The 56,748-nt window shown below is 69.6% G+C and carries 51 protein-coding genes, 1 pseudogene and 2 CRISPR repeat arrays (1 of these 54 cut by a window edge); of the genes and pseudogenes, 25 read left to right on the forward strand and 27 right to left on the reverse strand.

Annotated elements, in window-relative coordinates; all coding sequences use genetic code 11:
* Positions 1–165 precede the first annotated feature (165 nt).
* Both O7619_RS06270 and O7619_RS06275 read left to right on the forward strand, forming a co-directional pair.
* Positions 166–438 (forward strand): winged helix-turn-helix transcriptional regulator, encoded by a 273-nt coding sequence (locus tag O7619_RS06270; RefSeq protein WP_282288697.1) that lies wholly within the window; start codon positions 166–168, stop codon positions 436–438.
* Positions 439–443: 5 nt separating this feature from the next.
* Positions 444–1,118, forward strand: coding sequence for a prepilin peptidase (locus O7619_RS06275; RefSeq protein ID WP_282286291.1), 675 nt, complete (start codon positions 444–446; stop codon positions 1,116–1,118).
* A 364-nt stretch (positions 1,119–1,482) separates the two neighbouring features.
* Here O7619_RS06275 and O7619_RS06280 read toward each other — a convergent pair whose 3' ends face one another.
* The 8 genes from O7619_RS06280 to O7619_RS06315 form a co-directional block, all read right to left on the reverse strand.
* On the reverse strand, positions 1,483–2,211 hold the full coding sequence (locus O7619_RS06280; RefSeq protein ID WP_282286292.1) for a helix-turn-helix domain-containing protein: 729 nt from the start codon (positions 2,209–2,211) through the stop codon (positions 1,483–1,485).
* Positions 2,208–2,627 (reverse strand): helix-turn-helix transcriptional regulator, encoded by a 420-nt coding sequence (locus O7619_RS06285; RefSeq protein WP_282286293.1) that lies wholly within the window; start codon positions 2,625–2,627, stop codon positions 2,208–2,210. Before O7619_RS06285 ends, O7619_RS06280 begins: the two co-directional genes overlap by 4 nt.
* A gap of 790 nt (positions 2,628–3,417) precedes the next feature.
* Entirely contained in the window at positions 3,418–4,512 is a 1,095-nt protein-coding gene (locus tag O7619_RS06290; protein WP_282286294.1) for a hypothetical protein, read from the reverse strand.
* Between the two features lie 130 nt (positions 4,513–4,642).
* On the reverse strand, positions 4,643–6,727 hold the full coding sequence (gene fxlM, locus O7619_RS06295) for a methyltransferase, FxLD system (protein WP_282286295.1): 2,085 nt from the start codon (positions 6,725–6,727) through the stop codon (positions 4,643–4,645).
* Positions 6,728–6,741: 14 nt separating this feature from the next.
* Positions 6,742–7,956 (reverse strand): lanthionine synthetase C family protein, encoded by a 1,215-nt coding sequence (locus O7619_RS06300; RefSeq protein WP_348774370.1) that lies wholly within the window; start codon positions 7,954–7,956, stop codon positions 6,742–6,744.
* A 47-nt stretch (positions 7,957–8,003) separates the two neighbouring features.
* The gene (locus O7619_RS06305) at positions 8,004–11,030 is read right to left on the reverse strand and encodes a lantibiotic dehydratase (protein ID WP_282286297.1); all 3,027 of its coding nucleotides are present in this window, start codon (positions 11,028–11,030) and stop codon (positions 8,004–8,006) included.
* 111 nt (positions 11,031–11,141) lie between these two features.
* Entirely contained in the window at positions 11,142–11,276 is a 135-nt protein-coding gene (locus tag O7619_RS06310; protein ID WP_016815038.1) for an FxLD family lanthipeptide, read from the reverse strand.
* Positions 11,277–11,446: 170 nt separating this feature from the next.
* A complete protein-coding gene (locus tag O7619_RS06315; RefSeq protein WP_282286301.1) occupies positions 11,447–12,007 on the reverse strand; it encodes a hypothetical protein in 561 nt (186 codons plus the stop codon).
* A 308-nt stretch (positions 12,008–12,315) separates the two neighbouring features.
* On the opposite strand from O7619_RS06315, the gene O7619_RS06320 reads away from it, so the two are divergent.
* Positions 12,316–13,191 (forward strand): helix-turn-helix transcriptional regulator, encoded by an 876-nt coding sequence (locus tag O7619_RS06320; protein ID WP_282288698.1) that lies wholly within the window; start codon positions 12,316–12,318, stop codon positions 13,189–13,191.
* The gene (locus O7619_RS06325; protein ID WP_282286302.1) at positions 13,188–13,400 is read left to right on the forward strand and encodes a DUF397 domain-containing protein; all 213 of its coding nucleotides are present in this window, start codon (positions 13,188–13,190) and stop codon (positions 13,398–13,400) included. Before O7619_RS06320 ends, O7619_RS06325 begins: the two co-directional genes overlap by 4 nt.
* A gap of 191 nt (positions 13,401–13,591) precedes the next feature.
* Here the strand turns inward: O7619_RS06325 and O7619_RS06330 are convergent, their stop codons facing one another.
* A complete protein-coding gene (locus tag O7619_RS06330; RefSeq protein ID WP_348774371.1) occupies positions 13,592–13,942 on the reverse strand; it encodes a hypothetical protein in 351 nt (116 codons plus the stop codon).
* 46 nt (positions 13,943–13,988) lie between these two features.
* Positions 13,989–15,323, reverse strand: coding sequence for a transcriptional regulator (locus tag O7619_RS06335; protein ID WP_282286304.1), 1,335 nt, complete (start codon positions 15,321–15,323; stop codon positions 13,989–13,991).
* Between the two features lie 658 nt (positions 15,324–15,981).
* Here O7619_RS06335 and O7619_RS06340 point away from each other — a divergent pair.
* The 3 genes from O7619_RS06340 to O7619_RS06350 are packed head-to-tail and all read left to right on the forward strand — an operon-like array spanning position 15,982 to position 21,853.
* Complete coding sequence (locus O7619_RS06340; protein ID WP_282286305.1) at positions 15,982–17,559, forward strand: class I SAM-dependent DNA methyltransferase; 1,578 nt, start codon at positions 15,982–15,984, stop codon at positions 17,557–17,559.
* Positions 17,552–18,775, forward strand: a complete 1,224-nt coding sequence (locus tag O7619_RS06345; RefSeq protein WP_282286307.1) for a hypothetical protein — start codon at positions 17,552–17,554, stop codon at positions 18,773–18,775. Before O7619_RS06340 ends, O7619_RS06345 begins: the two co-directional genes overlap by 8 nt.
* A 3-nt stretch (positions 18,776–18,778) precedes the next feature.
* Positions 18,779–21,853, forward strand: a complete 3,075-nt coding sequence (locus O7619_RS06350) for an HsdR family type I site-specific deoxyribonuclease (RefSeq protein ID WP_282286308.1) — start codon at positions 18,779–18,781, stop codon at positions 21,851–21,853.
* 36 nt (positions 21,854–21,889) lie between these two features.
* Here O7619_RS06350 and O7619_RS06355 read toward each other — a convergent pair whose 3' ends face one another.
* From O7619_RS06355 to cas6, 4 genes are all read right to left on the reverse strand, one after another.
* Positions 21,890–22,402, reverse strand: coding sequence for a hypothetical protein (locus O7619_RS06355; RefSeq protein ID WP_282286309.1), 513 nt, complete (start codon positions 22,400–22,402; stop codon positions 21,890–21,892).
* Between the two features lie 187 nt (positions 22,403–22,589).
* Positions 22,590–22,854: direct repeats of the CRISPR family, unit length 37 nt; unit sequence GTTTCCATACGCCCTTCGGCGTGACGTGGTTCAGGAC.
* A gap of 201 nt (positions 22,855–23,055) precedes the next feature.
* Positions 23,056–23,337, reverse strand: coding sequence for a CRISPR-associated endonuclease Cas2 (gene cas2, locus O7619_RS06360; protein ID WP_282286311.1), 282 nt, complete (start codon positions 23,335–23,337; stop codon positions 23,056–23,058).
* Positions 23,338–23,343: 6 nt separating this feature from the next.
* Entirely contained in the window at positions 23,344–25,218 is a 1,875-nt protein-coding gene (gene cas1 / locus O7619_RS06365) for a CRISPR-associated endonuclease Cas1 (RefSeq protein ID WP_282286312.1), read from the reverse strand.
* A complete protein-coding gene (gene cas6 / locus O7619_RS06370) occupies positions 25,215–25,958 on the reverse strand; it encodes a CRISPR system precrRNA processing endoribonuclease RAMP protein Cas6 (RefSeq protein ID WP_282286314.1) in 744 nt (247 codons plus the stop codon). Before cas6 ends, cas1 begins: the two co-directional genes overlap by 4 nt.
* A 292-nt stretch (positions 25,959–26,250) precedes the next feature.
* Here cas6 and O7619_RS06375 point away from each other — a divergent pair, with 292 nt between their 5' ends.
* The 7 genes from O7619_RS06375 to O7619_RS06405 all read left to right on the forward strand — a co-directional run bounded on the left by O7619_RS06375 (position 26,251) and on the right by O7619_RS06405 (position 34,860).
* The gene (locus O7619_RS06375; RefSeq protein ID WP_282286316.1) at positions 26,251–28,656 is read left to right on the forward strand and encodes a TIGR03986 family CRISPR-associated RAMP protein; all 2,406 of its coding nucleotides are present in this window, start codon (positions 26,251–26,253) and stop codon (positions 28,654–28,656) included.
* A gap of 8 nt (positions 28,657–28,664) precedes the next feature.
* The gene (locus O7619_RS06380; RefSeq protein ID WP_282286317.1) at positions 28,665–30,083 is read left to right on the forward strand and encodes a hypothetical protein; all 1,419 of its coding nucleotides are present in this window, start codon (positions 28,665–28,667) and stop codon (positions 30,081–30,083) included.
* The gene (locus tag O7619_RS06385) at positions 30,080–30,694 is read left to right on the forward strand and encodes an RAMP superfamily CRISPR-associated protein (protein ID WP_282286318.1); all 615 of its coding nucleotides are present in this window, start codon (positions 30,080–30,082) and stop codon (positions 30,692–30,694) included. Before O7619_RS06380 ends, O7619_RS06385 begins: the two co-directional genes overlap by 4 nt.
* The gene (locus O7619_RS06390; protein WP_282286319.1) at positions 30,691–32,013 is read left to right on the forward strand and encodes a type III-B CRISPR module-associated Cmr3 family protein; all 1,323 of its coding nucleotides are present in this window, start codon (positions 30,691–30,693) and stop codon (positions 32,011–32,013) included. The genes O7619_RS06385 and O7619_RS06390 overlap by 4 nt, the downstream gene beginning before the upstream one ends.
* Entirely contained in the window at positions 32,010–33,269 is a 1,260-nt protein-coding gene (locus O7619_RS06395) for an RAMP superfamily CRISPR-associated protein (protein WP_282286320.1), read from the forward strand. Before O7619_RS06390 ends, O7619_RS06395 begins: the two co-directional genes overlap by 4 nt.
* A complete protein-coding gene (locus O7619_RS06400; protein ID WP_282286322.1) occupies positions 33,266–33,712 on the forward strand; it encodes a hypothetical protein in 447 nt (148 codons plus the stop codon). The genes O7619_RS06395 and O7619_RS06400 overlap by 4 nt, the downstream gene beginning before the upstream one ends.
* An 83-nt stretch (positions 33,713–33,795) precedes the next feature.
* Complete coding sequence (locus O7619_RS06405) at positions 33,796–34,860, forward strand: hypothetical protein (protein WP_282286323.1); 1,065 nt, start codon at positions 33,796–33,798, stop codon at positions 34,858–34,860.
* Positions 34,861–35,012: 152 nt separating this feature from the next.
* Positions 35,013–35,639: direct repeats of the CRISPR family, unit length 37 nt; unit sequence GTCCCCAACCACGTCACGCCCAAGGGCGTATGGAAAC.
* Between the two features lie 624 nt (positions 35,640–36,263).
* On the opposite strand, the gene O7619_RS06410 is transcribed toward O7619_RS06405, so the two are convergent.
* Positions 36,264–36,836 (reverse strand): hypothetical protein, encoded by a 573-nt coding sequence (locus tag O7619_RS06410; protein ID WP_282286324.1) that lies wholly within the window; start codon positions 36,834–36,836, stop codon positions 36,264–36,266.
* A 160-nt stretch (positions 36,837–36,996) separates the two neighbouring features.
* Between O7619_RS06410 and O7619_RS06415 the strand changes: the two genes are divergently transcribed.
* Entirely contained in the window at positions 36,997–37,173 is a 177-nt protein-coding gene (locus tag O7619_RS06415; RefSeq protein WP_282286325.1) for a hypothetical protein, read from the forward strand.
* Here O7619_RS06415 and O7619_RS06420 read toward each other — a convergent pair.
* Entirely contained in the window at positions 37,136–37,606 is a 471-nt protein-coding gene (locus O7619_RS06420) for a hypothetical protein (protein ID WP_282286326.1), read from the reverse strand. The two genes, O7619_RS06415 and O7619_RS06420, sit on opposite strands and share 38 nt — an antisense overlap.
* On the reverse strand, positions 37,603–38,139 hold the full coding sequence (locus O7619_RS06425; RefSeq protein WP_282286327.1) for an RNA polymerase sigma factor: 537 nt from the start codon (positions 38,137–38,139) through the stop codon (positions 37,603–37,605). Before O7619_RS06425 ends, O7619_RS06420 begins: the two co-directional genes overlap by 4 nt.
* Before the next feature lie 93 nt (positions 38,140–38,232).
* On the opposite strand from O7619_RS06425, the gene O7619_RS06430 reads away from it, so the two are divergent.
* Positions 38,233–38,670 (forward strand): hypothetical protein, encoded by a 438-nt coding sequence (locus O7619_RS06430; protein WP_282286328.1) that lies wholly within the window; start codon positions 38,233–38,235, stop codon positions 38,668–38,670.
* A 220-nt stretch (positions 38,671–38,890) separates the two neighbouring features.
* Here the strand turns inward: O7619_RS06430 and O7619_RS06435 are convergent.
* Positions 38,891–39,337, reverse strand: a pseudogene (locus tag O7619_RS06435) (SRPBCC family protein); the annotation flags it as partial.
* A 71-nt stretch (positions 39,338–39,408) separates the two neighbouring features.
* Positions 39,409–40,029 (reverse strand): pyridoxamine 5'-phosphate oxidase family protein, encoded by a 621-nt coding sequence (locus O7619_RS06440; RefSeq protein ID WP_282286329.1) that lies wholly within the window; start codon positions 40,027–40,029, stop codon positions 39,409–39,411.
* A gap of 165 nt (positions 40,030–40,194) precedes the next feature.
* Between O7619_RS06440 and O7619_RS06445 the strand changes: the two genes are divergently transcribed.
* The 3 genes from O7619_RS06445 to O7619_RS06455 are packed head-to-tail and all read left to right on the forward strand — an operon-like array spanning position 40,195 to position 42,389.
* Positions 40,195–40,695, forward strand: coding sequence for a DUF2231 domain-containing protein (locus O7619_RS06445; protein WP_281590543.1), 501 nt, complete (start codon positions 40,195–40,197; stop codon positions 40,693–40,695).
* Positions 40,692–41,219 (forward strand): Hsp20/alpha crystallin family protein, encoded by a 528-nt coding sequence (locus O7619_RS06450; RefSeq protein ID WP_282286331.1) that lies wholly within the window; start codon positions 40,692–40,694, stop codon positions 41,217–41,219. Before O7619_RS06445 ends, O7619_RS06450 begins: the two co-directional genes overlap by 4 nt.
* 6 nt (positions 41,220–41,225) lie before the next feature.
* Positions 41,226–42,389 (forward strand): glycosyltransferase family 9 protein, encoded by a 1,164-nt coding sequence (locus O7619_RS06455; RefSeq protein WP_282286332.1) that lies wholly within the window; start codon positions 41,226–41,228, stop codon positions 42,387–42,389.
* Here O7619_RS06455 and O7619_RS06460 read toward each other — a convergent pair.
* Positions 42,364–43,236 (reverse strand): glycosyltransferase family A protein, encoded by an 873-nt coding sequence (locus tag O7619_RS06460; RefSeq protein WP_282286333.1) that lies wholly within the window; start codon positions 43,234–43,236, stop codon positions 42,364–42,366. The two genes, O7619_RS06455 and O7619_RS06460, sit on opposite strands and share 26 nt — an antisense overlap.
* Positions 43,233–45,089 (reverse strand): D-glycero-beta-D-manno-heptose 1-phosphate adenylyltransferase, encoded by a 1,857-nt coding sequence (rfaE2, locus tag O7619_RS06465; RefSeq protein ID WP_282286334.1) that lies wholly within the window; start codon positions 45,087–45,089, stop codon positions 43,233–43,235. The genes O7619_RS06460 and rfaE2 overlap by 4 nt, the downstream gene beginning before the upstream one ends.
* A 140-nt stretch (positions 45,090–45,229) precedes the next feature.
* Between rfaE2 and O7619_RS06470 the strand changes: the two genes are divergently transcribed.
* Both O7619_RS06470 and O7619_RS06475 read left to right on the forward strand, forming a co-directional pair.
* Complete coding sequence (locus O7619_RS06470) at positions 45,230–45,787, forward strand: type 1 glutamine amidotransferase domain-containing protein (protein ID WP_282286335.1); 558 nt, start codon at positions 45,230–45,232, stop codon at positions 45,785–45,787.
* A gap of 54 nt (positions 45,788–45,841) precedes the next feature.
* Complete coding sequence (locus tag O7619_RS06475; RefSeq protein ID WP_282286336.1) at positions 45,842–47,515, forward strand: MDR family MFS transporter; 1,674 nt, start codon at positions 45,842–45,844, stop codon at positions 47,513–47,515.
* Positions 47,516–47,522: 7 nt separating this feature from the next.
* Here O7619_RS06475 and O7619_RS06480 read toward each other — a convergent pair whose 3' ends face one another.
* On the reverse strand, positions 47,523–48,014 hold the full coding sequence (locus O7619_RS06480) for an NUDIX domain-containing protein (protein ID WP_282286337.1): 492 nt from the start codon (positions 48,012–48,014) through the stop codon (positions 47,523–47,525).
* Positions 48,015–48,098: 84 nt separating this feature from the next.
* On the opposite strand from O7619_RS06480, the gene O7619_RS06485 reads away from it, so the two are divergent.
* Positions 48,099–49,748 carry a fatty acid--CoA ligase gene (locus O7619_RS06485; RefSeq protein ID WP_282286338.1) on the forward strand — a complete coding sequence of 550 codons (1,650 nt, stop codon included), beginning with the start codon at positions 48,099–48,101 and terminating at the stop codon, positions 49,746–49,748.
* A gap of 177 nt (positions 49,749–49,925) precedes the next feature.
* Here the strand turns inward: O7619_RS06485 and O7619_RS06490 are convergent, their stop codons facing one another.
* Positions 49,926–50,939 (reverse strand): NADPH:quinone reductase, encoded by a 1,014-nt coding sequence (locus tag O7619_RS06490; RefSeq protein WP_282286339.1) that lies wholly within the window; start codon positions 50,937–50,939, stop codon positions 49,926–49,928.
* 190 nt (positions 50,940–51,129) lie between these two features.
* Between O7619_RS06490 and O7619_RS06495 the strand changes: the two genes are divergently transcribed.
* A complete protein-coding gene (locus tag O7619_RS06495) occupies positions 51,130–51,855 on the forward strand; it encodes a DUF981 domain-containing protein (protein ID WP_282286340.1) in 726 nt (241 codons plus the stop codon).
* Positions 51,856–51,865: 10 nt separating this feature from the next.
* Here O7619_RS06495 and O7619_RS06500 read toward each other — a convergent pair whose 3' ends face one another.
* The 4 genes from O7619_RS06500 to O7619_RS06515 form a co-directional block, all read right to left on the reverse strand.
* Positions 51,866–52,519, reverse strand: a complete 654-nt coding sequence (locus tag O7619_RS06500) for an HAD family phosphatase (protein WP_282288699.1) — start codon at positions 52,517–52,519, stop codon at positions 51,866–51,868.
* A 32-nt stretch (positions 52,520–52,551) separates the two neighbouring features.
* The gene (locus O7619_RS06505) at positions 52,552–53,400 is read right to left on the reverse strand and encodes a hypothetical protein (protein ID WP_282288701.1); all 849 of its coding nucleotides are present in this window, start codon (positions 53,398–53,400) and stop codon (positions 52,552–52,554) included.
* A 138-nt stretch (positions 53,401–53,538) separates the two neighbouring features.
* On the reverse strand, positions 53,539–54,207 hold the full coding sequence (locus tag O7619_RS06510) for an FKBP-type peptidyl-prolyl cis-trans isomerase (protein ID WP_282286341.1): 669 nt from the start codon (positions 54,205–54,207) through the stop codon (positions 53,539–53,541).
* A gap of 135 nt (positions 54,208–54,342) precedes the next feature.
* Entirely contained in the window at positions 54,343–55,356 is a 1,014-nt protein-coding gene (locus O7619_RS06515; RefSeq protein ID WP_282286342.1) for a Ku protein, read from the reverse strand.
* Between the two features lie 87 nt (positions 55,357–55,443).
* Between O7619_RS06515 and ligD (O7619_RS06520) the strand changes: the two genes are divergently transcribed.
* Entirely contained in the window at positions 55,444–56,382 is a 939-nt protein-coding gene (gene ligD, locus O7619_RS06520) for a non-homologous end-joining DNA ligase (protein ID WP_282286343.1), read from the forward strand.
* Positions 56,372–56,748, forward strand: partial view of a non-homologous end-joining DNA ligase gene (gene ligD / locus O7619_RS06525; protein WP_282286344.1) — the 5' portion only. It continues 538 nt past the right edge of the window; the window shows 377 of its 915 coding nt (coding positions 1–377); it begins with the start codon at positions 56,372–56,374; its stop codon lies off the right edge, out of view. Before ligD (O7619_RS06520) ends, ligD (O7619_RS06525) begins: the two co-directional genes overlap by 11 nt.

Below are 56,748 nucleotides of genomic sequence, written 5' to 3' on the forward strand. Positions count from 1 at the left end.
CCGGAAGTAGTTCCATAGTGGACGGAACTTTCCTCACGTTAATCCCTCGCCGAACAGTTGTGCGGCCTCATAGACTGTCGTCTTGAGCCGGCGCGCTCGATTCGGGGGAGGTGAGTTGCGCTGACGAACGATCTCGAACACCTACTCAATCTGGCTAGGCGGAAGCTGTCGGTTGCGGTACTGACCGCCCTCCATGAAGGCCCGCTGCGCTACTCGAAGCTTCACCACGCGGTGTCTCAGGCCAGTCCCGATGTCGTGCACGCCCGCACGCTGACCGACACCCTGGCCTACCTCCGCGCCCACGACCTCGTTGAGCACCACCAGGGCGACGACGGTGCCGACTACCGGCTGACTCATGGCGGTGTCGAGCTGGTCGACCTCCTCGGCGAGATCGATCGGTGGAGTCGGGAGCACCGCGCAAGCGGCGAGCGGACCTGACACCTATGACCAACGGCGTAACCGCGATCGGCCTCGGCCTCGCGGGCGCGATGGCCGGCGTGCCGATCGCTGCCGTCGCGTATGGAACGGGCGAGTCCGGGCCGGTACGTCTACCCGCAGGCTGGTGGACCGGCAGTCCCGCTCGCCCCACAGAGGTGATCGTTACCGCCCTTCTTGCCGCCACCGCCGCCGCCGTCACCGGGGTAGTCATACCTCTCGGTGTCACACTGCCGGCCTACTGGCTCTTCGCGGTGGTGGGCGTATGTCTGGCAATCATCGACGTGCGGTGCCGGCGGCTGCCCCATCGCCTCACCGGCTCGCTGTGGGTGTCGTCTGGCCTGCTCTTCATCATTGCCTCCCTCGTCCGAAGCGATGTCGGGCCGCTTCTTCGAGCTGCGTGCGCGGGTATCGCCGCAGCGGCGATCATGCTTACCATCGCCTTGGCGTTGCCCGGTCAGCTCGGCCTCGGTGATGTCGTGTTCGTCGGCGTCATCGCGTTCAACCTCGGCTGGCTGGGCTGGCATACAGCGACGCTCGGTTTCCTTGCTGGGCTGCTCCTGCACGGCACCATCGCTTCCGTCGTCAGAATCCGACGATCGAACGACGTGAAGAACCCGTCGATCCCTATGGGGCCAGCCCTCGCGGCTGGTTGGGTTCTGGCCGTGGTACTTGCCGCATAGCGATACCGATCAGTTGGCGCGGGCGGGGCAGGGATGCTGCCGTGACGCGTGACGACGGGATCAGTCGCCATCACGCTCGTACATGAGGGCATCGTCATCGATGGGACGGCCGCGACCGCCGACTCGGAAGCCGGTGTGTCCCGGCGGTGGAACGTCCTCGAATCGCTGCGGATCAGGGCCTGCGGTCGCTATGACGAGTTCGGCGTGAAGCCGAACCGGACACGGTGCCGCCCGCCCACACGCCTTGCAGACCCTGGGCTGGCCTTCGACGACATGCCGTCGGTAGAGGGTCACCGCCACGTCGAACATGACCGACTGGCGCAGTCCCGGGATGACTGTCAACGGCCTGCCCATCGTTGTCCCTTCACCGCACGGCCTGTGGTTCTGCGCTCCGGTGAAGCGGGGTCACCGTCGCAGGACGACCGGTTCGAGGCGCACCAGCATGGTCGGTGGACCTCATCGGCGGCATCTGAAGAATCCGTGCGAAGCGGGTCCGGGCGTCCTGGTCGGCGAGTTTGAGAAGGTCATCGAGGGCTGCCTGCATCGCCAGACTCGGCGGTTCAGGCTGTCCGCGGTCCTCCCACGTGGCGACGATCGAGGGAGCGACGCGAAGCCGTTCGGCGAACGCCCCAAGGCTGAGCCGCAGTGCCTCCCGCAACGCAAGGACTTCCCGCTCCCTCCAACGAGCGATCGCGACCGTGCATCCGCAGCCGGGAGTCGCGATCTTGAGGTTGGGTGGTGGCTTCGGCGGTACGGCTGCCTGATGGCGTAGCAGTCGTTCGTGTTCGGCTACCCACGCTCGATGCCTCCGGAGCATGGTGATCAGTTCCTGGAGCGTGTCGAACGCGTCCACCAGCGATCCTTGCGCCCGGAGTTCGCGGTCGGCGCGCTCCCAGAAGCCACGGGTGATGGTGTTTCGCCCGATCTCCACGTTCGCGACCGAACTGCGGGAGTAGGCCGTCCGTTTGGCGAGGGCGGCCTGGGTCATGCCGGCTGCCTTGCGCCAGTGGGCCAACTGCCGTCCCAGCGCCTTCTGCAGGTCGCGAATCTGTTCCGACGTGACGGGACCCGGGACGCTATCCATTCCGATCATCTGCCCTGTCCGCCGTGAAGTGCGTACAAACGAGACCGGCCGCCGCTGTTCACGAGGGGAGCGGCGTCGGAGTCGACTGGCCCGACAGGCAGGATCTCCATGATCACCATGAACCGTGTCGGCATCATCGCCGAGGCATCCGTTCGTGGCTGCACTGCCGCTTGCTGGTCCACGAATCGCCGCAAGCGGGCCAGCGCTCCGCCCGTCTCCAACGCCTGGTCACAGCGACTCATGACATCCAGGCTGGCCGTACGCTCGGCTTTCTCGATCTTGCCGAGCAGGTCCGGGCTCACGTACACCAGTGCCGCGAGCCGTGCCAGCGACAGCCCGCGCTGCTGCCGCCAACAGCGCAGCTCCGCGCCGAGAAAGTGGCGGGCGGACGCGTGGGGCCTCAACTCGGCCGGCTGCTGCCCCATCAGGCTCGCCTGCGCCGATCGGCGAGTGAGTACACCCGTGCCCCACCGCTGGCAGCCAGCGGTAGCGCCGAGAGTTCGGAACAGTCCTCGGGCATCGCGGTCAGTACGACGCGGACCGGCCCGCCGGGCCCACTGTCGACCGTGACCACGACCGCCGTGCCCGCCGCGACGCCGAGATGAACAGTGGGCGTCACATCCGCATGGTCGTTCCGCGACGTGAGCGGTGTGGGCTCAGGCTCCCTCTCCCATGCCGGAGCTGGCACGTCATCTACGGCCCCGGCTGGCCGTCCGGAGCCGTAGATGACGTGCAGCCCGATCGAGGCATCGTTGTCCACGCCGAAGACCCCGCGTAGCCCCGCCCGGATGGGCGATCCCGGCCAGCGGGACTCACCGCGCTCCAGCTTGCCGACGTACCTGCTGTCAAGGCACGTACGTCGTCTCTGGTGCTCCCAGATCCACGCGTTGACCGCCTCGGCAACCTCCTGCCGCGACATCACTCGACCTGACCCCGTCGGCGACCGCCTCGCCAGCCGTGCGCGCCGCAGCAAGTCGTTAGGACTGCGTGGAGCCCTCGTTCGAGCGCCCGGTACGCCGTTCACTATCAATGCCCTCTCAAATTAGGCCACCGCGAAGGATAAAGGTCTGCTGGCGGACTTCAGCTTCCGTAGTCGCGGAGCTCCGTCACCCCTGCCTCCACGACGACTTCTGTGCTAGCTACAGCTTCCGACGAATAGGTCGGCTCGTTTTATCGCAGCATCGACCGGGGTTGTCGTGCCCTGGATCGGTGCCGCTAGCAGGGGCGGATGCCGTGATCTATTGCGGTTCCAGCCATATCAAGCGCTGAGGAAAGCTGATCAACCGCTGCTGCTGGGAGGTGACCCTGGCCTAAACCGCTTGCCTTCATCAAAGCCCGCAGCGTTCCTTGGCTTTCGGAGGTGACGGCCGGATGATTGATGAGGTCGCGCGCCGCGTTGGCGTCCTCGTCGTGGATAGCATCTGCGACCAACTGTTTGGTCAGGCTGTCTACGACATCGGTTGGCAAGCTCACCGCGAGGTCCAGGGCCGTCAGTCCGAGGCGAACGCGGAATACGGTGAGCCCGGGGGTTCGTGGTATGGCTGTCACTCGATCGATGAGGTCAGCGTGGTCGACGGGGGTGCGACCCGCAGCCAGTTCCAGCCAGGTCGTGAGGAGTCCATGCACCGCTTGCTCCCACGGCGTTTCGATCTTGGTGGCCGTGAGGAGAGCCGCTGCTGACGGCCCTTCATCCTGCAGTAGATGGGTAACGACCGCGACCTGTCGTCCATCAAGGAGGGTAGGTCCGATCTCGTCGTATCGGCGCACATGGGTCACAACGTCGTCCCACCGCCCGGCAAGGGTGAGGGCGCGGATTCCGTCCGAGAGCAGTGTGCCGCGCAGCCAACTGATGATCTGGTGGAGTTCTTCGGGATCAGCGGGAAGTTGTCGAGGGTGTATCTCCAGGTCCTCCAGAAGAGCGGGACTGCCGCCGACGATTGCCGCGTAGAGGTGGGTGAGTAGGCGGTACGCGCCGTCGCCGTCGCCTTCACGAATGCGCAGGCGAGCGAGGTTGACGACTGGCTCGAGAGCGAAGCGGGCCGTGTAGCCGTTCAGCGGGGCTTGGTTGAGGTAGAGGCTTGCGTGGCGGCGGCACCAGGCGCGGGCAAGGTTGGGGTCTCCGCAGTCGGAGGCGATGAGGGCGGCCCCGTTGAACACCATGGACGCCTTGTCCGGGTCGCATTCGCGGTGTGCGGTTTCGGCGAGCCTGACGAGCCGGTCTACTCGAGCATCCAGTGGTTTGGCGGGTGGTCGTTTGCGGGCGACGAGAGGGAAGCGGGCGGCGATGGTGGCGGCACGAGACGGAGTCATGGTGTCCTCATCTGCTGCGGAAGGGCCGCATGGTGGCAACGAGGTGCGTCCAGGTCGTACGTGACGTCTCAGCTGCGCTCGTCCCTGGGGCGCCGGGGCGGGACAGGGCACCGCCCCGGCGTGGATGCGGTCAGAAGGAGATCGTGAGGATGGTGTCGGATCGGCTGATGTCGCCGCGTTCGGTGGTTCGGGTTCCTGCGCGGTAGGCGGTGACGGTGGGCTGGTTGGGGCGGCCTGCCTCGTCCCATTGGTCGAGCAGGTTGGTCAGGTCGGTGACGAGCGCGTTGGCGTTCGGTCCGTGGGCGATCGCGCCGAGTTCGTGGTGGCCGTCGCCGGTCTCTTGGAAGGCGAGGTAGGCGATGGTGCCGCCGTGGTAGATGGCGGCACCGGCCCATCGGTAGGCGGGGGTGACCAGTCCGCTGGTGCGGGCGGTGTCGCCGACGCCGAGGCGGCCGAAAGGCTTGTTGGCGTGGATGAGGAGCCACAGGTCGAGGTGGCCGATGGGGTCGGCGTCGTTGACCTGGATGCCGGTCCAGCGTTCGAGCCGGGGGTGACTGAGGGCGTTGGCGAGGGCGGCGCGGTCGGGCTGGTCGGTGGCGTCGAGTTTGAGGACCACGTCGGTGTCGAGGCGTACGTGGTGGTCGGTGTGTTCGGTGCTGCCGCGCATGGGGACGAATCCGCAGACCAGCGGCGTCGTGGTGCTCACCAACTGGTGGGGGCCGGTGCGGTCGAAGGCGAAGCATCGGGTCAGGCCGCTCTCGTGCACGCGCAGGGGCACGACGATGCGGCCGTGGTCGGCGAGTTGTTCCCACCAGGCGGCGGAGATGTCCCAGGCTCCGGCGGTGACGATGATCCGGTCGTAGGGCGCGTGATCGGGGTCGCCGAGGGCTCCGTCGCCGCAGATCACTGCGACGGTGTCGTAGCCGGCGCGGTCGAGGCCGGCGCGGGCGCCGTCGGCGAGGTCCTGGTCGAGTTCGATGGTGATGACCGTGCCGCCGGGGCTGGTCAGCTCGGCGAGCAGGGCGGCGTTGATGCCGGTGGCCGCGCCGATCTCCAGGACGCGGTGGCCGGGTTGTGGGGCGAGTTGTTCGAGCATGTCCGCGACGAGGCTGGGGCTCGACGCTGACGACAACGCGGCACCGCTGGGGTCCCGTTTGGTGACGATCTGGCGGCGGGTGTAGACGGTTTCCAAGTCGACACCGGGAAGGAACTGCTCGCGGGGGACCGTACGGAATGCGTGCGCGACGGGGGCGGAGCGGATGTGGCCGCGCTGTTCGAGCGTGCTGACGAGTTGTTCGCGCAGCGTCGCGGCACTCGACGTTCCCGGTGCGGTGGGGGAAGTGTTCACTGCGTTGACCTTACTGTCGATCTTGGTGGCGGGTTGATAGCCGGATGGGGTGTCGAACGGGTGGTGGAAGGTGACGTTCACGGCCGCCGTCGCTAGCAGCCAGGTGTCGGCGGCGGAGATGCCGAGCCGGTTGAACAGGAACAGAAGGTGGTGGGTCAGCACCTCGCGTAGGTCGCGGGTCAGCGCGCCGTGCCGGTCGAGGAAGCCGAGGTCCGCGCCCGCCAGCTCGTGGGCTTGTGGCCATCGCGGCGTGATGGCCAGAGGGCTTTCGGCCGTGTCGTCTGCTGCGGTGAGTAGGCGCTGCACGGCCGCGATGAGCCTGGGGCTCGGCGCGGGGGCGTTCGGCTGGTGCCGGCGCGAGGCGAGAAGCCGCCAGACGTCGCCCTGCTCGGAGAACTCCAGTCCGGCGGCGCGCATGAGGCGAGTGGCGAGCAGAACGCCGAGTTCACGCCGATGGGTGCCGCCGGCGGTGGCGAGATGGCCGAGGATGTGGCGGCTGTCCGCGTGGAAGAGGGTGTGGGCGATCGTCATTGCCTGGTCCCCGCCGAAGGCGTACGCCTCGGGCCGGTAGACGGGCTCGGTGACACCGCGGATGCGGTCGTCGTCAGTGATGGCGGCGAGGAGCGCGTAGACCTGGGCGAGCCGGTCGCCGGGCAGGAGCCGCAGCCGCCACGTCTCGCCCTTGCGGACGAACCAGAAGGCGGTGATCGCCCGGTGGTCTTCCGCAGCGGTAAGTTCAGGGGCGAGCCGCGTTGCGGCGAAGTCCTCAGCGGTCTGCCAGTCCGAGAACGTCAGGTTGATCTGGCGCCATCGGCTTACCGGTGCCACGCCTGGTGGCTCGGTGTCGGGTTCGGAATCGAGATTCACGACGCTCTCCTCGTCTAGTTGATCAGCAGGCTGGTGGCCCAGAGGACGTCGGTGCCGGTCGCGACGGTGTGCAGGGTGAGGGCGATTCCGGCGGGGCCTGTGATCAAGCCGGATCGTGCCGGGGTGGTGTCCGTCGCGTGCTGGATCAGCAGGCGCACGATCTGGGGTAGCTGGTTCTGGAGTCTGGTGGTGCGGGCGTCGGCGGCGGCGTACCAGGCCGTAGCGGCAAGTCCTGCCCAGCCGTGACACAGCGACGGATCGACGATCCGGCTGAGTTGGAGAGGACCGGCCAGGCAGAAGGCTAGGGCCTCTTCTGCCGCCTCTTGCCGGGCGGCGTCATCGAGGGCGATCCCGGCCAGCTGCTGGGCGCGGGCGACTCCAGGGGTGCCGTAGCACCAGGACGGCCGCGCCGGTCCGCCCATGGAGGGCTTACCGGTGCGCAACTCCGCGACGGTGATCTTCTCCGGCCACCACGGTCCCGCAGGGCTTGCCTGCTGCCAGCAGTCGAGCCACGTGCAGATCCGGCGGATCGCCTCCGCGTGCCCCGGCACGCGGATGTTCTGCCGCATGGCCAGGGCCAGGAGAGCCAACGGGCCGGCGATGCCGTGCGCCATGCCGACGTTGGCATGTCCGCCATGCTCCGGACCTTCGCGGTCGGCGGGGTCTGCGCTCCACCAACCCGGCGCGAGTCGACCTGCGGCGTCGTTGGTGTGTACCGGCTCGGTGAGCTGGACCAGGTACACCAGCACCCGCCGGAGCAGAGGTCCGTGCGGGGCGCGGCGCAGCAGGTGGGCTCCCAGGCCGGTCAGCCCACGTACGAGGTCGAACTCCGACAGCGAGGGCCGGGCACGCGCCGCGAGGCGTGCCGTGGCAGCGGCCAGGCGGCGTTCCACCAGGTCATCGAGGGCATGATCAAGCGCGTCCAGCGCTGCCGGGCGGGAGTGCGGCATGGCCATGGTCAGCGCGTGGGTGACAGCGGGTGCGCCGAACCAGAGTCCGGCTCCGCTGCCGCTGTTCAGCGTGTCAGCGGTCGCGCGTCGCAGCCAGGCATGGACCGGTTCCCACCCGCCGTGTCCTGTCTGCGCTCGCACCCCGTGCAGGAGTGCCACCCCGGCGGCACCCCGGGACAGCGACTGGGCGTACCAGCGGGTACTGCGTGGCCCGTAGTCGTCCGCTGCGAAATCCGGGGGTGGCGGCTCGGTCAGGGTGTCGGTGATGCATGCGGCCATCGCCTCGGCCGCCCGTAGCAACGGTGTACTCAGCGGTGTTTCGGTCATCAGGATGCTCCTACGGCGCGAACCCGGCGACGCACCGCCGCCAGCGCGACATGGCGTGCCAACCGATACGTGAGCTGCTCGGCGCCTTCGTCGGGGCCGAGAGCGCGAACGACGTGCAGGTGTATCAGCGACGCGAGCACCGAGGCGGGGGTGAGCGGGCCGGCGACGGCGGACAGTTCGGCGGCGTAGTGGGTTGCGGCCCTGGAGCGTTCCTGCCATGCCTGCTGGATGGGCTCAGGAAGTCCGCTCGGGTCGAGGGCGACCGCTTGACGCAGCACGTCCCGCTGGACCGGTGCCTGCCCGGTCTGCTCGGGGCGCGCCACCAGCCACTCGCACCCGGCGGTGCGGCTGCCGAGAATCGAGGCGGCCAGATCGACCATGCTCAGGGCGGTCAGTGCCCGCTGATCGATTCCAGAGTCGGGCTGCGCTACCAGCTGTGCCAGAGCTGCGCTGGAGTCGGCGGCGAAGAGTTCCTCGGCTGCTGCCAGCGCGGGGCCGGAGCCGTACCGGCCGGACTCGGGATGGTAGGTGTCCAGGCTCCAATCGCCGGCAAGGCGCTGCTGTCGGAGCCCGGCGACCCACCGTCCGACCCGTACCGCCACGTCGCCGTAGTCTTCGGTGTGCAGTCGTAGTCGAAGATGCGGGGTGGGGTGTCGCATGCGCACGAACCACCACAGCGGCGGCTCGGGCCAGTCGGCGAACAGCGTGGGCAGCCCTCGCGCCAAGACCAGCTCCACGGTCGAAGGGTCGACGGTCACCGAAGCGGACAACAGGCCACTGGCACCCGGTATGACCGGCTCGGGGGGAGCAGGTGGCGGCCAGTCGCCTCGCGCGGTAACCGCAGCCGGCGTGGCAGCGGGCGCAACCGTCGAGGCGACGGGCACGACGATCTCGTGAGCGCGGCCGGAGAGCCAACCGAAGTCCTCTGGGCTCGCCGCGTCCACCACGGTTACCGGTCCGGCGCTGGCGTCCAGGTGGGCACGGAGTAGGGCACGGTCCATGGACTGATCGAGGTGGAGCCGAAGCCTCTGGTCACCGTTGCCGACCTGTACCCATGCCGGCAGCCGCAGCCGCGTCCGCAGCGCCTCCCAGGCCGACGACCATTCGCCGTCGCCTCCGTCTGCGCCGGGCAGGGCCGCCGGATCGACGCGCCACCGGGCCGCCGTCAGGAGGACGCGGCCGTACTTCAGCGCGGGTCGAAACGGCAAGCAGGAAGCCGCACCCCAGTCGAACGGTCTCAGCCGAGCATCCGTGGCTCGCGGCAACTCCAGGAGAAGCCGGCCGAGCAGCGGCATCGTGTGTACGGCGGCGGCGTGCGCCACTGTCGGCTCCACCACCCGCTGCCGCGACATCGACACCAGCACCAGCCGATCACGGCCGGCGGTCACACCGAGGTCGTCGAGGCCAATCACGTTCTCGGCCACGGGCCGGTGCTCGGCCAGGCTGACCAGCCACGGGAGTACCTGCCGGGAGTTGAGCACGTTCTGGGTGTGCAGCTTCGGCGGTGGGAAGCTCAGCTGCGCCGGCATGGCCCCGGCCACGGCGACAGGAAGGCGGGCGAACTCCCGGCACATCAGCTCCCGGTCGGCGTAGGGCAGCCCGTCGAGGAAGCGCCCGCTCGTCGCCATCGCCGAGCGGCCCATGCCGGTCAGCGCGACAGTGAACCGTCCCTGTGTCAGCGCCTCCAGCGAGACCGCGCGGACCTCTGCCGAGACGTCAACGTGAGGGCTGACAGACCCGGTGACCCGGCTAGTGCCGGCGAGCCATTCGACGACCGCGTCGTCGAGAACCACCTCACGAGCACCGTCGATCAACGCCTGCTGAGCCAGCGCGAGCAGACGCTCGTCACGGCCGGACAATGGTGCTGTGGGCGCGACGGCCACAGCGCCGAAGTGCTCGGGGAAGCCCAACCCGACGAGCGGATCTACCAGCCGATCCAGCGGCACCACCGCCGTCATCCCGTAGCGGTCGACAAACCGGGCACGGTACGTACGCCACTCGGGCCGCCCCGCCGGATCTGGCGTCAGCCGTCGCAGCACCTCCACCGAAGCGGCGATTTCGGTGGCGACCTGCTCCGACAGGGTGATCTGATCCGCGAGCTGAAGATCCACCGCGAGCGGCTGGGTGGCCGGTGCCACGTTGCGCATGCGGTCGGCGAGCCCACGAAGGTACGTCGCGCTCCCTGCGCTGGTTCCACCGAGACGACCATGCAGCGAGCGCAGCTCGGCTCGAACGGCTCGCTGTCCCTCAGGATCATTGTCGAACACCGCATCGAGGGTGTCCAGGACATGCCTGATGGGGTCTGTGCATGTCGATGGTGGTCGGAGAGCGGAGATCAACACGCCGTGGTCCACCAGGCCGGCGACCATCGCGTCAGCGGACGCGCGTGGGAAGCCGGGGAACGCCGCAGCGACCGCGTCGACCAGCTCAGCCCACGGGACGGGGGCACGGGCGAGCGACACCGCCAGCCGTACCGCTGCGGTGCTCCTGACCGAGGTCGACTCCGTACGTGCAGAGGCGTGCGGCCGGCGGGCCACGACGATCCGAGGCCCGTTCACCAGCGCCAGATTGTTCGCCTGCAAGGGCAGATGGCGGCGCACGTCGGGCTCAGCTTCAAGGCGCGCGATCAGGGACGCGAGCCAAGTCGCGTCCGGCCGTACCCGGATCGCTGGCTGCCCTGCCGGCACCACCGCAGCCACCGTGTCGAACCGAAGAGCCGCCACCCCCGAGAACAACCCGAAGGGCGTCGCACGCCGCTGCGCACGGACCAGGTACCGCGCCAGCGCCAGCGCCATCCGCCACCCTCGGTCCGGAGCAGCGCTCCCGGTGGCGAGTACCGCTTCTACGCGAGCAGCGAACTCGGGGCTGGCGGCCCAGACAGCTTCGGCCAGGCCGGCCTTCCGCCAGGTCGCTTGCAACCAGTCGGCGATACCGGAGGCGTCGCTCGGGTCCGGAAAAGGCGCTGGGCCGTCGGGCCATGAGTGAGCGGCAATGCGGATGGTCGCGGCATCGATCGACCGAAACATGAGGCGTCCTCCTTCCGTCACGAAGCGCCTCTCGGGGACATGGCTGGTTGTGGGGGTGCCGGTTCCGGCAGGCATCGGGGATCGCCTGCCGGAACCAGCGGGGGTGTTCGGTCAGCAGTCGCTGCCCTTCACGGTGTCGCAGCCGTCGTCCGTGTCGGCCAGCAGAGCGGCGGCGACCGGACCCTCCGTGACGATCTGCACGTCGAGCTCGAACGGGTCGTTGCTGACGGCGAGCAGGCTGTTCATGGAAGCCTCCAATGGGACTGGGATGTTGGGTGGGCAGGTAGCCCCCGCAGCTACCGGCACGTTGGCTGGCGGATCGATCCGCCTTTTCTGGAACGGCGTCCAAGGAGAACCCGCTACGTTCGGCCTGCCCGCCGCCACGCCCTCCCCGGCAGTGACAGCGGGCAGGAGCCTCAGGTACGCCGGATGAGCACCAGATCTTCCGGCGCAGCGCCGACACGGACGTAGGCCAACTCTCGGGCGAAGAGCGCACCCCACGCGGACTCGGGAACCCCTTCGGTGGGAGCGAGACCGCGACTGCCGAGGGCCTCATAGGTCAGGCGCTCAGCGGTAGCTGCCTCGACCAGATTCATCCGGCATCCGCACGGTGAGCGGTAGCAGCGCCGTCCATCGGCGGATTCGAGCGGGCACAGCGGCAGGCCGCACCCCTTACAGACCAGCAATCCCCACAATGGGTAGAGATGGTCGGGTAGATTCGTGCCCCCCACCATCGCGGCGAAGATCTTCATGGCGTGTAGCCGGGATCGACATTTCGGTCGGCCGCACCCGCACCCTTGCGGCACTGCCGGATGCGTCCGGTAGACATCGGTAGCAAGGCTGACCAGGCGCGAGCTATGCAGACTCGATACGAGCACGCCCGCCGTGGCACCTGCGCTTTGACCATGCACCCCTTCGATACCGCCGCAGGCCCCAGTAGCGTTGATGGCGATCAGCGTTGCGCTCGTGGCGTCCATGCCGCTCCTCCCGCATCTCGGACGTGAGAGTCCGCCGCGAACCTGTCGCCGCATGACCCCACGCAAGCCGTAGACACATCGCTTGTGGTGGTTCCACGATCGCGGTTCTTGCATAGCCCCGGGAACACCGGCCAATGGGGAAATTTACGGGGAGACTCACCGGTCGCCGCGCGCTTGACCAGGGGTTTCCTTGCGGAAAGCATGATCGGCGCTGGCGGTGATCGGCAAAACAGGCGTTACGCTCTCGTCGCCGGGGTCCAGGCGGGATGGATCGCCGGGGCCATTCGCGTCTCTCGCCGGGGGTGTCGTTGATCAGTCCATATGTGCGTCGTCGTCGGCTCGCTACCGAACTCGTGCGGATACGGGAGGAACACGGCTACTCCGCTGAGCGGCTTTGCAAAGAGACAAAGATCGCCAAGCAGAAGCTGAGCCGTTTGGAGAACGCGAGAGTCCGACCAGATCAAGACGAGATCATGCGAATCCTCGACCACTTTCGGGTTGACGAGCAGCGGTGGGAAAAGATCATGGCCATTGCTCGCGAGTCCCAGGAGAACGGCTGGTGGGAGAAGTTCCGCGTCGAGATGGGACCACGCCAGGCCCTCTACGCGGACCTGGAAGCCGGTGCAGAGCACATCGCCGAGTACCACATCACCCTGCTGCCAGGCTTGTTGCAGATCCCGGCGTACACCGAGGTCCGCGCGGTGGCAGATCGTGCTGCCTACCCCCGGAGATTCACGGTGGAGCGAGCACTGGAAGCCCGCGCTGCCCGGCAACGGGTCCTTGAGAGACCCGGCGGACCCACCTACGAGGTGATTATCGATGAGCTCGCGATCCGTCGGCACGCCGCACCGCCGGAGGTCGTCCGCGCGCAGCTTGACCACTTGATCAACGTCGGTCACGAGAAGAAGAAGTCCACGATCCGGGTACTGCGGCTGACCGCGCGAATCGCTGGCAACGCGGTACCCCGGTCGTCGTACTTCAGCTACCGATACCCCGACCCGAGCGATCCGGTGGTCGTCGCGGTCGACACCATCACTAGCGACCTCGTCCTCACCGACCCGGACGAGGTTGCCAACTACGCCTCCCTGTACGAGCGCCTGCGTTCCGCGGCCCTCAGCCCCGCTGACAGCCTCGACTTCCTCGCCACCGTGGCGGAGGAACTGCCCGACTACACCAGGAGATGACCATGCACCCCGAGAAGTTCACCAACTGGCGGAAGTCCAGCCGCTCCGGCGGTGGCGACAACTGCATCGAGGTCGCCTTCGCGCTCGACGGCACCGTGGGCATGCGGGATTCGAAGGACCGGACGGGACCAGTGCTGAGGTTCACCCGGGGTGAGTGGACGGCGTTCACTGATGGCATCCGCGACGGTGAGTTTGACGACGCACACTGAGCTGCTGTCTCGTCGGCGCGCCCGGGAAGCCGGGCGCGCCGCGCTGACCTCGGAGTGTCACCGCTTGCAGGCGCAGTTCATGCTGGCCGGCGTAGTGCCCTGTCCGCCAATCTCGCGCCGGCTCGGAAGAAGCCGGACCCCGATGCGAGCATGAAGTGGGGGTTGTGTGCTCCTGTCGATTGGTTCTCAGCTCAGCGCATCGAGACCAACGTCTGCTCGATGTGTTCGAAGATGTCCGAGTCCGTCTCCCGCTGCCACTCCGGCATGTCTGACCAGTCGGCCACGTAGGAAGCCTTCGGGCTGGGAAAGTGTTTGAAGATCTGCGCAATCCAGCACAGGGCGACGAAGCGTCCTTTCTGTTCACGGGTCAGCTTCGCGGTTGCGCCGTCGGCTGCCTCGATGAACTGGCGGACTTGCTCATACACTGCGGCGGCACTTTCCCGTTCCCATTCGGGCGTATCCGCCCAGGGCGTGACGTAGCCCGGTTTCGGTTCGCCGCGATAGTGCTTACGGACTCCCGCGATCCATGCCTCCCGGAACATGCGCCCCGGTTCTTCGACCTGCACGCTGGTCCTCCCTCTGGTCGTGTCAGTTCCCTGCCCTGATAAGGGAATTGATCTGGCTGTTGAGATGCCGCACGTGAGTGTCGGCAAGGAACGGCTGCAAGTGGTGGTGTAGCTGGTTAAGTTTGGAGCCGACCACGCCCGAGCCGCTTTGGCGGGCAGTATCGAGGGCGGCGCTGCCGTAGAGCACGATCTGGTGTACGTCGCTACGGTGAACTCCGACCAAGGCGAGGTCCGTCAGGACGGTTCCGCGTCGTCGCGTGGAGAGGCTTTGCGACAGAGCGCCGGACAACACCGGCTCGGCCAGGTCTGGGCGCCTCAACTCGACGTAGCAGGCTCCGCGTTCCTCGGCGAGCCGGGAGCCGTCGAAGCGCAACCATCCGCCGTTATGCACCCGGCCGGGCAGGTGGTTGACCTCTTCGGCTTGGTCGAGCGCCCGCCGGCATCCGCTGAGGTCGCCGAGGCCCGCGAGAGCCTGTGCCCGCACCGTGTGTGCCCAGTGCCGGGTCGACAGCGCGCTGTCCCCGTGCTGAGCCAGGCCGGCGGCAACGTCCAGCATCGGTGCGGCGTGCCGGAAGTCGCGCTCGTAGACGCTGATGAAGGCGTGACGGATCATCGCGCACGCCCAGAGGTCGTAGGCAGCAGCTTCTCGGGCGGCGGTCGCTGCCAGCGTGTAGCAGTGCGCGGCCTCGCTGTACTCGTTCGCGTCGAAGGCGACCTCGCCGGCGAGCTGGAGCAGGTCGGCGGTGACCTCGCAGAGCCGACGGTGCACGGGTGTCGTGTGGGAGCGACGTAGGTTCGCCGTGAGTGTCGTCAGCTGACGGTTGACCAGCGGTGATACTGCTGCCTTGGACTCGGCTGCGCCGAAGGCCGCCCACAGCTGGGCGTTCAGGCCCTCGTACTCGTCGAGGGTCGCTGGGTCTAGTCGCCTGTCCCCGTCGCTGGAGGACTCGATGCGCGCCCAGTCGAGCTGGCTGCCCGGGACGGGCGCGGCCAACAGCGCACCTGTCAGGCTCAGCAGGCGTAGCAACTCGCGGCGGTTCATGTCGCCAGTGTCCGTGATCTCGCTGCCGGTCAGCGACTCGCCAGCGTGATCATCGCCATTGGTGAGCATCTCGCCCGGGGGCATCTGGTGCGCAACGGGATCAGAATGGCGTTGGCCACGGGTGATGTAGAAGCCTAGGTCAGGGTCCCGTGTTGCCTTCAGCACCGCACGGAATGCCTCCCGGGTCGTGGGCTTGGGCCAGCGGTGTTCTCCTCGCTCAAGCTTCCCGACGTGGTTGGCGTCCATACTGGTTCTCGTACCGTAGGTAGCCCACAGGTAGTTGTTGACCGCCTCGGCGACCTCCTGCCGAGACATCCGTCGACCTGAGCCGCTCGGGGACAGAAGTCGACGGCGGGCGTCGCTGAGCAGGGTGTTGGGGCCATCTGGCGCACCCGACCTCGGGGCCAACCCATCACCACCCGTCGAAACTTGCTGGTAGTCCTGTCGGGCGGCCCTGCAAGATCGTTGCCACCCGCATCCCTGGTCTGCTGGACCTCGGCTTCGTCCTGCCCAACAAGGCGGCCCGGCGGTCCGCTTTGCCGGAATGCCACGCCAGCATGCCAGCGTAACTACCTGATCACAAGACAGAATACCGACGGATCGTCAGGCTGGTCTCGAACGGTGGCTGGTGGGGCGGAAGATGGCTTCACAAGACGTGCGCGAACGAGCCTTCCCTGATGTGTGCCTGCGGGTCACGGCCGATCTGGAGCGAGCTGACGAGCTGCGCGCGCGTTCGACTTCACCTACGCGCTGGAGACCTACCTGGTCTATCGGTGGGTCCGCGCCGCGCCGCGCCTCTGCACCAGCAGGGCCGCGCCGCGCCTCTGCACCAGCAGGGCAGTGCTGTTCCCGGCGGCATGCACCGCCACATCACGCCCGGCGTGTACATCCCCGGCAGGCCGAAATAGGGTGACCGGCAGGAACACTGCGGCCTTCGAGTCGCCCCCTTTGACGAGCAAGGACACCCCGACTGATGGCAGTGACACAGCAGGAGATCGAGAACCGTTTGTGGGACGCCGCCGACGAGCTGCGCGTGGCGATACCCGAAGCGCAATACTCCTCGGTTGTCTTCCCGCTGATGTTCTGGAAGTACCTGTCGGACACCTGGGAACACCGCCACCAGGAGTTCCTGGACGACAACGAGGGACTGGACGGCCTCTCCGCCGAGGAAGCCCACGAGATTGAGTACCGCGACTACCAGTCGTTCGAGATTCCGTTCATCTACCCCGGTACCGTCCAGCAGCGTCGCGCCTCTTGGCCGTCCATCCTTGCCACCATTATCCAGCCCGGCCTCGGCAAGCGGGTCCGCGCCTCCCTGCAGGCCATCGAGACGGCCAACCCCGACAAGTTCTCGCGCCTGTTCGGGTCTATGACTTGGACCTCAGAAGAGGTGTTGTCGGGTGAGGTGTTGGCGGCGGTCATGCAGGCGATGGACCGCACGCCGAAGATGCACGAGGGCAACATGTCCCACGACGTGCTCGGTGGGGCGTACGAGTACCTGCTGAAGCGGTTCTCCGACGGGTCTGGCACCCGCGCCGGCCAGTTCTTCACCCCACGCGAGGTCGTCGAACTGATCGTTGAAGTCCTGGCCCCCAAGAGCTACGAGTCGGTGTATGACCCGACCTGCGGGTCGGGCGGCATGCTCATCGCCTCCGCGAACCTGCTGAAGGCTCATGGCGGGCGTGGCTACACGCTCCGCCTGTACGGGCAGGAGGCGGTCGCGGACACGGCGGGTGTGGCACGCATGAACCTCTTCATGCACAACCTCACCCAGTTCCAGGTCGAGGTCGGGGACACCCTGAAGGACCCGCGCTTCAAGAAGCCGGACGGGTCCATCGCGCAGTTCGATGTGATCGTCGCCAACCCGCCCTACAGCCTGAAGTGGAAGCCTTGGTCCCCCAAGGACCCCCGCGCCATCGGCGGTGTCGCTCCGCAGTCATCGGCGGACTGGGCGTTCGTGCAGCACATGATCGCCAGCATGGACCCAAAAAAGGGGCGCGCTGGCGTCGTCTTGCCCAACGGCGTCCTCTTCCGCAGCGGCCAGGAGGGTTCGATTCGTCAGCGCGTCCTTGATGACGACCTGCTTGAAGCTGTGATCGGGTTGCCGGCAAACCTCTTCTACAACACGACGATCCCGACCTGCATTCTCGTCTTCCGCGCTCGCGGCACCAAGTCTGGAGAGCGTAAGAACGGGGTGCTTTTCATCGACGCCTCTAAGCGCTTTATCAAGGCCAAGAATCGCAACGTCCTGACCGATGCTGACATTTTTGACACGGTGGCCGCCTATCACGTGAGCATTGACGCCGACGGCACCACGATCGACCCAGACGGAGAAGGTGGACTGGCCGCGCGGTTCGTATCTTTGACCGAGATTGCGGCGAACGGCTATGACCTCAACATCAGTCGCTACATTAAACAGGCCGCGGCCGATAAGGCGGACCTACCCACCCTGATCGAGGCCTACAACCTCGCCCGAGCCAAACGTCAGAAGACCGAGCAGCACATGCTTGCCGTTCTTGCGGACGCTGGGATTAAGGGATTCGATGAGTGACCCGACGGACAATGACTGGGCAGGTGACAGGCATGAGGGGTGGGTTCAGGAGCCTCTTTCGCGGTTCCTCACAGCGAATGTTGAGATCGTCGATGTGGAACCGGATCGGCTCTATCCGATCGTAGGAATCCTGAATAGGGGGAGAGGGCTTCTCTATCGCGATCCCGTCGCAGGAAGCTCTACAGCCTACAAAAAGCTCAACCGGATCGGCCCCGGCGTGCTCGTCTACAGCCGGCTCAAGGCATTCGAAGGCGCGATCACGGTAACCCCAAGCGACCTGCCGGAATCGTTCGCGTCTCAAGAGTTCCCTACCTTCACCTTCGTATGTGACGCGGACCCCGACTTTTTCCGCATCCTCACCACGACGCAGAACATGTGGGACGCGCTCCAAGGTGTGTCAAAGGGGATGGGTGGCAGACGCGAGCGGGTGAAGCCCGCAGACTTCCTCAATATCGTCATGGACCTCCCGCCGCTGCCAGTGCAGGAGCGGATAGTCGAGATCATCAGCGTGGTAGACGAACAGGTCGCGGCACTCGATATTGAGGCAGAAAGTCTCATTCGAGTCCGTAACGCTGCTCTGGAAGACGCACTCTCCCGCGGCGGTGAAGGATGGTCGTCTGTTCCGTTGTCAAAAGCCGGGACGCTCAGCCGTGGCCGACGGTTCGTGAAGAGCGACTACGTGCAGTCCGGCCTGGGATGCATCCACTACGGTCAGATCTACACGGACTACGGAGCGTCCGCTACGCGCACGGTGACCTATCTGCCCGAGAGTTTCCGCAGCTCGATGCGCCTGGCGCGACCTGGCGATGTGGTAATCGCCGGGACGAGCGAGAACGTCGAGGACGTCGGCAAGGCTACTGCTTGGTTGGGTGATGATGAAGTGGCTGTTCACGACGACTGTTTCATCTTTCGGCATGATCTTGACCCGAAGTTTGTATCTTACTTCTTTGCCTCACCCCTGTTTCAGCACCAGAAGCGTAGGTTCACGAGCGAGACTAAGGTGGTTCGCGTCTCCGCCGCGAACCTCCATAAGATCGTTATGCCCGTGCCGCCTCGTGACGACCAGGAGCGCATCTCAGGGATGGCTGACGCGGTGGATAGACAGGTCGCCGCCCTCCGTGCTGAGGCGGAACGTCTTCGTCAGATGCGGGCGGGACTGCTCTCGGGTTTGCTAGACCGCACCATCGACATCGAGTCCGCCGAGCTGAAGGTCTGAGCCATGGCGAAGGGCATTCGGGAGCGCGAGTTTCAGAACCTGGTGATCCAGTGGTCCCTCCCGATGGGCTGGCGTTTCACAGCGGGGAGGTCGCTTCCGCGTGAGATGACGCAGACGGTGATCGCCGACGACCTCCGGGATGCCATCGTCCGACTCAACCCGGGGATGATCGACGGGTTCGATGTGGACGCGGTGGTCGAGGAGATCATCGGCACGGTCAACGCTGTTGAGGGCGGGCTGGTACGGGCCAACGAGCAGGTGCTACGCCTGCTGCGCGGGCATAAGGAGTTCCGGGACGCCGACGGCGTGTGGCACGCCCTGAGGGTCATCGACGTCGAGCACCCGACCGCCAACACGCTGATCGTTTCGGACGAGGTGACCATCACCGTCCCCGGGAAGACCCCCCGCCGGTTCGACCTCGTGTACTGGGTCAACGGGCTGCCGCTGGTCGTGGTCGAGGTGAAGTCGCCGACTGCGAAGTCTGGGTGGGCTAAGGCTGCGCGCGAGATCAACGATGTGTACGCCACCGAGTACCCGTGGTTCTTCACTCCGAACGTTTTCGCCGTTGCTTCCGATGGGCTGAAGCTGCGATTCGGCGCCGTTGGTGCGCCCCTGAACCTGTGGCAGCCGTTCCGGTCCACCGCCGATGACGAGAGCCTGTCCGGGCAGGCTGACGTGCAGCGTTCCGTGGAGCTGCTGCTCAACCCGGCGACCGTCTTGGACATGCTCGCCAACTTTGCTCTGTTCGACACCGCGGGGGCTGGGGTGGACAAGAAGTACCTGCCCCGCTACCCGCAGCGGGAAGCCGCCCACCTGATCCACCAGAGAGTCCTGGCCGGCGGCCAGAAGGGCCTTATCTGGCACCACCAAGGCAGCGGCAAGACGCTGCTAATGGTGTTCGCCGCCTCGCTGTTACTGGCCGACTCCCGTACCGACTCACCCACGATCATCTTGCTCTCGGACCGGACCGATCTCGTGCGGCAGACCTCCGGGGTGTTCACCTCCGCGATGGGGGACGCCTACTTCCACCAGCCGAAGACCAGTCAAGACTTGCGGTCCCTGCTTGCCGACGACGTGCGCGGGGTCATCTCCACGACCGTGCACAAGTTCGCCGAAGCCGGCAGTAATCTGTCGAAGCGGGACAACATCATCGTGCTGGTCGACGAGGCGCACCGGACCCAGTCCGCCAAGTCGAAGTCCCTGGCCGGGCACATGCGCGCCGCGATCCCTCAGGCGAAGTTCTTCGGCATGACCGGCACCCCTCTGCGGAACCTCGCCACCGACACCTTCGCCCTCTTCGGTGACGAGGCCGACCCGGGGCGAGTGCTACACCGGTATTCGGTGTCCCGGTCGCTGCGGGACGAGGCGACCGTCCCGGTCATGCTGGACCCGCACCCGGTGTCCTTCGAGATGAACGACCAGGAGTTGCAGGCCGAGTTCGACCAGTTCGCCGACGACTTCGACCTCGACGACCCCGACCGTGAGGCACTGTCTCGCAAGTTCGGGCGCCTGACCTCGGTGTTCGCCAACCCAAACCGTATCCACGCGGTCTGCCAGGACATCGTGGACCACTACCTCACTGGTGCCTACCGCAACGGCCTGAAGGCTCAAGTCGTGGCCTACAACCGTGAGCTGGCCGTGGCATACACGGACAAGATCAACGAGCTGCTGGCCGGCTTCGAGGCGTCACAGGTACTCGCCGAAGTGGGGAATTACGACCGAATCACGGCCGAGGTGAACATCTCCGTCTCGGACTCCAAGGACGAAGACCCGGCCATGCGGCCGTACCGGCTCTCGGAGGCCGAGGAAGAGAGCCAAAAGCGGCGGTTCCTCACCCCGGACGATCCGCTGTGCTTCCTGGTGGTGACCGCGAAGCTGATGACGGGATTCGACGCCCCCAACGAGGGTGTCCTCTACCTGGACAAGCCGCTGAAAGCCCACACCCTGTTCCAGACGATCACTCGCCCGAACCGCACCTGGGTGTCCCCGACCGGGTTCGTGAAGACCTCCGGGGTGGTCGTGGATTACATTGGGCTGGCCGAAGAGGTCCAGCGGGCCGTCGTCGACCCCACCCCGGAAGGGTCCGGCAAGGGCGGCGGATTCGTCACCGACGTGTCCGAGCTGGTCGCCGAGTTCCGCACCACCTTCGCCCGCATCGAAGACCTCCTCGCCGACGTGGACGACCTAGACCTCACGGTCCACGGATATGAGTCCGTGCGAGCCATCAACGTCTTCCTGGACGCTAACCCCGGCTCCGCCGAGGTGTTCAGCAGGGACTACCGGCTGCTGGCCCGCCTGTACTCCCTCATCAGCACCGACAAGCGGATCGCCAAGTACCGGGACGGCTTCGGGCTGTTCGGGTCCGTGTACACGACCCTGTTCAAGAGGTCCTCTGACGAGGAGCGAAAGGAACGGCTGGCCGAGCTGGGGCCGATGGTCCTGGAGATCATCAACGGTCACGTCCACTCCTTCGCCGTGGTCGCCTCCCAGGAGGAACCCCTTGTCCTTGACGCCCAGGGCATCGCCATCCTCAAGGAACTGATGGCCCTCGTCCGCTCCACGCCTGGCAAGGACGACGGCGAGGACGAGAAGCCGCCGTCCGCAGCGGAGATCCTGGACCGGATCAAGGCCGCCCTCGACAAGGGAGTTGAACCCGGGTCTGCAAAGTACGCCGCGCTCGCGGAACGCATCAGGCTGCTGCGGGACCGGATCATCCAGACCGCCCAGGACGCCCTGGACTTTCTCTCGGAAGCACTCCGGATCGCCCGCGCCATCGTGAACGCCGGGAAGCATCCTGAGGAAGCTGTCGTACTGGACGACGACCACGTGGGCGTCCTGTCACGGATCATCCACGAGCACGCACCCGCCGGCCTCACCATCACGGAGAGGAACCTGGCCGAGGAGATCGACCAAGTGGTCACCCGCACCCTCGCCCAGTCGTGGGACAACGCAGACGCCCGCAACCGAGGCGTCCGCCGCGCCACCGCCGCCGTCTTCCGGCGGTACATGTTGAAGCCGGTCGGGGAGCCGTACGACTCCACCGTCGCGTACATCGAAGCCCACTACCTCGTTGACTGACGACTGTATTCGTCTCGACAGCCACTTCCGGCGCAATTAGCCTCGCCATTGTCGATAAGCAAAGTAGGCGCCAATGATAGCGACGATCACGCCGATGACCGTCCAGATGGTTTGAGCTCTAGTCCAGCCGGATTCAGTTCGCTCCTCGGCTGGTTCACTGTGTGCGATGCCGCCATCGCCTGCCTGTGCCGTCGTGACCGTCACCTGATTGCGTCTACCTCCATGCAACACGACATTGACCGCCTGGGCTGCCTGCTCTGAAGTCGGAATCGACGCATCATCGCTCATTGTCGCGCGGATCTCGCTAACTAGACGGACAAGCGTTGTCCGGATTTGATCCAGAATGCCCTCAACTCTCGCGGTGCTTACACTCCAGTAGAGTCTACTGACGACCGCGCCTTGGTCGCTCCGTTCATAATTCATCAGCTTTACTGCCTCGGCGCTGCCAGGCGGGGCGAGCTTGACACTCGTCTCGCCAGAGCGCTCAGCATTCCGCAGCAGCGCTTGAAGGTCGCCGACGCCGCACGCACCGGGGGTCGGTGCCGGCATGGCCGCAACACTGCCTGTCGTTGCCGACGGCAATCTTGGCTGGCGTCGCCGGCGTCCCTCGTTGCTCTGTGTGGCAGCGGCCCAGGGCTGGGGGATGTGGGGGCCAGCAGGGGCACCGCCGGCTCGGCCTTGGCGGACATCATCGGGCACGTGTATCTGGCCGCCGCCGACTGGTCGTAGGTGGTCCTGGATGCATACGTCCTTTGGCATGACGTGGTTCAGGACGAGGTGGCGAGATCACCTTCCCTGCGGAGATGCGTCCGCTGTTTCCATACGCCCTTCGGCGTGACGTGGTTCAGGACAGGCAGCGTGCCTCCGGCACAAGACCACCTCGAAGTGTTTCCATGCGCCCTTCGGCGTGACGTGGTTCAGGACTAGGTGAATTCGCGCTCAGGGGCAAGTACTACCCATTCACGTTTCCATACGCCCTTCGGCGTGACGTGGTTCAGGACCCTGGCCTTTGTGCGGGGGGTGTGACCAGGTTGTTTGCCGCGCCGCTGCATACCACCTGGCGTGCGGCGGCAGTTGGACCGACGAAGGTCAATGCATCTCGTGCGTTTGTGCTGGTAGGGATGGCTGCATAGGGGGCGATGTGGAGACTTGATCGGCTACCCAGGTCCGGATCGCCTGTTGCCTAGTGCTTTTGGCGGTTTCTATGGGACTGCCCAGTAGAGGGTATCGGGTTGGACGGTGGCTTGGCCGATCGTGGTGATGCCGTTCCAGCAGGTTCCGCAGAGGGGGACGATGTGGATGGAGTCGGTGCGGGGGTTGACGAGTTGGCGGAGTTGTTTGGTGAGGTCGTGGAGGTCGTTGGCGTCGAGGGTGCAGACGAAGACGCTGCGTTGGATGCGGTCGCCCCAGGTTTGGATGGTGGCGGCGGCGCGGGCGCGGGTGGTGTCGGTGGAGATGTCATAGGTGATGAGGACGGTGGGCATGGTGGATCACCGCCATGATAGGCCGGTCCACGGGGTGCCGTGGTCGATGTGGGCGGCGAGGCGTTGGGCTTGGCGGTGGAGGTGGCGGCGGAGGCTGCCGGTGAAGCCGGGGAGCGCTCCTCGGGTGGTGTGGAGCATGCGGCGTTCGTAGGCGTCGATGAGGGCGGCGCGGCCGGCTTCGGTGAGCAGGATGCCGGCGCGGCCTTCTTCGGTGCGGGCGTGTTCGGGGCGGAGTTGGTTGGCGCGGGCGAGGGTGGTGACGGCTTGGTCGACGACGAGGGGGCGGAATTCCTCGATGAGGTCGAGGGCGAGGCTGGGGCGGCGGTCGGTGTCGGTGTGGAGGAGTCCGATGGCGGGGTCGAGGCCGGCGGCGGTCAGGGCGGCGACGGCTTCGCCGGTCAGCAGGGTGTAGCCGTAGGAGAGGGCGGCGTTGACGAGGTCCAGGGGTGGGCGTCGGCTTCGGCCGGTGAATCGGAGGGGTTCGGGGACGGCGAGGCTCAGCGCGGTGAAGTAGGCGCGGGCGGCGGCGCCTTCTACGCCCATGATTTCGTCTCGGGTGGCGGCGTCGGGTAGTAGGGCCAGCATGCGGCGCATCGCGTCGACGTTGGCGGCGAGGTCTTCGTGGTTGTCGCGGCGGGTGATCCGCTGGATGAGGACGATCTGTTTGCGGATCTTCGCGTCGATGGCGGCGCGGCCGAAGGGGATGGCCCGGTCCGGGTCGTCGGCGCAGGCGAGTTGGGCGCGGAGTCGGGTGACCCGTCGGGTGGAGCCTGAGCTGAGTTGCCCGAGGTAGTGGCCACGGCGGGACGCGATGATGACCTCGATGTCGCTGGCCAGGGCCCAGGAGCGGGCGCCGGCGCTGAGCCCGACCGGGCCGAACAGGACGAGTCGTTCGACGTGTCCGGTGGGTACGTTGAGCAGTTCGACGTCGTCGGTGGTTTCGACGATGAGTCGGCCGGCTTCGGTGCGTACGGAGGCGCCGGGTTTGGCGACGTAGACGGTGCGGGTGGTGGGTTCGACGATGCGGTGGTCGTCGAGGACGGGTGGGTAGCGGGGGCCGAAGTCCTCGCCGAGGAAGCAGAACCCGTCGGTGAAGGACATCACGCTGCTGTCGGTGCCCAGGCGCATGCCGATCTCGGCGGCGGCGTGTTCCACGAGGTGGAGTCCTTCCTGTGCGTCGGTGCGGGTGGCGGCCAGGACGCAGAAGTCGTCGCCGTAGCGGACCATGGGGAATCCGGCGGCGGTGACCCGGTCGTCGATGTGTCGTAGGGCGAGGTTGGCCAGCAGGGGGGACAGCGGTGCGCCTTGCGGCAGGCCCTGGGTGGGGCGTGGTCCGGTGTCGCCGCCGATGGGGCGGCGGAGTAGGAGATCGATCAGGGCGAGGACGTCGGCGTCGGTGAGCGTGGTGGACAGCAGGCGTCGTAGGCGGGGCACGTCGATTGAGGGGAAGCAGTCGTCGATGTCGGCGTGTGCGACCCAGCCGAGGCCTTCGGCGCGGAGCCGGGCGACCTGCTGGACGGCGTCGGTGACGCCGAGGCCGGGGCGGTAGGCGTAGGCGGCGGGGCCGAGTAGCGGGTCGATGATCGGGGAGAGGGCTGCGGCGAGGGCTTTCTCCACGATGCGGTCGGTGACTGGCGGGATCGCCAGGTGCCGGGTGTCGCCGTCGTCCTTCGGGATGGTCACCGGGGCCAGTGGTTGTGGCTGGTAGGTGCCGGTGGCGAGTTGGTCGGCGAGGTCGGTGAGGCGGGCGTGCGGGTTGGTGGCGAACCGGCGGGTGCCGGTGGAGAGCGTGCCGTCGTCGTGGTCGTCGGCGAGCAGGTCCTCCCATGCGCGGGTGAGGGCGGCCAGGCTGGTCGCGGTCGTGTACAGCGGGCTGGTCATGGGCGGCCGGGTTGTCGCCAGGTCGGTTCGGGGCGGACCTGGCCGAGTCCTCGGGTGGTGTGGGCGCCGATTCCGGCGTAGGGGGCCAGGCGGATGAGCCGGTCCACGGCGGCGCGGATGTCGGGGTTGTCGCAGGTGTAGCGGATGCGGCCGACGAACCCGGAGACGGTGAGGTTGTTGATTCGCAGGATCTCGTTGGTGCCGTCGACGTCGGTCACCCAGATCGGGTCTGCGGCGAGGTCGAGGGTGATCTCGGGTAGGTCGGGTGGGGCGAAGCGGCGCCAGGTGGCGCGCAGGCTGCCGAGGACCGGGTTGGGTGCCGGCCAGGGGGTGAAGGCGTTGCCGCGGCGGAACGTGGTGGGGGTGACGAAGCGTAGGCACCATGCGTTCGCGCCGCTGTCGCTGTCGGCCAGGTGGGTCCATGCGGTGGTGGCGAGTTGTTCGGCGCCGAGGGTGAGGCGGGTGTGCTGGGCGCCGAGCCGAAGCCGGATGCCGGGTGCGGCCCGGGTCAGGAGGCGGTTGGTGAGGGTGTCGTCGAGCAGGGTCACCTCGAACCCGGGGGCGTCGGTCTGCCGGGTGGGCGGACTGACCGTGTACGGCTTGGCCTGTGCGTGGTGCGCACCGTCGGTGTCGAACCAGCCGGAGACGACGGCGTGCAGGTGTTCCACGCGTACTCGGGTGGGGTCGATGCCGGGGGTGGTGATGCGCCAGCGGCTGGGCATGTCGGCGGCGGCCTCCATCCGGATCGGATTGGTTGTCGCGGCGATGGACGGCTCACGGTAGGTGACGGTCGTGGGGGCGGCAAGTGGTGCAAGTGTCGTGGTGTGGACAGCGGACGGATCGCCCTGGACGGTCTGCGGTGGCTTGTGGTGACCAGGGCTGATGCCTCGATCTGGTGACGGTGGGTGCCGTCGTGGTCGCTGTTGTTGTCCGGGTGTGGTCTTGTGGCCGTGTTGGCGGGACGGTACGTATGGGAGTCATGACTTTCGGCGGTGGCCGGCGGGGCGCGTTCCTGGGTTGCGGTGACGTGTGATGGTGTCGGTGGTGGTCACCGGGTGGGACGCGGATGCGCGGCTGCTGCGGTACGTGCCGGTCGACGGCGGCGGGGGCGGCGGCGAGAGCAGGGTGGAGGTGCCGGCCGGGGATGCCGCAGAGGTGTCCGCCGAGTGCGGGCGGGGCCCGCTGCCGAGGGCCGGTGAGTTAGTCATCGAGGACGATGGTTGCCTGCTCGACCTGAGCGGCCCGCCGGCCCGCTGGTGTACGGCGCAGCGGGACGGCGCGGCGGTGCGGCTGACCGAGCGGGACACCAAGGACCGGGTGGTCACGTTTCCTGCGGCGTCGCTCGGGTTGCCCGGCGACGAGGCGACCCTGGAGCGGGTCCGGCAGATCGGCGACTTCCTCCTGTTCGATCCGCCGGGGCCGGTGTCTGGCTGCTGGGTTCGTCCGGGTGGGCTGCCCGGATGGCTGGCCGAGGAAGCGCTCCGTCGGGAGCGGGCGGTGGCCGAGGCTGCCAAGGCTCGGAGGCAGCGTCGGGACCGGTTCGTCAACCCGTACACGTTCGTGCCGTTCCCCGCTCGGGTGATGCGGCGGGAGCCGGCGGGGCACGAGCGGTTGGCGCCGGGCCGCCTGTCCGGGCGGCTGGTGGTGCGGTGGGAGTTCACCGGGCCGGTCCAGGCACCCGACGGGTCGACCGACGGTGCCGTGTTGCGGTTTCCCGGCTCGTCGGTGAAGGGCGTGGTGCGGTCGGTGCACGAGACGATGGCCGGCGGTTGCCTGCGGATCGTCGATGAGGAGTTCGTCCCGTCCTACCGGGACACCGCTTCGGCGTTGTCGGACGACTGGGCCCTCGCCGTCGTTACAACGAACTTCAACGGGCAGCCGTTGACGGTGCGGCCGGCGACGAAGGTGGTGTGGGTCCGCTCCGGGCAACTCGTCGCGGCCTGCGGCGCTGGATTACGGACCGGTAGCCGGATCGGCCTCAACCCGCCGGAGAGTGTGAACAGTCTGGGGCGGTATGAGCTGGACGAGCAGGCTCGGGTGACGGCCGGTGGTGACTGGGTGGTGCTGCTGACCGACGCCGGAGCCCGGCCCGAGAAGCGTCGGGACGGCAGCGCGGCCCTGTACTTCGCCGCCTGCGGCCACATCCCCGACTCGACGCCGGAGGCGGAGGTGGACGAGGCGGCATGGCGACGGTTCCGACAGGCGGTGGCGGGTGCCCGCGAGGCGGTCCAGAACCATACGCCGGACGAGCCGCCGGGGTGGGTGCTGGTGACGTTCCGGGGGCAGGCCATCGGCGAGCGGAAGTCGGTGACCGGCTGGTTCGAGATGGGCGACGTGCTGTGGGTACGCCGCGACCAGAACGGCCGGGTGGTCGAGTTGCGGCTGTCGGCGATCTGGCGGCACCCGGGCACGGGACCGCTAGGTGAACGGGTGCCGCCCCACCTGTTGCCCTGCACCGATCCGGTGTCGTTGTGCCCGTCGTGCCGGTTGTTCGGCTCGGCTGACACGCAGGCGCGTGACGAGGACGGCCGGGCCGACCAGCGGGCCTACGCCGGTCACGTCCGGTTCGGGGACGCCGTGTCGGCCGGGCCGGTCGCGTTGACCGCATTCCGCCGGGCACCGATGGGCGCGCCACATCCCGGGGCTGGGCAGTTCTACCTGTCCTACGCCGACCGCCGCCCGGCGGGAAGGGGGCGGCTGCCGACGCGGGAGTGGGGTGCCGATCCGGACCGGTCGCAGCCACGACCGGTGCGGGGACGCAAGTTCTACTGGCATTCCGCGCCCGGCACGCATCCACCCCGACACGAGGCGCAGGAACATCACCGGCCGCAGATGGTCGCGGACAAGCTGCTCGCCCCGCCCGGCACGACGCTGACGCAGACGGTCACCTTCGACAACCTTGACCCCGCCGAGCTAGGAGGTCTGCTGGCGGCCCTGCAACCGGACCTGGCCCTGCGCCACGGCGGTGAAACCGAAGAGAGAAGGCCGACGCGGCTGCATCTGGGCGGTGGCAAGCCGTTGGGTCTCGGCTCCTGCACCGCCACCGTCGTGCAGGCGCAGGTGTGGGACGCGGCCAGCCGCTACGGCGACAGCCCACCGCCCGCGTACACGCCGGAGGTGTTCGTCGACGCGTTCGTCGCCTCCTGCCCGGACGAGGTGACCGCGACCTGGCCGGCGTTGTCGGCGGTGCTGGGTGCCGGCACGGTCAACGGCGCCCGGGTGTCGTATCCGCCCGGCGCGGACTGGACCGACCGGCAGCAGGACCCGAAACGGTTCGACGAGCCGTTCGCCTTCTTCACCGTCACCAGCGGCATGTACCTCGCGAAGGGCGAGGAACGCCCGCTGCTGCCGTTGCCCGACCCGACCGCCCCGGACCAGACCCTGCCGATCATCCACGAGGACCACCAGGAGCATCGGCCGAAGGGCCGACGCTCATGACGGGTGGGATGTTCATCGATGTCGCCGCCGTCCGGATCGGGAACTACCTGAGCCGCACCCCGGACCTGAAGGGTCGCCGTGGCGCGTCGGCGTGGCTCAGCCACACCTCGCACCGCACCGGGCTACCCGACTGGCTGGCCACCGCCACCGCGCAGCTGGGCGTCAGGCCCGAGGTCAACCCGGAGGCGGGCGAGGCCGACGGGCTGATCCCCCTGCGGATACCCGCCGGCCCGGCCGACGGTCCCGGCGGCGGGGCCGCCGAGGAGGTGGCCCGGACGGTCGTCGACGCGCTGCGGCGACGGCTGCCCGGGGTGTGGCTGCGGGCGAACTGGGCCGCCGCCGACTCCTACCTGGCGGCGTACCGGGCCATGCACGACCCCGAGACAGGTACCGGCCTGGAGGCGTTCCCACCGCTGCCGGACCTGCCTGTGCTGACCACCTGCGCCCGCTGCCGGGTCGACCCGACGGTCGCCACCATCGACATCCACGAGGAGCAGAACGTGCCGGTCTGCGCGGACTGCGAGGCCCGGTACACCGACCGGTACCGACAGCCCGGACTGTGGCACGAGCACGTGCCCGTCGGCGCGGAAACCGACCTGCTGGAGGCGTTGTCGCTGACCCCACGTCAGGTCGTGCAGCACTTCACCGAACTGGCCGCGCTGGGTGAGGAGGACGGTAACCGTAACCACCTGGCGACGGTGTACATCGACGGGAACGGGCTCGGCGCGCTCTTCGACCACATCGCCCGTCACGGCGACGGGGACCTGAAGGCCCGGGTGTCGGCGCGGGTGTCGGCGGCCACACGCGCCGCGCTGGTCGAGGCGACCCGGGTCGTCCTCGGCTCCTCCCGTACGGTGCCGGTCATCCCGCATCTGGTCGGCGGAGACGACGTACTCGTCTCCGTGGTCGCCGACCGGGCCTGGCGATTCGTCACCACCTACCTGGAGGCGTTCGCCGACCAGATGCGCGGCATCGACGGCCTGGCCGGACTGCTGCCCGACGGGCAACATGTGACTGCGTCCGCCGGCCTGGTCTTCGCCCACGCGAAGTTCCCCTTCCGCCGCAGCGTGGAACTGGCCGAAGACTTGCTCAAGAAGGCGAAGAAGGACCACAAGGGGCGGTACGCGGCGGTGGGCTGGCTCGACGTCACCCGCGACGGTGAACAACCACCCCGGCACCGGGCCACGTGGACCACCCAAGAGCTGGCCGCTCTAGGGCCGGCGCTGGCGGCGCTGGCCACCGTACCGCCGTCCGGGCGGGCCGTCTGCGAGCGGCTCATCGATCCCACCCGGCCTGCCCTGTCCACCGCCCGGCTACGCGAACAGGCCCGCCGCCTCGACCGCAGTGACGTCCTCGACCCGTTCCTGACCCACGGCGGACCGGCCACGGTCGCCGACGCGCTCTGTCTGGTCCGGTGGTGGCGGTGACCCTCACCTTCGAGATCACCTTCCACGGGCCGTTCCGCGTCGCGACCGGGCGGGCCGGCGACGGCACCGACAGCGTCATCGATCGGGACGTGCCACTGCCCGCCTCCAGCATCAAGGGCGTCATGCGCTCCGCCGCCCGGGACCTGCTCACCCTCCCACCACACCTGGTGGAGGCGGTATTCGGGACCGCCTGGCAGCCCTCGCCGTGGAGCTGGTCCGACGCCACCCTCACCGGCGACCGGCGTGCAGGCAACGCCGACCCCGGTGACGAGGGCGGCGACGGGGTCGAGCAGCTGCGGGTGCGCACCCGCGCCCGTATCCAGATCTCCGAAGCCACGCACACCGTGGTCGACGGCGCGCTCGCCGTCGGCGAGGAGATCCTCGCCCGCCGGGCCGTCTTCACCGTACGACGCAACGGCCCGATCACCGCCGCCGACCTGCCCCGGCACGAGGCGGTGCTGACCGCCGCCGCCCGCGCGGTCACCGCGCTCGGCGGCGACCGGCGACGTGGACTCGGCTGGGTGAGCATCACCCCGCTGCACCCGGCATGGACCGCAGCCAGCGCCGACCACCTCACCGACCTGCTCCACAGCTCGGAGGAGCCATCATGACCGCGCCCGGCCCGCCCGTGCTGGCGGCGACCGTGACCGCCCGGCAACGACTCGCTCTCGGCGTCGCCTCCGAGATCGGCTACCACACCGCCGGCCACCGCTACGTGCCCGGCAGCGCGCTACGCGGGGCACTCGCCGCCGTCTGGATCACCGAACACGGCCCACCTGGACGCGGCAACCCGAGGACCGACGAGTTCCGAACCCTCTTCGACGGGACGATCCGCTACGGGAACCTGCTGCCCGCCGGCAGCCACCGCACCCCACTGTCGGTGTTCCAGTGCAAATACTCCCCCGAACCGACGTGCGCGGAGACGGTCGTCGACCGGGCGTTCGAGACCGGCGACCACTGTCCCGGCTGCGGCCAGCGGCTCGAACAGAGCCGAGGCAACCTCGACCCGCCCGGCGAGCCGACCCGCATCACCCGCACCTCGATCGACCCGGCCACCGGCCGGGCCAAGGACGGCGAACTGTACGCCAACGACGCCCTACCCGCCGGCACCACCCTGACCGGCCTGATCCACGGCCACCACCCGTGGCTCACACAACCCCACACACTGTGGCTCGGCGGGCGGCGTACCGTCGGCGGACAGGCCGACCTCACCACCACCGCACACCAGCCCGCCGCGCCGACACCGCCCGCACCCGGAAAACCGCTGGTCATACGACTGGCCAGCCCCGCCGTCTTCGTCGACCTCGCCGGACGCCCCCGGCTGACACCCGAACCCACCCTCGACCTCATCCCCGGAGCCACCCTCCTGCCCGAGACGTGGACCCGGGCGATCACCTGGTCCGGCTGGCACGCCGCCTCCCGCCTGCCCAAACCCGCCGAACTCTGCGCCACCGCCGGCTCCACCTACCGGATCACCGGCACCCCCGACGTCCTCGCCACGCTCGCCACCCGCCTCCTACGCGACGGCATCGGCCTACGCCGGTCCGAAGGATTCGGCGACGTCACCATCGCCACCCAACCCTGGCGACCCACCGCTGCCGGCATGGACGACGACACCACCACCGATCCGCTGTCCACACTGCACAAGCGGCTACTCGACATCGGCCTCGACGACGCCGCCTGGCGGTGGCTCATCGGTGCTCTCCGCGCCCTCCAGGTCGAACACCACCGCACCGGCACCGTCCCCGCCAACCTTCTTGTGGACCTGCTCAAACAGCCCACCGCAGCCGACCTCTCCGGCCGGCAACGCGACCACCTCCGCAAGACCCTGGACGGGCTCGCCCCGGCCACCCTGCGGGACCTCACCATCCTCGTGCTCACCACACCCGCCGCCGACCGCCAACGAGCAGCACGACAGGCGGCACGATGATCATCACCTTCCTGATCGCCGAGATCACCGTCGAACCCGGATGGGCCGTCGGCGCCGTACCCATCGAGGACCCCACCCTCGACCGCGACCTGCTCCACGACACCGACGGCCGACCCTGGGTGCCCGGGTCCGCACTCGCCGGATCACTGCGCGCTCACCTGCGCAGGCACGACACCCGCCACGGCACCACCCTCGACACCACCCTCATGGGCAGCCGCCCCCCAGCACACCACGGCGACACCACCGACCCGTCCCCGCTGTGGATCCTCGGCACCCACTTCACCCCCGACCCCGGCAGCGAAACCCTCACCGAAATCGTCGGGCAGACCGCGATCGACCGGCACCGGGGCACCGCCCGGCCCAACTCCCTGCGCTACAGCCACACCGTCGCCACCGGCGGAACCCTCACCGCCTACCTACGCCACGACGGACCGCTCACCAACGACCACCTCCACGCCCTCGCCGCCTGGCAACCCGCCATCGGCCGCGACCGCACCACCGGCGGCGGCCAGGCCCGCCTACGTGCCCTGCGCCACGGCAGCATCGACCCCACCACCCCGGACGGCATGCGCACCTGGCTCACCCACACCGGCCCCGCGCTCGTCGAAGCCGTCGCCACCCACCCCATCACCCCGACACCACCACCGACCCGACCCTGGCTGGACGTCGACCTGCACCTGGTCGACGCGCTCCTCGTCGGCGACCCGCGACCCACCGGCGCGGCCACCGCCCGCGCCCGGGACAACCAACCGTTCGTCCCGGGCTCCGCGTGGAAGGGCCTGTTCCGCTCCCGAGCCGAATACATCCTGCGCTCCCGCTACGGCCCCGACACCGCCTGCCGACAACAGACCGGCTGCGGCACCTGCCCCACCTGCGACCTCTTCGGCCACCAGGGCAGGCGAGGACGACTCGTCTTCCACGACAGCCCGATCCTCGACGCCCAGCGCCCACCGGCCCGCACCCACGTCGCCATCGACCGCGTCACCGGCGGCGCCCACGACGGCCTGCTCTACCAGACCACCCCGGTCACCACCGGCCGACTACACCTACGCATCGACGCACTCACCGACATCCCCGACTGGGCGCACACCGTCATCCAGCACGTCCTGCGTGACCTGCACGACGGACTCATCGGCCTCGGCTCCCGCACCACCCGGGGCATGGGCACCCTGCGCCTCGACACCCCACCCACACCCGACCCCGTCACCATCACCAACCTGGAACCCACACCCCGCACCGAAGGACCGGCGCGATGACCAGCTCCATGGACACCACCAGCGCGACGACCACCGGTGTCCTGCACTCCCACGGCCGCATCCCCTGGCACCACCTCGCCGCCACCCTCACCAGAGCCGACGGCACCGCCTGGGCCGACTACGACGGCTTCCACATCGGCGCACCCCCCACCAGCCCACCCCCCTACACCCACCTGTGGGCCTGGACCACCAACTGGCTCCTCCGCGCCCGCCTCGACAACGACACCGCCATCGTCGGCGTCCTGCACCTCGACAACGCCACGCCCCCACTGGAGCCGCAGCCCGTCGCCGTTGAAACCATCGCCTACACCATCCGCCACGCCCACACCTGGCCCGCATTGGAAAAGCGCATCGGTCCCCTCGACCACACTGTCACCGACCGGCACGCCGACCTCTACCAGACCGCCGGCACCCACCCGACCACCTTCGTCAGGATTCGATGAACAACCCCGCACCGATGCCCACCGCCAGGACCCGAGCCGGCATCAGACGGTGGCGACCGGCCACCGGTCCACTGCTCACCACCGTGGCGAACTTCGCCATCGCCGCCTTGACCGCCCTCACCACCGCAGCCCTCGGCCTCATCGTCGAAGACCTGCTACCCCTGAAACCACCCCGCCAGGTGTCCCCGGAACGAGCCACCCTGCTCGCCGCCGCCCTTGTCCTGCTCTTCGCCGCCGTCCTCTGGCGCAGCCTGATCCACCGCCGCACCGGCACCCTCTTCTACGTCCGGCTCCTCGCCGACGACATGCCCGACCTGCACGACACCGCCATCCAAATCGCCGCCCGACGCCGCATGTCACTCAAATCCGTCACCCGCTGGGCCGACCTGCCCACCCACACCCACCAGAGCGTCATCGACCTCAGCGCCACCTGCACCGACATCGCCGCCGCCCTCGAAACGGTGATCAACACCGACCGCGACGACACCGCCTACACCATCGCACCCAACATCCTCTGGCCCGCCGCCCTCGCCATCGGCGCCGAACTTCCCATCGTCGACGACCTGCAACTCCTCGAACTACCAGACCCCCGCACACCCCAACCCATCACCTTCACCCTGACCAAGGCGGTCACCCCCGCCACCCTCGTCACCGAAGAACTTCCCCTCGACACCACGACACCGGACGCTCCAGTCGGCCTGATCCTCGCCTTCGCGCCCGCCGCCACGAAAATGACCCCACAGGTGACATACGCGGAATACCCCATCAGCCGATGCCAACGTATCCGACCAGCCGCGACAGAAGACATCACACAACTGAGCCGCACCACCTTCACCGGCCCCGAAATCGCCACATTCGCCAAGCCCCTCACCGAAGCGATAATCGCCGTTCAGAACCAAGCCGGAGCACGCGAGGTCATCATCGCCGCCGCAATGCCCAAAGTGCTCGCCATGGCCATCGGATGGCACCTCGCCCAAGCGACCACCCGATTCTTCACCAACGCCCGCCTACTCCACTACGACCAGCGGACCAACACCTACCTCCCCATCCGTGCCCATCCCGCGCAAGCCACCCGACCGCTCGCCAAGCTTCCCTCCGCACACCGTCCAAACGGCGCAGAAACCGCCGAAGCGGGCCTGGGTAGCTGATCATGCCCCCGCCTTGTCCCCTGTGCAGTGGCCTTCACCAGTGCGAACGCGGCATAATCATCGACTGGCGGCTATTGCTCGACCGTCCGGACCGAGGGGGTATGCAACCTGCCGACGAACACCCTGGTCAAGCCCAGGGCGACAGCAGTAGAGTCCCCAACCACGTCACGCCCAAGGGCGTATGGAAACACGAGCTTAAAGGCGTAGTCGTCTGCCATTTCATGAGAGTCCCCAACCACGTCACGCCCAAGGGCGTATGGAAACCACTGCCCACGCGTCTCCTGGCCGCTGGGATTGGCCGGAGTCCCCAACCACGTCACGCCCAAGGGCGTATGGAAACGACCAACTTCTTTCCACTGACCGGGCGCAAGGTCCGTGTGTCCCCAACCACGTCACGCCCAAGGGCGTATGGAAACCGTCCGGACTCGAGGAAGTGCGGCCACATCCCAGTCCCCAACCACGTCACGCCCAAGGGCGTATGGAAACCTCACGCGTCCCGGCGTTGAAGCCCGAGATGTAGCACGTCCCCAACCACGTCACGCCCAAGGGCGCATAGAAACGCTCAGCAGCGGCTGGAGAGCTTGATGTCCGGGGCCGTGTTCCAAACCACGTCACGCCCAAGGGCGTATGGAAACTTCACGTCATAGGTTCCATCTGCCATGCGGCAGAACAGCGTCCCCAACCACGTCACGCCCATGGCTGTATGGAAACCGGTCGCACGCCGCCCAGTTCATCAGGACGGGTTCCCAATGACGTCACGCCCAAGGGCGTATGGATCTGGACACCGGACGGTATAGCCGTCTCGTTCGGCTCGTCGGCGGTGTTAGTCAGGTCGTGCTGGGCGTTCCGGCGTGCAGCGACGCGGGGCGGGTATTACGTGCGACAGTGCCCTCGTTTACCCCCCGAAAACTCGTACCAACGACCGGCCAGCAGCGATCAGCGTTGATCAACTGGCGGCCACGTTTGCGCAGGTCGACGACTAATCTTGGTAAGCGATGACAAGCGCGGGAGGGTAATGGTCGAGCAGCGTAGGTCGACGGTTCGATTCCGTCAGGCGGCTCGGCACGGAAGCCCAGGTCATCGGCCTGGGCTTCGCCGTTTCCCGAGGTCCACGACACCGCCGCCGGCTGTGCGAGTGCGACTGACGCCGCAGCCGGCGCGAAGATCCGAGGCCGGAAGTTGGTGTTTCGCAGCGGCCGACCGTTCGGCGCGGTGAACACCAGATCCTCACGCCGCTTCCCGGCGACGTGCGCGGCCACAGGCCAGGAACCGCACCAGCACGCCGTACCGCCCGCACGCCTCCGCGAGCATCGCTCGATGGTCCGGGTCTTCATGCTGCTCCTCCCTGTGCGGTAGCGGTTGCCGAGACGTCGGGTGGGTCGCTCGCCGCCCGAGATCCGCTCTTAGCCACCCTGCCCGCATAGCAACACAGCCCGGTTCTGCCAGGCGGTACCGGTGTACGCCATGGGATAGCTCACCTCACGGGTTCGATGGTCGGCCGTCTCAACCGACAAGCGCATCGGCACCGGATCAGGCTTGACGGAGCAGTGCATCATGACCCGGACGTCCATCACGCCTATCTCGCCAGGACGCAGCCGGCGAAACTGAGCGGCGGCATCGATCACTGTGCCGGGCAGACGTACGCCGATCGCGCGAACCGTAACCGGCTGTGGACCAGCGTTGACCGCCGTCAGTTGAGCGTCGAACCGGGCGGTACTGCCGGAGAGTTCACCGCCGCCACTTGCCGAGCTGGCTATGACGACAACCGCGACAGCGGCAGCCGGCGTTCGTGCATCGCGTGAGTCCTGCACCTCGGCTACGCCGATACCGCCGACCGCTACGCCAAGGACGAACGCCCCAATGGCGTAGGCGCTCGCCGCTCGGTTGATCAGTCTGCGGCGTCGCGGACCCTCATCCCGCGTGACGCGTGCACGGTCACGGTCATCGAGGTCGATGATCGGATGCTCCTCCGCCATACCGACAGCATGGCGGCGCATCCTGTCGCCGTACAGCCATCGGTACAGCCACGACCACCCCCAGAAGCCGACGCTGCCCGACAACGACGGACGGGCTGACCAGGCGCGCAGCCACCCGACCAGCCATCCGCGATCTTCTTCTAGTCCCAAGGCCCGCGCGGTGCCTGGTAGATCGGGCGGTGTGGAGATCAGTCAGTTGGACCGGGCCCTGGACGAAGTCTTCGACCAGGCGGTGGTGTACCACGCCCACACCGACTACATGCGCGACTACGAGGTTGTCCTCTACGCGACCGCCGACCTCAACCGTTCCGGCGTTCGAGTTCGTGCCGGCGGGTGAGCAGTGCCTTGCGATAGGCCCGGGCCCGGACGAGCAGCATGCCTCCCACGACGGTCAGGCTCACGCCGAGACCGCCGACGGTGAGGACGCCTGCGGGGCCGGCGCGCATGACGGCGATCGTCACCATGCCGACTGTCATCAGAGCGCTGAAGGTGACCGCGAGCCAGGCGGCGATCACCCGGTCGGCAGCGAACAGCGGGCGGCGGGCCAACGCCCAGCCCGCGAACCCGGCCCACGCCATCCCGATGCCGATCATCGCGACGAACGCGATCCTGGTCCGTAGCGGCAATTCGTCGGGTTCGGTGGCCAGCAGCAGGCCGATGGTCACGGCTGCCGCCAGGCCACCGAGTCCCGCCACGAGGAGTCCGACGCGCCGCGGCAGCGACAGCCCGCGCACGAGGTCGTCCGGGCCGTACGACGGTCCCTCGGTCATCCTGAGTATCCCTTCTCGATCATGTGGTCGCGCAGCATCCGGCGCGCACGGAACAACCGGGACTTCACCGTCCCGACCGGGACTGCCAGCACCTGCGCACACTCCTCCAGTGCCAGGTCGTAGAGGTAGAACAAGATCAGCACCTCTCGTTCGCAGACCGGCAACCCGGCCAGGCTCTCGGTGACCTGCGCCTGGTCCAACACCGCGGCGACGTCGTCGTCGTCCGCCGCCGGCTCACCGTCCAGCGGATCGGCCTGGCGGTACCTGTCCCGCAGGTGATCCAGCACCGCACGCCGAGCGATCGTGAACAGCCAGGGCGCGAACCGTTCCGGTTCCTTGAGGGTCGGCAGCGCCTTCAGCGCACCAGCCCACACCTCCTGGCTCACGTCGTCGGCCAGGCCGGCCCGGTCGAGCATGCGCCGCACGTAGCGCCATACCGGCTCGTGCCAGTACCCGACCAACTCGGCCAGCGACCGTCGGTCTCCCAGCTGCGCCCGAACAACCAGCAGCGCGTCGCGTCTGACCCGATCCACATCGTCTCCCGCCCGTATCGCCTGCCACACCTCTACAGTCGCCCGGCAGGTCACCGAGGTTCACATCGGCGCACGTCGGCCTAACATCGACGCATGCGGAAGCGCCTGTGGGTGATGGTGGGCCTGGCCGTGGCGGGCGTGCTCGCCGTACCGGTCGCCGTCCTCGGCGTCCATGTCACCCATCCTCGGGACGAGGACGGATACCTGGCCTACCTCCGGCAGTACGGCAACCGGCAGAGCGACGAGCCGCTGCGGGTGCTGCCACCGACCGCGGATCTGATCGCCGAGGGTGACGCGGCCTGCGACTGGCTGCGGGAGCAGCCGTACGCCCTCTGGCGGCACGATCGGCGGTACCGCGAGATGGTGGTCTATCAGCGCTACCTCACGCAGGTCGGTGACCGTCCGCCGAGGTGGGGCAACGAGCTGCCGGATCAGGATTCGGTGACCGGGGGCGCCTGGCACCACCTCTGCCCGGCGGACTGGGAGCTACGACAACCCCGCTGGCATCCCTTCGCCCCCAAGTCGGATTGACCACGCGCACGGTCGACCGGAGCGGAAGGGAGCCCGGTGGACGCGGCCACGTCGGCCGGTCCACCGGGCTCACTCCGGCAGGGCGGGGAAAGGTCTACCGGGGTGGAAGGACGCCCGCCGGTCGGGCCGGGGCGTACTCCGGTTCGGTCTCCGGTGGCGGCGGCTCCTCGTCGGTGTCCGCGCGGTGCCGGGCCACCGGGTCGGGCAGGCCGCCGGGGGTGATGGTCCCGCGCCAGCCGCCCGACTCCACCTGCCGGCCCTCGATGTAGTCCTTGAACCGCTCCAGGTCGGACTCGGCCTGCCGGTCCACCAGGTGCAGCCGCTCGCCGGCCTGCTCGACCAGGCCCTCCGGCTCGTATTCCAGCAGGAGCTGGACCTGGGTGCGGCCGGCGTCGAGCGGCGCGAACCGGACCATGCCCGCGTTGGGCGTGCCGCCGGTCGCCGCCCACGCCACCGACCGGTCCGGCACCTGCTCGACGATGGTGGCGTCCCACTCGCGTTGCACCCCGGCGATCTCGGCCACCCAGTGCATCCGCTTGTCGTCGAGCTGGCGCACCTCCCGCACGCCGCCCATGAACCGGGGGAAGTCCTCGAACTGGGTCCACTGGTTGTAGGCGGTGGTGACCGGCACGTCGACGTCGATGGACTTCTCGACCTTCCTGGTCATGACCACTCCTTGTCGTCCCGTCGTCTGCACCGGAATCGGTACCCCGGTGGCATCGGCCTAACCGGCCCCGGTCAGACGTAGAGCTTCTTCGCGTAGTCCGGGCCGTAGTGCCGTTCCAGGTCGGCCAGGCTCTCCGCCGGCGCCTCCACCTCCTTGACGAGGCGGGGGCGGGACGGCAGCACGTCCGGTTGCCAGGTCTCCGGCGCCCACAGCTCGGAGCGGAGGAACGCCTTCGCGCAGTGGTAGAAGATCTGCTCGACGGCCACCTCGACGGCGAGGACCGGCCGGTGGCCCTTGACCTCCATGTCGGCGAACCAGGGCGCGTCGCGGAGCAGCCGGGCCCGACCGTTGATCCGCAGCGTGTCGGTGCGGCCGGGGATCAGGAAGAGCAGGCCCACGTGTGGGTTCTCCAGGATGTTGCGGTAGCCGTCGGCGCGCCGGTTGCCGGGGCGTTCCGGAATGGCCACGGTGGTGTCGTCGAGCACCAGTGCGAAGCCGGGCGGATCACCCTTCGGGGAGACGTCGCAACTGCCGTCCGCCCCGGCGGTGGCGACCAGGCAGAACGGCGAGGCGGCAAGCCACTCCCGGTCTCGTCGGTGCAGCGTGCGGCGCTCCTTCGCGACCGCCCGCGGCGTCGGTGCGCCGAGCAGCTCGCGTAGTTCCTCGGCGTTGGTGATCTCCTGCGTCGTCACGTCTTCCTCCCCCGTCCGTTGACCTCGACGACGGTTCCGGCCCGGGGCGGGTCGGGATCCGCCATCGTGAGTGTAGGAGCGTGCCGGCCGCCGGGGTTGCCCCCGACGTCGGCGGGCAGGGACCGGAGCGCGCGGCGCGTCCGGACACGACGGATGGAGACCGAGATGGAGAGCCGGCTGAAGGTACTCGGCCATCCCGTGCACCCGATGCTCGTGATGTTCCCGCTGGGCCTGCTGGTCACCGCGGTGATCTTCGATCTGGTCGACACCGTGGGCGGGCCGGACTTCCTCGGCGAGGTCGCGTACTGGAACATCACGGTGGGCCTGATCGGCGGCCTGCTGGCCGCCGCGGCCGGCGCCTTCGACCTGCTCGCCCTGCCGGCCGGCACCCGTGCCAAGCGGGTCGGGCTCACCCACGCCGGCGCCAACGTGGCGGTGATCCTGCTCTTCGCCGCGGTCTGGGTGGTCCGGCTCAACGCCGACTCGCGCGCGGCCGGGGGCGCCCTGATCGCCATCGAGGTGGTCGCCGTGGCGATCCTCGGAATCAGCGCCTGGCTCGGCGGTGAGCTGGTGGACCGGTTGGGCGTCGGCGTCGACCCGGAGCACGACCTCGACGCCCCCAGCTCGTTGCGACCCGGCCCGCAGCGGATCGGAGACGCACGATGACGGACCCGAAGGGCTGGCGGGGTCGCCAGCAGGGCTGGGACCCGATGGGCGAGTTGCAGTCGCTGCGCGCCGAGCTGAGCCGGTTGGTGAGCGGTCGGTCCGGCACCCCGGACGTGGAGATGGCCGAGGTGGCCGACGGCTGGGAGGTGGTGGTCCGGCTGCCCGGCGTCGCGCCGGAGGAGGTGGCCGTCGAGCTGGACGACCGGGAACTGTGCGTCCGGGCCCGGTCGGAGGCCGAGGTCAACGCCGACCAGGGCATCCCGGGCGGGTTCACCACCCGCGGCTTCGAATACCGGGTGGACCTGCCGGCGCGCGTCGACCCGGAGCGGATCGACGCGGTCATGGACCACGGCCTGCTGCGGGTGCGACTGCCCCGGGCGACCCGGCCCGCCACCCGCACCATCACCGTCGGCCGCACCGGGCCGCGCGCCACCGTCGACCGTACGCCGACCTCGGCCGACCCGGCCGCGGACCGGGAGCTGCACCACCCGGACACCACGCCCGACGAGATCGACCGGCCGTAGGCCCGGGTGACCACCTCGTCCGACGACGCCGGCTCGGCGCGCCGCGACCGGGAGCCGTCGTCCGCGCTCGGCCCGACCGGCGAGCGCATACCGGACGTCGACCGGATCGCCGTACTGCGGGCCAACGCGCTCGGTGACTTCATCTTCCTGCTCCCCGCGCTGGACGCGCTGCGGATGGCGTACCCGTCGGCGGAGATCGTGCTGCTCGGCGCGCCGTGGCACGCGGCGTTCTGGCGTGACCGGCCCGGCCCGGTGGACCGGGTGCTGGTGGTGCCGCCGACGCCCGGCATCCGCGAGCCCGGGCCGGACGAGTCGCCGGTCGAGCCGGCGGACTTCCTGGCCGCCGCCCGCGCCGAACGGTTCGACCTGGCGTTGCAGGTGCACGGCGGTGGCGCCAACTCCAACCCGTTCGTGGCGCGGCTCGGCGCGCGGGTCACCGCCGGCCTGCGGGCCGAGGACGCGCCGCCGCTCGACCGCTGGCTGCGGTACGTCTACTACCAGCACGAGGTGGTCCGCTACCTGGAGGTGGCGGCCCTGGTCGGGGCGCCGGCCACCACGATCACGCCGGTGCTGGCGGTGACCGACGCCGACCGGGCCGAGGCGTCCGCGGTGCTCGGCGCGCCGACCCGACCCCGGGTGGCGCTGCACCCGGGCGCCACCGACACCCGGCGGCGCTGGCCGCCGGAGAGCTTCGCCGAGGTCGCCCGGGCGCTCGCCGCAGACGGGTACGAGGTGCTGGTCACCGGCACCCCGGCCGAGCGGGAGACGGTCGACGCGGTGGTCGCGGCGGCCGGCGTGCCGGTGCGCCCGCAGGTCGGCACGCTGGGGCTCGGCGCGCTCGCCGCCGCCTACGCGGAGTGCGCGCTGGTGGTCTCCAACGACACCGGCCCGCTGCACCTGGCCGCCGCCGTGGGCGCCCCGACGGTGGGGATCTTCTGGATCGGCAACCTGATCAACGGGGCGTCGCCGCTGCGGGGCCGGCACCGCCCGATCGCCGCCTGGACCGTCCGCTGCCCGGTCTGCGGCGTCGACTGCACGCCCGGGATCTATCCGCACCGCCCCGGCGACGGGAACTGCCCGCACCGGGTGTCGTTCGTCGCCGACGTGCCGGCCGTCGAGGTGATCGAGGCGGCCCGGGACCTGCTCACACCTCCGCCACCGGCTCGTTGAGCACGACCTCCCACGCCTCCACGTCCCGCTCGGTGACAGTGGTCGGCGACTCCAGGTGGTAGGCGCCGCTGGGCAGCACGCCGGCGCCGCCGTGGCGCTCCAGCACCGCGAGCTGGGCCGCCACGTCCTCGCCCTGGTGCCGCTCGGGTAGCCGGTCCCAGAAGTCGAAGCCGCCGGCGTCGACCAGCTTGGCCCGGTCGTAGAGCACGCAGCCGCCGATCCAGGACACCTTGTACGCCCGCCAGGCGCCCGCCGGCAGGCCGAGCTTCTCGGTGACGTGCAGCAGGTTCGCCGCCGGGTGGATCGACGCCCGCTGCCACTCCGGCGTGCCCGGGCGGATCCGTTCGGGCTCCGGTGGGCCCGGCCACTCCTCGTAGTGCCGGTGGGTGTCCGGGCGCACGTCGTCGACGTAGGACAGCCCGTGCACCGCGTTGCCGACGAACCCGCAGCCCAGCTCGGCCAGCGCGGTGACCAGCCGGGACAGGCTGCCCGGCTCCAACCACACGTCGTCGTCGAGGCAGAGCACCGCGTCGGCCGCCGACCGGGACAGCAGGTAGGACCGGTGCTCGGCCAGCCCGCGCCGGGGCAGCCGACGGGTCAGCAACACCGGGTGCCCCCGGTGCCGCAGGGCGCGGATCATGGTGGCCGCCGCCGGATGGGCGTACGCGGGATCGCCGTCGGACTGGTCGCTGACGACCACCCCGAAACCGGGTACGCCCTCCTGGGCGGCCAGCCCGGCGAGGGTGACCGCCAGCTCGGCGGGCCGGTTGCGGGTGGGGATCAGCACGTCGACGCGCCGGGGTCGGCGGAACTGCTCGGGCGTGCCCGGGTCGAGCGGTCGGGTCACGCCGGCCTGCTCTCGACCGACTGGGCGCGGATCCGGTCGATGATCGCCGAGGTGGAACGGTCCGGCACGTACCCGAGCGTGCGTACCTGCCCGCCGAGGCGGCGCACCAGCGGCGCCTCGGGCACCATCTCCGGCGGGTAGTCGCCGCCCTTGACGTAGACGTCGGGGCGGACCACCTCGATCAGCCGGGCCGGCGAGTCCTCCTCGAAGACCACCACGTGGTCGACGCAGGCGAGCGCCGCCAGCAGGGCGGTGCGGTCCTCGACCGGGTTGACCGGCCGGTCCGGGCCCTTGAGCCGGCGGACGCTGCCGTCCGAGTTGACCGCCACGATGAGCAGGTCGCCGAGCGCGCGGGCCTGGGTCAGGTAGCGGACGTGCCCCGGGTGCAGCACGTCGAAGCAGCCGTTGGTGAACACCACCGACCGGCCCGCCGCGCGGTGCTCGGCGACGATCGTGGCCAACTCCCCGGCGTCGACGAGCGCCGGGTGCCCGGCGTCCTCGCCGGCGGTGCCCAGCGCGGCGAGCAGGTCCTCCCGCCGGCACACGCAGGTGCCGGTGTCGGCGACCGTGATGGTGGCGGCGAGCTGGGCGAGTTGCGCGGCGGTCGGCAGGCCCGCCTCGGCGGCGAGCGCCAGCGTCATGGCCGCCAGGTAGGCGTCCCCGGCGCCGACGGCGTGGCTGGCCGGGACCGGGGTGCTGTGGCTGCGCCGGGGTGAGCCGTCGGCGCCGCCGACCACCGCGCCCTCGGTGTCCAGGGTCACCGCCACCACGTCCGCGCCGGTGTGGGCGCGCAGCTCGGACAGGCGCGATTCGGCCAGCACCGCCCGGTCCACGCCCTCGCCGGCCGCCGCGTTCACGGTCACCCCGGTGCCGGTGACACTGAGCCCGTTGCCGGTCAGCGCCACCCGCTCCTCGCCGGGCGTCGGCTCGCCGGTCGGCCCGGACGACGCGCCGGTCGCCCCGCCGGCGGGCGCGCCGGAGGCCGGGTGCGGGCTCCCCGAGGTCCGGCCGCCGAGCCCTCCGGACCCGGCGTCCGTCACCCGTTCGCCGGCTCCGCCGGGCGCCGCGCCGACCACCAGCTCGGACGGGCCGTCGTCCGTCAGGTGGTCCAGGTGCAGGTCACCGCCGGTGGGGGCCGTGTTCCGTTCGGTGTGGGCGAAACCGGCCGCGGCGCGGGCCAGGAGCCGGGTCGCCTCGGCGAAACTGGGGGTCACCACGGTCGGGTTGAGCCCGCGCCAGTCGGCCAGGTCGTGCGCGTCGAGCGCCACCGTGGCGTACCGGTCGCGGTTGGCGACCAGCCAGGCGCGGACCGTCGAGGGCAGCCCGCCGAGGCCGTAGTCGCAGACCACGAGCGTGAGGGGCTGCCCGGCGGCCACCGCGCGCAGCTCCTCCGTGGCGCAGTGCAGCGCGGTCAGCAGGCGGGCCACCCCGTCTTCGTCGAGCGTGTCCTCCGGGCCGCCGGAGTCCTCCCGGAGCAGGATCTGGTTGCCGGCGAGCATCCGTCGCTTGACCGGGGTGGGCCGGCCGGGCTGGCTCACCGTACGGTCCCAGACCGTCGCCCGGTCCAGGCAGTCGTGCAGTTCGTCCCCGGCGACGTCGGCGCCGACCGGGGCGACGAGCGCGGCCCGGCCGCCGAGCGCGGCCACGTTGACCGCGGTGTTCGCGGCGCCGCCGGCGGCGGAGATCCGGCGGCGCAGGGTGAGGACCGGCGCGGGCGCCTCCCGGCAGAGTCGCTCCGACTCGGCGAACCGCCACTCGTCGAGCATGGCGTCGCCGACGACAAGCACGGGACGTTCCTGCCAGCTCGCCACGACGGTGGCCAGCCGGCGCTCTTCCGCCGCTGCTCCTGCCATGCCCCTCCGGGTCCCCGTGGGGCGACCGGCCAAACCTGGCCGCCCGGCGGTCCCGGTGCGATGCGGGCCACCCGATGTGCCCGGTTTCGGGGCATCGGCCGGGGGAACCGTGCAGACACACCCCGGAGAGGAGAAGCAGCATGGCAGCGACACTTCAGGGCAAGCGCATCGCCTTCCTGGCCGCCGACGGCGTCGAGGAGGTCGAGTACACCAAGCCGCGCGAGGCGGTGGAGAACGCCGGTGCCCGGGTGGAGCTGGTCTCCATCGAGTCCGGCTCGATCCAGGCGTTCAACCACCTGGACCACGGCAAGCAGTACCAGGTCGACGTGACCACCTCCGAAGCGGACGCCGGGGCGTACGACGCTCTGGTGCTGCCCGGCGGGGTGGCGAACCCGGACTTCCTGCGGACCGACCCGGAGGCGGTCCGGTTCGTGAAGTCGTTCTTCGACGCCGGCAAGCCGGTCGGGGTGATCTGCCACGGCCCGTGGACGCTCGTCGAGGCGGACGTGGTGCGGGGCCGCACCATCACCTCCTGGCCGAGCCTGCGCACCGACCTCACGAACGCCGGCGCCAACTGGGTGGACCAGGAGGTCGTCACCGACAACGGGCTGGTCAGCAGCCGCAAGCCGGACGACCTGCCGGCGTTCTGCGCCAAGATCATCGAGGAGTTCGCCGAGGGCCGGCACACCGCCGGCTAGAAACTCGTCATCCCACCGGGGGCATGATCCGCCCCCGGTGGGATAGGAAGCGGGATGACCGCCCAGGCCGCTCGTCCCGCGTTGCCCGCCCGCCAGATCCGCCTGCTGATGTTCGGTCTGATGACCGGCATGCTGCTGGCGGCGCTCGACCAGACCATCGTCGGCACCGCGCTGCCCACCATCGTCGGTGAGCTGGGCGGGATCGACCACTACTCGTGGGTCGTCACGGCGTACCTGCTGGCGTCGACCGCCTCGACGCCGCTCTACGGCAAGATGGCCGACCTGTATGGTCGCCGTCCGGTCTTCCTGTTCTCCATCGGCGCGTTCCTGCTCGGCTCGCTGCTGGCCGGACTGTCCCGGGACATGACCCAGTTGATCGTCACCCGGGGCGTGCAGGGCCTCGGCGCGGGCGGCCTGATGACGCTGGCGTTCGTCATCGTCTCGGACGTGGTGCCACCCCGGGAGCGGGGCCGCTACCAGGGCCTGTTCGGTGCCGTGTTCGGCCTGTCGTCGGTGGCCGGCCCGCTCGTCGGTGGCTACTTCGCGGAGACCAACTGGCGGTGGATCTTCTATATCAACGTGCCGCTGGCGATCCTCGCCATCGTGGTGTGCTGGCACGTCATGCGGCTGGTGCCGTTCCAGCGTCGCGAGCACACGGTCGACTGGATCGGCGCGGCGCTGCTCGTCGCCGGCGTGAGCTGCCTGCTGCTGGCGTTGAGCTGGGGCGGCACCTCGTACGCCTGGGGTTCCGGGGTGATCCTCGGGTTGTTCGTGGCCGGCGCGGTGCTGGGCGCGGCGTTCCTGTTCCAGGAGGCCCGGACCCGGGAGCCGATCCTGCCGCTGCGGCTGTTCCGCAGCCGGACGTTCGCGCTCGCGAACTCCGCCGGTTTCGTGCTCGGCCTGGTGATGTTCGGGTCGATCATCTTCATCCCGCTCTATCTCCAGATCGTCAAGGGCGCCTCGCCGACCCGCAGCGGTCTGCTGATGCTGCCGATGATGGCCGGCATCATCGTCACGTCGATCCTCACCGGCCGGGCGATGAGCCGGATCGGCAGGTACAAGTGGTTCCCGGTGACGGGGTCCGCCGTGCTGGTGGCCGGCATGCTGCTGTTCCGGCACCTTCAGGTGTCCACGTCGCTCTGGGTGGCGTTCGGCTACATGGTGGTGATCGGCGTCGGGCTGGGCCTGTGCATGCAGTCCCTCATCCTGGCCGTGCAGAACGCGGTGGACGTCCGGGACCTGGGCGCGGGCACCTCCTCGGCCACCTTCTTCCGGTCGTTGGGCGGGTCGTTCGGGGTGGCGATCCTGGGCGCGGTGCTGTCGACGCGGCTCTCCGCCGCGCTCGGCGACCGGCTGCCCGGCGCGGTCGCTCAGCTCCCGCCGCAGCAACGGGCGGCGGTGGCGGCCGGCGGCGCCGAGAACATCTCGATCAACGACCCGGCGACCATCCTCGCCCTGCCCGCCCCGGTGCGCGCCGCGATCCAGGCGTCGTTCGTCGACGCGCTGCACGTGGTCTTCCTGACCACCGGGCTGGTCGCCGTGCTGGCGGTGCTCGTCACCCTGGCCATGCCGAACCACCAGCTCCGCGGCGCCGGACCGCGGGGCGCCACCGGCGGCGCCGACCCGCTCGGTGGGCAGGCCGCCGCCCCGGGCGGCAAGCCGCTCCCCAAGGAGTCGAAGGACGAGGCCGCCGCCGAGATGGAGGCGAAGTCGCAGACGATGCTCTGAGAGTCGCCTACTTCAGGATCAGCCGGTTGGTCTGCTCGAAGACGTCCAGGTCGGCGAGCGTCTCGGACACGCTCGACGAGAGCGGGGTGGGAAACTCCGCCCGGTGGAAGAAGCCGGCGTCGGTGGTCTCGTCGGTGTAGCGGGCCAGCGTGCCGTCCCACTCGTCGACCCGGAACGCGGCGGTGAACACCTGGTAGGTGTGCCCGTACATGTTGGTGTGGGTGCGGTCCGGCCCGGTGTAGAGCGCGAACGCGCTGACCCGCAGCGCCCGCAGGCCGGTCTCCTCGCGGACCTCCCGGACCGCGCAGTCGGCGATCGACTCGCCGAGTTCCATCGCGCCGGCCGGCAACGCCCACTGCCCGTTGTCGGAGCGCCGGATCAGCAGCACCCGGGCGGCGTTGTCGCGCACCACGGCGCGGGCGCCGACGAACATCAGGGTCCGGTCACCGGCCAGGGCGCGGAGCTGCCCGACGTACGAGTCTGCCCACGAGATGCTCACCCGGACAATCTACGCATCAATTCCAGCCGTCTCGGCCGTTCCGGGGGTTCCGCTCGTGTGAACGGCGACACTACGTTGTTACCCATGCGTAGCACGATGATGGACGCCCCCCTCCAGGTCGCCCGGATCCTCGAACACGGCTCCACCGTGCACGGCACGGCGGAGGTCGTCACGTGGACCGGCGCCGAACCGCGCCGGATGACGTACGCGGAGGTGGGTCGCGCCGCCGCCCGGCTGGCGCACGCGCTGCGCGACGAGTGCGGGGTGACCGGCGACGAGCGGGTCGCCACCTTCATGTGGAACAACAACGAGCACCTGGTGGCCTACTTCGCCGTGCCGAGCATGGGCGCGGTGCTGCACACGCTCAACCTCCGGCTCTTTCCCGACCAGGTCGCCTACATCGCCAACCACGCGCAGGACCGGGTGGTGCTCGTCGACAGCACGCTCATCCCGCTGCTCGCCCGCGTGCTCGGCGAGCTGGCCACGGTGCGGCACGTGGTGGTGGTCGGCGGTGGCGACCCGGCCCCGCTGGTGGCGGCGGCCGGCGACCGGATCACCGTGCACCACTGGGACGCGCTGCTGGCCGACCGGCCGGACCACTTCGACTGGCCGGAGGTGGACGAGCGGGACGCGGCGGCGCTCTGCTACACGTCCGGCACCACCGGCCACCCGAAGGGCGTGGCCTACTCGCACCGCTCGATCTATCTGCACTCGCTCCAGGTCTGCATGCCGGAGGGCTTCGGCCTCGGCCCGAAGGACCGGGAGCTGGCCATCGTGCCCATGTTCCATGCCATGTCCTGGGGCCTGCCCTATGCGGCGTTCCTCTCCGGCGCGTCGCTGATCATGCCGGACCGGTTCCTCCAGGCCGAGCCGATCGCCGCGATGATCGCCGCCGAGCGACCCACCCTGGCCGGCGCGGTGCCGACCATCTGGACCGATCTGCTGGCCTACCTGGACGGCCACGACGTGGACACCTCCTCGCTGACCGAGGTGATCGTCGGCGGCTCGGCCTGCCCGCCGGCGCTGATGCACGCCTTCCGCGACCGACACGGGATCGAGGTCATCCACGCCTGGGGGATGACCGAGATGTCGCCGCTCGGCTCGGTGTCCCGCGCCCCGGCCGGTGCCACCGGCGACGACGCCTGGCGCTACCGCTACACCCAGGGCCGGGTCCCGGCGGGCGTGGCCGCGCGGATCGTCGGCCCGCTGGGTGAGCCGCTGCCCGCCGACGGGACGTCCGTGGGCGAGCTGGAGGTCTGCGGGCCGTGGGTGACCGCCCGGTACGTCGGGGACGAGGCCCCTGACCCGGAGAAGTTCCGGGACGGCTGGCTGCGGACCGGGGACGTGGGCACGCTCTCGCCGGACGGGTACATCGCGCTCACCGACCGCGCCAAAGACGTGATCAAGTCGGGTGGGGAGTGGATTTCCTCGGTCGAGCTGGAGAACGCGCTGATGGCGCACCCGGCGGTGCTGGAGGCGTGCGTGGTGGGCGTGCCGGACGAGCGGTGGGACGAGCGCCCGCTGGCCACGGTCGTGGTCCGGGAGGGCGTCTCGGTGACCGCGGAGGAGCTGCGGGACTTCCTGGCCGGGTCGGTGGCGCGCTGGCAGTTGCCGGAGCGCTGGGCGTTCATCGACGCGGTGCCGAAGACGAGCGTCGGCAAGTTCGACAAGAAGGTGGTGCGCTCCCGGTACGCCGACGGCGGGCTTGAGGTGCGGGAACTGACCGCGCCGTAACACTTTCCGGCGTACCGTCGCCAACACGGGTAGGAACATGGTTCCGAACGGACATTCCTCCCAGAGGGCGGCCCCGGCGTTCGCACCGCGCCGGGGCCGCCCGTCCGTTACGGGGTGGCCCCGCTCCGTCATTGTTGCGAAACTTGTTCGCCTCTGTCCCGATGTCGGGGAAATCGACTACTCGTCGGCGGTGCTGACCAGCACCTTGCCCACCGCGCCGTCGCGTACCGCCTGCTGCGCCGCCGCGGTCTCCACCAACGGGTGGCGGTGCAGCGGCAGGCCGGCCTCCTCGCCCACCCGGATCGCGCCCTGTGCCACCGCCGCCGCGATGTCGGTCACCGCCTGCGCCTTCGCCACCTTCGGCGCGGTGTAGACCAGCACGAACTGCCACCGCGCGTTCGGACCCATCAGCGGCCGGATCGGCAGCGTCACCTCGTCGCCGCCGTCGTCGGCGTAGACGCACACCGCGCCACCGGGGCGCAGGATTTGCACGTCGGCGGCGGCGTTGCGGGCGGCGGACACCTCGACGATCGTGTGCACCCCGTCGGGCGCGGCCTTGCGGACCTCCTCGACCACGTCCTGCTCGCGGTAGTTGATCACGAAATCGGCCCCGGCCGCGGCGGCGAGCTGCGCCTTCTCCGGGGTGCTCACCGTGGTGATCACGCAGGCGTCGGCCCAGCGGGCGAGCTGGATCGCCGCGTTGCCGACCGCGCCCGCCCCACCCTGCACCAGCACCACGTGGTCGCTCAACGCGCCGGCGTGCAGCTTGTCCGGCATGAACTCGCCCGCGGTCAGGCAGCGGTGCGCGGTCATGAACGGGATGCCCAGCGCCGCGCCCAGGTCGAACGGGGCCGAGCCCAGCGACACCGCGTGCCGGACCGGGACCACCGTGTATTCGGCGGCCGTGCCCCATGGGCGTTGCCAGGCCGCCTCCCAGATCCAGACCCGCTCGCCGATCATGATCTGGTCGACGCCCTCGCCCACCGCCTCGACCACCCCCGCGCCGTCCTGGTGCGGGATCTGCCAGCCGGCCGGCAGCGGCCATGCCTGGCGGGCCTTCCAGTCGGTCGGGTTCACCCCGGACACGGCCATCCGCACCAGCACCTCGCCCGGGCCCGGCTCCGGCACCGGCCGCTCCACCAACCGGAGCACCGAGGCGTCACCGCTGTGCTCGTACACGATCGCCTTCATCGCCGTCCCTCCGCCGTCGTCTCGTGCGCTACCCCCACCCTAGGGAGGGTCCCCGCCCGACGCCTGCGGTAGCGGACGGGCCCGCTCTGATTCGCGCGGCTCGGACTGCTCATGAGGGAGCCGGCGGGCGGTTTGAGCGGGCCGGGGCGGGGGACCCGCACCGGGCACGAACTCGTGAAAGGTGACGACCGTGTTCGTTCTGACGCAGGACGGCTTGAAGATCAACTGGGTGGAGATGCCCACCTACAACACGATCATGTCGGTCGCCGCCGGGGTCGGGCTGCTGCTGGTGGTGGCGCTGGGCCGTCAGTTGGTCGACGGCCGGGAAATCGCGCCGGAGGGGTGGTCGATGGCCTTCGCGGTGCTCGGCGCGCTGCTCACCGCCACGGGCCTGCACATGACCCTGACGTGGCCGCTGGCCAGCGGCGGGTTCGCCTTCGACAACATCATTTTCGGGGAGCCGGCGCTCGCCTTCGGCGTGCTGCTGCTCGGCTCGGCGCTCGTGCTGTGGCGACGCGCGCCACTCTTCACGACCACCGCCGACGGCGCGGTGGACCGACGTCTGGAACTCATCCGGAAGCTGGCCGCGCCGATCTCGCTGTTCGTCTTCGCGCTCGGACTCTGCTGCTTCGCCATCGCCGCGGCGGGCTGGGCGTTCACCCTCTTCGCCGCCCCGCCCGAGGAGCCGATCAGCGGGCAGTTCGCCGACTACCCGTGGATCGAGGCGACCTTCATCTCGGGGCTGTACGTCCTGGTCGGCATCGGCGCGGTGCTCTTCCCGTTCGCGCTGCGTAACATGCGCCGGCCGCTGCTCGTCGTGACCGGCGGCGCCTGGACCCTGGCCGGCCTGGCGTTCATGCTGTTCGGCGCGTTGAACTACTTCACCCACATCGGCCTGATCGTGCACACCCAGTAGGCCACCCGCCTCAACCCAACCCCTCGACCACCTCGGGAGTGAGCGCGCCGATCGAGGGAAGTGAGACCGCGGTAAGAGCCTCGGCGTCCGGATCCAGCGGGTACGACACGTGCGGCACCGCCACCACCCGGCATCCGGCGGCTGCCGCCGAACGCACCCCGTTCGACGAGTCCTCCACCGCCACGCACCGCGCCGGGTCGACGCCCAGCCGCGCCGCCACCGCCAACCAGACGTCCGGCGCCGGCTTGCCCCGGGCGGTCTCCTCGGTCGACAGCGTCGCACCGAACGCGCCGGCCAGGCCCGTCGCGTCAAGCGCCGCCGCGATCAGCCGGGTCGGCGAGGAACTGGCCAGCCCCAGCGGCCACCGCGCGGCCACGCGGCGCACCACCGCGTCGGCCCCGTCGATCAGCGGTACGCGCTCCGCGTACCGCCGGGTCATCTCGGCCACGACCTCGGCGGCGACCTGCTCGGTCGACCTGTCGACGCCCAGCTCGCCGCTCAGGTAGTCGGCCCACTCGCCGGTGCTCATGCCCATCAACCGGCGCTGCGTGTCGGGCTGCCAGGTGCCCCCGTGCGCGGCCACGTAAGCCCGCCGGACCTCCTCCCAGACCGGTTCCGAGTCCACGATCACGCCGTCCAGGTCGAAGAGCACCGCGTCCACCATGCCGCCCATCCTGCCCCAGCCGACGGCCCGGCTCATCCTGGCAGCGTGGCCCCGGTGGACCGCTGCGCCGGCAGGCCGATCGGGGCCAGCGGCGGGATGATCGTGCGGCAGCGGGTCGCGATCGGTTCGAGCAACTCCCGCAGCCGCCCGGTACGCTCCGCGCCCAGCGCCCGCCACGGCCCCGAGGCGGCCCGGTCGGTGGCCTCCTCGACGGCGTGGAACGTGGCGGTGGCGTGCGCGGTCGGGCCCCGGTCGGTGGTCAGCCAACCCTTGTCGACAAGCCGCTCCTCGGCGGCGGACCACTCCTCGTCGGTCCAGCCCCGCGCCGGCTGGTGGAACTCGCGCGACTGGTCGACCCGGCACCGCCAGGCCACCACCTCGACCGGGTCCAGGCCGGTGCCGACGAGCGCCGCGACGTGCCCGTCGCCCCGGTGCTCGCGCAGCGTGGCGGCGGCCTGCCAGAGCCGGGCCAGCGGGTATTCGCCGCGCGGCAGGGCGGCGTTGACGGCGCCGAGCATCCGTCCGGCGGTGTCCACCCGGTCGGCCGCCTCCTCCAGCAGGCCGGCGGCCTCGGCCAGGTGCGACTCGGGCAGCTCGTAGGTGAACTCCGCGAGCGCCTGCACCGCCCCGGTGAGCCGGGCACGCAGCGCCTCCTCCGGCGAGGCCAGCCGCCACACCGACGGCAGCGCGCGGGCCACCATCGGCGGCGCGAAGCTGAAGAACGCGGCCGTCACCGTCGGCGCGTCGACCGGCCCGAGCGGCGCGGCCCGGCCGGCGAAATAGCCACGCCAGTAGCCGCGCAGACCAACCGCCTCGAACGCGGCCCGGGCCCGTGGGTGAAAGTAGGTCACCGCGTGGACCGGCTCGAAGAGCGTCCACATCCGCCGAGCCGTTCCGTTGTCGTCCAGCGCCGCCACGTGCACCTCCGCGTGGGTGAACAGGTCAGCGTGGGCGGGGAACCGCCCACGCTGACCACGAACCTACTGCCGCTGGGTAACCGGGTGGAAGCCCGCAGTGATCTACTGCGCAGCCAGCACGTCGACGACGAAGCGCAGCGGCCCGGCCGGACGGCCGCCCTCGGCATTGTCGCCGTACGCCAGATCGGCCGGGAGGTCCAACTGCACCCGGCTGCCCACCGGCACGCCGACCAGGCCCTGGTCCCAGCCCTTGATGACCTGACCGACGCCGATCGGGAAGGTGGCCGGCTGGCCGTTGTCCCAGGACGCGTCGAACTGCTTGCCGTCCTTGTAGAAGACGCCCACGTAGTTCGTGGTGATCGTCTGCCCGGACTTCACCGGCGCGCCCTTGCCCTTGACCAGCGTGGTGACCTTGAGCTTGGTCAGCTCGCCCGAGCCGGCCTTGACGGTCGGCTTGGTCTTCAGCGCCGGGTCGATGTCGGCGGGCAGTTCCGGGGCGGGCGGCGCGGTGGGCTCGACCTGGTCGGCCGGAGCGCTGGGGCTCGCCGAGGAAGCGGTGGCCGGCTTGTCGTCGTCCCCGCTGTTCAACCAGACCAGGCCGCCGACCAGGGCCACCACGGCGAGCACGCCGGCGGCGGCGCCCAGCATCGACTGCCGTCGCCGTCGCGCCTCGGCGGCCTTCTTCTCGGCCAGTTGGGCAGCCAGCCGCCGCCCTGCCTTGGTGGCCGGGGCGGCCTGCTCCTCCGACCGGTTCTCCACACGCTCGCTCACGTCGACTCCCTGCAGTGGGTGGGTGCGCGCACACGGTACCCGCCCACACCCCCACACCGAGTAAAGGCGGGGGCCCTTCTTAACGCATTTGGTATAGGCGGGGCCCCTTCTTAACAGCTCAGCCCCGCCCGAGGATCAGGCCGACTTCTTCCGCGGGGTCGTCTTCTTCGCGGTCGTCTTCTTCGCCGGCTCGGCCTTTCCGGCGGCCTTCTTCGCGGCGGTCTTCTTCGCCGGCGCGGCCTTCTTCGCGGCCGGGGTCTTCTTCGCCGCCGTCTTCTTCGCCGGCTCGGTCTTCTTCGCGGCGGTCTTCTTCGCCGAGCGGGCCGACGAGATCGGGGTCGGCTCGGCCCCGCCGCCGGACGGCGCCTCGCCCCGGGCCGCCCGGGCTCGCTCGACCGACGCCTTCAGCGCGGCCATCAGGTCCACCGCGGCGGCCGGCGCGGCCTCTTCCTCCTCCGGCTGCACCACCTCACGGCCCTCCACCTTCGCGTCGATGACCTCCTGCAACGCGGCCCGGTAGTCGTCGGTGAAGGCGTCCGGCTCGAACTCGCCGGCCATCGAGTCGATGAGCGAACTCGCCATCGCCAGTTCCGGCGGGCGTACCTTCAGGTCCTCGTCGAGGAAGCCGAAGTCGGGCTGGCGGATCTCGTCCGGCCAGAGCATGGTGTTGAGCAGCAGCACGCCCTCGCGGACCCGCAGCGTGGCCAACTGCTCCCGCTGGCGCAGCGCCACCTTGACGATCGCGACCCGCTCCGAGTCGGTGAGCGCGTCGCGCAGCAGCACGTACGGCTTGGTGGCGGTGCCCTCCGGCTCCAGGAAGTAGGCCTTGTTGTAGAGGATCGGGTCGACCTGCTCGGCCGGCACGAACTCCAGCACGTCGATCGCGTGCGAGGTGCTCAGCGGCAGGTCGGCGAAGTCGGAGTCGGTCAGGATGACCATCTCGCCGCCGCCGATGTCGTAGCCCTTGGCGATGTCGTCGTAGGTGACCTCCTCGCCGCAGACCGAGCAGGTGCGCTTGTAACGGATGCGACCGCCGTCCTCGCGGTGCACCTGATGGAACCGGATGTCCTTCTCCTCGGTGGCCGAGTAGACCTTCACCCCGATCGACACCAGGCCGAACGACACCGCTCCCTTCCAGATCGCCCGCATCCCCGCGCTCCTCTCCCCGGCTGAAGACCAGAATCGCAAACGATCGAACGGGGCGCACGCCCTTCGGCGTGCAACTACAGTCAGGAGGTGCCCGGCGCGCCGTTGAAGCCGATGCTCGCGATGACCGGGCAGCTCCCGGCCGGTGCCGCCTGGGCGTACGAGTTCAAGTGGGACGGGGTCCGCGCGCTCGCCGACATCTCCCACGGCGACCGGCACTTCTACGCCCGGTCCGGGGTCGAGATCACCACCGCGTACCCGGAACTGCTCAACCTGGCCGAGCAGGTCGACGACGCGCTGCTCGACGGCGAGGTGGTGCTCTTCACCGACGGGCAGCCGTCGTTCACCGCGCTTGCCGAGCGGATGCACGTGCGTAACGCGGCGAAGGCGGCGCGGCTGGCGGCGACCGTACCCGTCACGTACATGATCTTCGACCTGTTGCGGCTCGACGGCGTGGATCTGACCTCCCGGCCGTGGCGGGAGCGGCGGGCGGCGCTGGAGTCGCTCGGGCTCGGCGCCGCCCGGTGGGCGGTGCCGCCGGTCTTCACCGACGGCCCGGCCACCTACGCGGCGGCGGGAGAGCACGGGCTGGAGGGGGTGATGGCCAAGCGGGCCGACTCGGTCTATCGGCCCGGGGTGCGCTCGCCCGACTGGGTGAAGGTCAAGCTGGAGGTCACCGGCGACTTCGTGGTCGGCGGCTGGCGTCCCGGCGCGCGCCGGATCGGCGGGTTGCTGGTCGGCGTGCCCGGGCCGGACGGGCGGCTGGTCTACCGGGGTCGGGTCGGCGGCGGGATCGGCGCGGCGATCGAGCGGGAGCTGCTGCGCGAGTTGGAACCGCTGCGCGCCACCGGCTCGCCGTTCGCCGCCGGAGTGCCGCGCGAGGATGCCCGGGGCGCGATCTGGGTATCACCCCGGGTCGTGGTGGAGGTCAAGTACGGCCAGCGCACCCCGGACGGCCGGCTGCGCTTCCCGCGGGTCCTGCGCCTGCGCCCGGACAAGCCGCCCGAGGAGGTCGACGATGCCGACTGACCGGTTCAAGGTCGACGTCGAGGGGCGTGCGCTGGAGCTGTCCAACCTGGACAAGGTGCTCTTCCCGAAAGCGGCTTTCACCAAGGGCGAGGTGGTCGACTACTACACCCGGATCGCCCCGGTGCTGCTGCCGCACCTGGAAGACCGCGCGCTCACCCGGATCCGCTTCCCCAACGGCGTCGACGGCGGCTCGTTCTTCGAGAAGAACGCACCCGCCGCGACCCCCGCCTGGGTACGCACGGAGAACCTGCCCGCCCCCGGGTCGAGCAAGGGGCGGGAGACCATCGACTACGTGGTCTGCGACGAACTGCCCACCCTGGTCTGGTTGGCGAACCTGGCCGCGTTGGAGCTGCACACGCCGCAGTG

It is taken from the genome of Micromonospora sp. WMMD998, assembly GCF_029581235.1.
GTDB lineage: Bacteria > Actinomycetota > Actinomycetes > Mycobacteriales > Micromonosporaceae > Micromonospora.

Coding starts and splice junctions, on each gene's coding strand:
- O7619_RS06335 (WP_282286304.1), bottom strand. CDS start 15,323: ATGTCTCGGCAGGAGGTCGCCGAGGCGGTCAACAACTACCTGTGGGCT.
- O7619_RS06290 (WP_282286294.1), bottom strand. CDS start 4,512: ATGACTCCGTCTCGTGCCGCCACCATCGCCGCCCGCTTCCCTCTCGTC.
- cas6 (WP_282286314.1), bottom strand. CDS start 25,958: ATGGAGGCCGCCGCCGACATGCCCAGCCGCTGGCGCATCACCACCCCC.
- O7619_RS06305 (WP_282286297.1), bottom strand. CDS start 11,030: ATGTTTCGGTCGATCGATGCCGCGACCATCCGCATTGCCGCTCACTCA.
- O7619_RS06280 (WP_282286292.1), bottom strand. CDS start 2,211: ATGATCGGAATGGATAGCGTCCCGGGTCCCGTCACGTCGGAACAGATT.
- O7619_RS06400 (WP_282286322.1), top strand. CDS start 33,266: ATGACCAGCTCCATGGACACCACCAGCGCGACGACCACCGGTGTCCTG.
- O7619_RS06345 (WP_282286307.1), top strand. CDS start 17,552: ATGAGTGACCCGACGGACAATGACTGGGCAGGTGACAGGCATGAGGGG.
- rfaE2 (WP_282286334.1), bottom strand. CDS start 45,089: ATGGCAGGAGCAGCGGCGGAAGAGCGCCGGCTGGCCACCGTCGTGGCG.
- O7619_RS06500 (WP_282288699.1), bottom strand. CDS start 52,519: ATGGTGGACGCGGTGCTCTTCGACCTGGACGGCGTGATCGTGGACTCG.
- O7619_RS06340 (WP_282286305.1), top strand. CDS start 15,982: ATGGCAGTGACACAGCAGGAGATCGAGAACCGTTTGTGGGACGCCGCC.
- O7619_RS06445 (WP_281590543.1), top strand. CDS start 40,195: ATGGAGAGCCGGCTGAAGGTACTCGGCCATCCCGTGCACCCGATGCTC.
- O7619_RS06315 (WP_282286301.1), bottom strand. CDS start 12,007: ATGGACGCCACGAGCGCAACGCTGATCGCCATCAACGCTACTGGGGCC.
- O7619_RS06375 (WP_282286316.1), top strand. CDS start 26,251: ATGGTGTCGGTGGTGGTCACCGGGTGGGACGCGGATGCGCGGCTGCTG.
- O7619_RS06330 (WP_348774371.1), bottom strand. CDS start 13,942: ATGTTCCGGGAGGCATGGATCGCGGGAGTCCGTAAGCACTATCGCGGC.
- O7619_RS06300 (WP_348774370.1), bottom strand. CDS start 7,956: ATGGCCGCATGCATCACCGACACCCTGACCGAGCCGCCACCCCCGGAT.
- O7619_RS06475 (WP_282286336.1), top strand. CDS start 45,842: ATGACCGCCCAGGCCGCTCGTCCCGCGTTGCCCGCCCGCCAGATCCGC.
- O7619_RS06485 (WP_282286338.1), top strand. CDS start 48,099: ATGCGTAGCACGATGATGGACGCCCCCCTCCAGGTCGCCCGGATCCTC.
- O7619_RS06395 (WP_282286320.1), top strand. CDS start 32,010: ATGATCATCACCTTCCTGATCGCCGAGATCACCGTCGAACCCGGATGG.
- O7619_RS06470 (WP_282286335.1), top strand. CDS start 45,230: ATGGCAGCGACACTTCAGGGCAAGCGCATCGCCTTCCTGGCCGCCGAC.
- O7619_RS06515 (WP_282286342.1), bottom strand. CDS start 55,356: ATGCGGGCGATCTGGAAGGGAGCGGTGTCGTTCGGCCTGGTGTCGATC.
- O7619_RS06285 (WP_282286293.1), bottom strand. CDS start 2,627: ATGGGGCAGCAGCCGGCCGAGTTGAGGCCCCACGCGTCCGCCCGCCAC.
- O7619_RS06310 (WP_016815038.1), bottom strand. CDS start 11,276: ATGAACAGCCTGCTCGCCGTCAGCAACGACCCGTTCGAGCTCGACGTG.
- O7619_RS06350 (WP_282286308.1), top strand. CDS start 18,779: ATGGCGAAGGGCATTCGGGAGCGCGAGTTTCAGAACCTGGTGATCCAG.
- cas2 (WP_282286311.1), bottom strand. CDS start 23,337: ATGCCCACCGTCCTCATCACCTATGACATCTCCACCGACACCACCCGC.
- O7619_RS06355 (WP_282286309.1), bottom strand. CDS start 22,402: ATGCCGGCACCGACCCCCGGTGCGTGCGGCGTCGGCGACCTTCAAGCG.
- O7619_RS06390 (WP_282286319.1), top strand. CDS start 30,691: ATGACCGCGCCCGGCCCGCCCGTGCTGGCGGCGACCGTGACCGCCCGG.
- cas1 (WP_282286312.1), bottom strand. CDS start 25,218: ATGACCAGCCCGCTGTACACGACCGCGACCAGCCTGGCCGCCCTCACC.
- O7619_RS06325 (WP_282286302.1), top strand. CDS start 13,188: ATGACCATGCACCCCGAGAAGTTCACCAACTGGCGGAAGTCCAGCCGC.
- O7619_RS06380 (WP_282286317.1), top strand. CDS start 28,665: ATGTTCATCGATGTCGCCGCCGTCCGGATCGGGAACTACCTGAGCCGC.
- O7619_RS06450 (WP_282286331.1), top strand. CDS start 40,692: ATGACGGACCCGAAGGGCTGGCGGGGTCGCCAGCAGGGCTGGGACCCG.
- O7619_RS06430 (WP_282286328.1), top strand. CDS start 38,233: ATGCGGAAGCGCCTGTGGGTGATGGTGGGCCTGGCCGTGGCGGGCGTG.
- O7619_RS06420 (WP_282286326.1), bottom strand. CDS start 37,606: ATGACCGAGGGACCGTCGTACGGCCCGGACGACCTCGTGCGCGGGCTG.
- O7619_RS06490 (WP_282286339.1), bottom strand. CDS start 50,939: ATGAAGGCGATCGTGTACGAGCACAGCGGTGACGCCTCGGTGCTCCGG.
- O7619_RS06505 (WP_282288701.1), bottom strand. CDS start 53,400: ATGTGGACGCTCTTCGAGCCGGTCCACGCGGTGACCTACTTTCACCCA.
- O7619_RS06410 (WP_282286324.1), bottom strand. CDS start 36,836: ATGGCGGAGGAGCATCCGATCATCGACCTCGATGACCGTGACCGTGCA.
- O7619_RS06275 (WP_282286291.1), top strand. CDS start 444: ATGACCAACGGCGTAACCGCGATCGGCCTCGGCCTCGCGGGCGCGATG.